Annotated in this window: 58 protein-coding genes (2 of these 58 only partly in view); 11 read left to right on the top strand and 47 right to left on the bottom strand. The window is 68.1% G+C overall.

Annotated features, from left to right (window positions below; all coding sequences use genetic code 11):
- The 39 genes from AC30PD_RS14380 to AC30PD_RS14190 form a co-directional block, all read right to left on the bottom strand.
- Positions 1–38, bottom strand: partial view of a 1,6-dihydroxycyclohexa-2,4-diene-1-carboxylate dehydrogenase gene (locus AC30PD_RS14380; protein WP_489536320.1) — the beginning only. Its footprint begins 787 nt before the window's first position; only the first 38 of its 825 coding nucleotides appear in the window; its start codon is at positions 36–38; its stop codon lies beyond the left edge, outside the window.
- 13 nt (positions 39–51) lie between these two features.
- Complete coding sequence (locus tag AC30PD_RS14375; RefSeq protein WP_448169668.1) at positions 52–546, bottom strand: aromatic-ring-hydroxylating dioxygenase subunit beta; 495 nt, start codon at positions 544–546, stop codon at positions 52–54.
- A complete protein-coding gene (locus tag AC30PD_RS14370) occupies positions 543–1,877 on the bottom strand; it encodes an aromatic ring-hydroxylating oxygenase subunit alpha (protein WP_489536319.1) in 1,335 nt (444 codons plus the stop codon). Before AC30PD_RS14370 ends, AC30PD_RS14375 begins: the two co-directional genes overlap by 4 nt.
- A 14-nt stretch (positions 1,878–1,891) precedes the next feature.
- Positions 1,892–2,242 carry a non-heme iron oxygenase ferredoxin subunit gene (locus tag AC30PD_RS14365; RefSeq protein ID WP_489536318.1) on the bottom strand — a complete coding sequence of 117 codons (351 nt, stop codon included), beginning with the start codon at positions 2,240–2,242 and terminating at the stop codon, positions 1,892–1,894.
- Between the two features lie 37 nt (positions 2,243–2,279).
- A complete protein-coding gene (locus tag AC30PD_RS14360) occupies positions 2,280–3,287 on the bottom strand; it encodes a PdxA family dehydrogenase (protein WP_489536317.1) in 1,008 nt (335 codons plus the stop codon).
- 50 nt (positions 3,288–3,337) lie between these two features.
- The gene (locus AC30PD_RS14355) at positions 3,338–4,372 is read right to left on the bottom strand and encodes an amidohydrolase family protein (RefSeq protein WP_489536316.1); all 1,035 of its coding nucleotides are present in this window, start codon (positions 4,370–4,372) and stop codon (positions 3,338–3,340) included.
- Positions 4,369–5,094 carry a TetR/AcrR family transcriptional regulator gene (locus AC30PD_RS14350; RefSeq protein WP_489536315.1) on the bottom strand — a complete coding sequence of 242 codons (726 nt, stop codon included), beginning with the start codon at positions 5,092–5,094 and terminating at the stop codon, positions 4,369–4,371. Before AC30PD_RS14350 ends, AC30PD_RS14355 begins: the two co-directional genes overlap by 4 nt.
- Complete coding sequence (locus AC30PD_RS14345) at positions 5,087–6,307, bottom strand: MFS transporter (protein WP_489536314.1); 1,221 nt, start codon at positions 6,305–6,307, stop codon at positions 5,087–5,089. The genes AC30PD_RS14350 and AC30PD_RS14345 overlap by 8 nt, the downstream gene beginning before the upstream one ends.
- A complete protein-coding gene (locus AC30PD_RS14340) occupies positions 6,307–7,101 on the bottom strand; it encodes an SDR family oxidoreductase (RefSeq protein ID WP_489536313.1) in 795 nt (264 codons plus the stop codon). Before AC30PD_RS14340 ends, AC30PD_RS14345 begins: the two co-directional genes overlap by 1 nt.
- Positions 7,098–8,009, bottom strand: a complete 912-nt coding sequence (locus AC30PD_RS14335; protein WP_489536312.1) for a VOC family protein — start codon at positions 8,007–8,009, stop codon at positions 7,098–7,100. Before AC30PD_RS14335 ends, AC30PD_RS14340 begins: the two co-directional genes overlap by 4 nt.
- An 11-nt stretch (positions 8,010–8,020) precedes the next feature.
- Positions 8,021–8,506: an aromatic-ring-hydroxylating dioxygenase subunit beta gene (locus AC30PD_RS14330; protein ID WP_489536311.1), complete on the bottom strand. Its 486-nt coding sequence runs from the start codon at positions 8,504–8,506 to the stop codon at positions 8,021–8,023.
- A 12-nt stretch (positions 8,507–8,518) separates the two neighbouring features.
- Positions 8,519–9,793 carry an aromatic ring-hydroxylating oxygenase subunit alpha gene (locus AC30PD_RS14325; RefSeq protein ID WP_489536310.1) on the bottom strand — a complete coding sequence of 425 codons (1,275 nt, stop codon included), beginning with the start codon at positions 9,791–9,793 and terminating at the stop codon, positions 8,519–8,521.
- 87 nt (positions 9,794–9,880) lie between these two features.
- Positions 9,881–10,582, bottom strand: coding sequence for an ABC transporter ATP-binding protein (locus AC30PD_RS14320; RefSeq protein WP_489536309.1), 702 nt, complete (start codon positions 10,580–10,582; stop codon positions 9,881–9,883).
- Complete coding sequence (locus AC30PD_RS14315) at positions 10,575–11,339, bottom strand: ABC transporter ATP-binding protein (protein WP_489536308.1); 765 nt, start codon at positions 11,337–11,339, stop codon at positions 10,575–10,577. Before AC30PD_RS14315 ends, AC30PD_RS14320 begins: the two co-directional genes overlap by 8 nt.
- Entirely contained in the window at positions 11,336–12,343 is a 1,008-nt protein-coding gene (locus AC30PD_RS14310) for a branched-chain amino acid ABC transporter permease (RefSeq protein ID WP_489536307.1), read from the bottom strand. The genes AC30PD_RS14315 and AC30PD_RS14310 overlap by 4 nt, the downstream gene beginning before the upstream one ends.
- Positions 12,340–13,200, bottom strand: a complete 861-nt coding sequence (locus AC30PD_RS14305; protein ID WP_489536306.1) for a branched-chain amino acid ABC transporter permease — start codon at positions 13,198–13,200, stop codon at positions 12,340–12,342. The genes AC30PD_RS14310 and AC30PD_RS14305 overlap by 4 nt, the downstream gene beginning before the upstream one ends.
- A gap of 42 nt (positions 13,201–13,242) precedes the next feature.
- On the bottom strand, positions 13,243–14,439 hold the full coding sequence (locus AC30PD_RS14300) for an ABC transporter substrate-binding protein (protein ID WP_489536305.1): 1,197 nt from the start codon (positions 14,437–14,439) through the stop codon (positions 13,243–13,245).
- A 212-nt stretch (positions 14,440–14,651) separates the two neighbouring features.
- The gene (locus tag AC30PD_RS14295) at positions 14,652–15,134 is read right to left on the bottom strand and encodes an aromatic-ring-hydroxylating dioxygenase subunit beta (protein WP_489536304.1); all 483 of its coding nucleotides are present in this window, start codon (positions 15,132–15,134) and stop codon (positions 14,652–14,654) included.
- Entirely contained in the window at positions 15,131–16,333 is a 1,203-nt protein-coding gene (locus AC30PD_RS14290) for an aromatic ring-hydroxylating oxygenase subunit alpha (RefSeq protein WP_489536303.1), read from the bottom strand. The genes AC30PD_RS14295 and AC30PD_RS14290 overlap by 4 nt, the downstream gene beginning before the upstream one ends.
- A gap of 34 nt (positions 16,334–16,367) precedes the next feature.
- Positions 16,368–17,249: an alpha/beta fold hydrolase gene (locus AC30PD_RS14285; protein ID WP_489536302.1), complete on the bottom strand. Its 882-nt coding sequence runs from the start codon at positions 17,247–17,249 to the stop codon at positions 16,368–16,370.
- A complete protein-coding gene (locus AC30PD_RS14280) occupies positions 17,246–17,974 on the bottom strand; it encodes an ABC transporter ATP-binding protein (RefSeq protein WP_448174280.1) in 729 nt (242 codons plus the stop codon). Before AC30PD_RS14280 ends, AC30PD_RS14285 begins: the two co-directional genes overlap by 4 nt.
- Before the next feature lie 52 nt (positions 17,975–18,026).
- Positions 18,027–18,833 (bottom strand): ABC transporter ATP-binding protein, encoded by an 807-nt coding sequence (locus tag AC30PD_RS14275; protein ID WP_489536301.1) that lies wholly within the window; start codon positions 18,831–18,833, stop codon positions 18,027–18,029.
- Entirely contained in the window at positions 18,830–19,840 is a 1,011-nt protein-coding gene (locus AC30PD_RS14270) for a branched-chain amino acid ABC transporter permease (protein WP_489536300.1), read from the bottom strand. Before AC30PD_RS14270 ends, AC30PD_RS14275 begins: the two co-directional genes overlap by 4 nt.
- Positions 19,841–20,716, bottom strand: a complete 876-nt coding sequence (locus AC30PD_RS14265; protein ID WP_489536299.1) for a branched-chain amino acid ABC transporter permease — start codon at positions 20,714–20,716, stop codon at positions 19,841–19,843. It abuts the gene before it with no gap.
- A gap of 8 nt (positions 20,717–20,724) precedes the next feature.
- Positions 20,725–21,888 carry an ABC transporter substrate-binding protein gene (locus AC30PD_RS14260; protein ID WP_489536298.1) on the bottom strand — a complete coding sequence of 388 codons (1,164 nt, stop codon included), beginning with the start codon at positions 21,886–21,888 and terminating at the stop codon, positions 20,725–20,727.
- A gap of 78 nt (positions 21,889–21,966) precedes the next feature.
- Complete coding sequence (locus AC30PD_RS14255; RefSeq protein WP_489536297.1) at positions 21,967–23,133, bottom strand: ABC transporter substrate-binding protein; 1,167 nt, start codon at positions 23,131–23,133, stop codon at positions 21,967–21,969.
- A gap of 34 nt (positions 23,134–23,167) precedes the next feature.
- Complete coding sequence (locus AC30PD_RS14250) at positions 23,168–24,748, bottom strand: class I adenylate-forming enzyme family protein (protein ID WP_489536296.1); 1,581 nt, start codon at positions 24,746–24,748, stop codon at positions 23,168–23,170.
- An 18-nt stretch (positions 24,749–24,766) separates the two neighbouring features.
- On the bottom strand, positions 24,767–25,165 hold the full coding sequence (locus tag AC30PD_RS14245) for a Zn-ribbon domain-containing OB-fold protein (RefSeq protein ID WP_489536295.1): 399 nt from the start codon (positions 25,163–25,165) through the stop codon (positions 24,767–24,769).
- 24 nt (positions 25,166–25,189) lie between these two features.
- Positions 25,190–26,389, bottom strand: coding sequence for a thiolase C-terminal domain-containing protein (locus AC30PD_RS14240; RefSeq protein WP_489536294.1), 1,200 nt, complete (start codon positions 26,387–26,389; stop codon positions 25,190–25,192).
- Positions 26,389–26,922 carry an aromatic-ring-hydroxylating dioxygenase subunit beta gene (locus AC30PD_RS14235; protein ID WP_448169695.1) on the bottom strand — a complete coding sequence of 178 codons (534 nt, stop codon included), beginning with the start codon at positions 26,920–26,922 and terminating at the stop codon, positions 26,389–26,391. The genes AC30PD_RS14240 and AC30PD_RS14235 overlap by 1 nt, the downstream gene beginning before the upstream one ends.
- Before the next feature lie 85 nt (positions 26,923–27,007).
- A complete protein-coding gene (locus tag AC30PD_RS14230; protein WP_489536293.1) occupies positions 27,008–28,288 on the bottom strand; it encodes an aromatic ring-hydroxylating oxygenase subunit alpha in 1,281 nt (426 codons plus the stop codon).
- Between the two features lie 70 nt (positions 28,289–28,358).
- Positions 28,359–28,550 carry a 2-hydroxymuconate tautomerase gene (thmT, locus tag AC30PD_RS14225; RefSeq protein WP_489536292.1) on the bottom strand — a complete coding sequence of 64 codons (192 nt, stop codon included), beginning with the start codon at positions 28,548–28,550 and terminating at the stop codon, positions 28,359–28,361.
- Between the two features lie 15 nt (positions 28,551–28,565).
- Positions 28,566–29,354 (bottom strand): 2-oxo-3-hexenedioate decarboxylase, encoded by a 789-nt coding sequence (gene dmpH / locus AC30PD_RS14220; RefSeq protein ID WP_489536291.1) that lies wholly within the window; start codon positions 29,352–29,354, stop codon positions 28,566–28,568.
- Between the two features lie 10 nt (positions 29,355–29,364).
- Entirely contained in the window at positions 29,365–30,408 is a 1,044-nt protein-coding gene (gene dmpG, locus AC30PD_RS14215) for a 4-hydroxy-2-oxovalerate aldolase (protein ID WP_489536290.1), read from the bottom strand.
- Between the two features lie 25 nt (positions 30,409–30,433).
- The gene (locus AC30PD_RS14210; RefSeq protein ID WP_489536289.1) at positions 30,434–31,345 is read right to left on the bottom strand and encodes an acetaldehyde dehydrogenase (acetylating); all 912 of its coding nucleotides are present in this window, start codon (positions 31,343–31,345) and stop codon (positions 30,434–30,436) included.
- A gap of 19 nt (positions 31,346–31,364) precedes the next feature.
- Positions 31,365–32,147, bottom strand: coding sequence for a 2-oxopent-4-enoate hydratase (gene dmpE / locus AC30PD_RS14205; RefSeq protein ID WP_489536288.1), 783 nt, complete (start codon positions 32,145–32,147; stop codon positions 31,365–31,367).
- Positions 32,148–32,157: 10 nt separating this feature from the next.
- Positions 32,158–33,102, bottom strand: a complete 945-nt coding sequence (locus AC30PD_RS14200; RefSeq protein ID WP_489536287.1) for a catechol 2,3-dioxygenase — start codon at positions 33,100–33,102, stop codon at positions 32,158–32,160.
- A gap of 1 nt (position 33,103) precedes the next feature.
- On the bottom strand, positions 33,104–33,502 hold the full coding sequence (locus AC30PD_RS14195) for a 2Fe-2S iron-sulfur cluster-binding protein (RefSeq protein ID WP_489536348.1): 399 nt from the start codon (positions 33,500–33,502) through the stop codon (positions 33,104–33,106).
- 31 nt (positions 33,503–33,533) lie between these two features.
- On the bottom strand, positions 33,534–34,373 hold the full coding sequence (locus AC30PD_RS14190) for an alpha/beta fold hydrolase (protein ID WP_489536286.1): 840 nt from the start codon (positions 34,371–34,373) through the stop codon (positions 33,534–33,536).
- A gap of 244 nt (positions 34,374–34,617) precedes the next feature.
- On the opposite strand from AC30PD_RS14190, the gene AC30PD_RS14185 reads away from it, so the two are divergent.
- The 10 genes from AC30PD_RS14185 (at position 34,618) to AC30PD_RS14140 (ending at position 44,309) form a co-directional block, all read left to right on the top strand.
- Entirely contained in the window at positions 34,618–35,325 is a 708-nt protein-coding gene (locus AC30PD_RS14185; RefSeq protein WP_489536285.1) for a GntR family transcriptional regulator, read from the top strand.
- Positions 35,326–35,348: 23 nt separating this feature from the next.
- On the top strand, positions 35,349–36,569 hold the full coding sequence (locus AC30PD_RS14180) for an NAD(P)/FAD-dependent oxidoreductase (protein ID WP_489536284.1): 1,221 nt from the start codon (positions 35,349–35,351) through the stop codon (positions 36,567–36,569).
- A 192-nt stretch (positions 36,570–36,761) separates the two neighbouring features.
- Positions 36,762–37,607, top strand: coding sequence for an IclR family transcriptional regulator (locus AC30PD_RS14175; protein ID WP_489536283.1), 846 nt, complete (start codon positions 36,762–36,764; stop codon positions 37,605–37,607).
- Positions 37,604–38,365, top strand: coding sequence for an enoyl-CoA hydratase-related protein (locus AC30PD_RS14170; RefSeq protein WP_448169708.1), 762 nt, complete (start codon positions 37,604–37,606; stop codon positions 38,363–38,365). The genes AC30PD_RS14175 and AC30PD_RS14170 overlap by 4 nt, the downstream gene beginning before the upstream one ends.
- Before the next feature lies 1 nt (position 38,366).
- Positions 38,367–39,797, top strand: a complete 1,431-nt coding sequence (locus AC30PD_RS14165; RefSeq protein ID WP_489536282.1) for an MmgE/PrpD family protein — start codon at positions 38,367–38,369, stop codon at positions 39,795–39,797.
- A gap of 41 nt (positions 39,798–39,838) precedes the next feature.
- Entirely contained in the window at positions 39,839–40,981 is a 1,143-nt protein-coding gene (locus AC30PD_RS14160; RefSeq protein ID WP_489536281.1) for an acyl-CoA dehydrogenase family protein, read from the top strand.
- Positions 40,981–41,799 (top strand): NUDIX hydrolase, encoded by an 819-nt coding sequence (locus AC30PD_RS14155; protein WP_489536280.1) that lies wholly within the window; start codon positions 40,981–40,983, stop codon positions 41,797–41,799. Before AC30PD_RS14160 ends, AC30PD_RS14155 begins: the two co-directional genes overlap by 1 nt.
- A gap of 19 nt (positions 41,800–41,818) precedes the next feature.
- Complete coding sequence (locus tag AC30PD_RS14150) at positions 41,819–42,289, top strand: MaoC family dehydratase (protein WP_489536279.1); 471 nt, start codon at positions 41,819–41,821, stop codon at positions 42,287–42,289.
- Positions 42,290–42,303: 14 nt separating this feature from the next.
- A complete protein-coding gene (locus tag AC30PD_RS14145; RefSeq protein WP_489536278.1) occupies positions 42,304–43,461 on the top strand; it encodes an acyl-CoA dehydrogenase family protein in 1,158 nt (385 codons plus the stop codon).
- 35 nt (positions 43,462–43,496) lie between these two features.
- Entirely contained in the window at positions 43,497–44,309 is an 813-nt protein-coding gene (locus AC30PD_RS14140; protein ID WP_489536277.1) for an enoyl-CoA hydratase/isomerase family protein, read from the top strand.
- Between the two features lie 32 nt (positions 44,310–44,341).
- On the opposite strand, the gene AC30PD_RS14135 is transcribed toward AC30PD_RS14140, so the two are convergent.
- Genes AC30PD_RS14135 through AC30PD_RS14125 form a run of 3 tightly spaced genes read right to left on the bottom strand, consistent with a single transcriptional unit; the run spans position 44,342 to position 49,179 of the window.
- Positions 44,342–45,568 carry a CaiB/BaiF CoA transferase family protein gene (locus tag AC30PD_RS14135; protein ID WP_489536276.1) on the bottom strand — a complete coding sequence of 409 codons (1,227 nt, stop codon included), beginning with the start codon at positions 45,566–45,568 and terminating at the stop codon, positions 44,342–44,344.
- Between the two features lie 7 nt (positions 45,569–45,575).
- Positions 45,576–47,576 (bottom strand): acetyl/propionyl/methylcrotonyl-CoA carboxylase subunit alpha, encoded by a 2,001-nt coding sequence (locus AC30PD_RS14130; RefSeq protein ID WP_448169716.1) that lies wholly within the window; start codon positions 47,574–47,576, stop codon positions 45,576–45,578.
- Positions 47,577–47,592: 16 nt separating this feature from the next.
- On the bottom strand, positions 47,593–49,179 hold the full coding sequence (locus AC30PD_RS14125; RefSeq protein ID WP_489536275.1) for a carboxyl transferase domain-containing protein: 1,587 nt from the start codon (positions 49,177–49,179) through the stop codon (positions 47,593–47,595).
- 149 nt (positions 49,180–49,328) lie between these two features.
- On the opposite strand from AC30PD_RS14125, the gene AC30PD_RS14120 reads away from it, so the two are divergent.
- Positions 49,329–50,828 (top strand): acyl-CoA carboxylase subunit beta, encoded by a 1,500-nt coding sequence (locus AC30PD_RS14120; RefSeq protein ID WP_489536274.1) that lies wholly within the window; start codon positions 49,329–49,331, stop codon positions 50,826–50,828.
- An 11-nt stretch (positions 50,829–50,839) separates the two neighbouring features.
- On the opposite strand, the gene AC30PD_RS14115 is transcribed toward AC30PD_RS14120, so the two are convergent.
- The 5 genes from AC30PD_RS14115 to AC30PD_RS14095 form a co-directional block, all read right to left on the bottom strand.
- Positions 50,840–51,712: an alpha/beta fold hydrolase gene (locus AC30PD_RS14115; RefSeq protein ID WP_489536273.1), complete on the bottom strand. Its 873-nt coding sequence runs from the start codon at positions 51,710–51,712 to the stop codon at positions 50,840–50,842.
- A complete protein-coding gene (locus AC30PD_RS14110; protein ID WP_489536272.1) occupies positions 51,709–52,866 on the bottom strand; it encodes an acetyl-CoA acetyltransferase in 1,158 nt (385 codons plus the stop codon). Before AC30PD_RS14110 ends, AC30PD_RS14115 begins: the two co-directional genes overlap by 4 nt.
- Entirely contained in the window at positions 52,863–53,282 is a 420-nt protein-coding gene (locus AC30PD_RS14105; protein WP_489536271.1) for a Zn-ribbon domain-containing OB-fold protein, read from the bottom strand. The genes AC30PD_RS14110 and AC30PD_RS14105 overlap by 4 nt, the downstream gene beginning before the upstream one ends.
- A gap of 70 nt (positions 53,283–53,352) precedes the next feature.
- Positions 53,353–55,683, bottom strand: coding sequence for an acyl-CoA dehydrogenase family protein (locus tag AC30PD_RS14100; RefSeq protein WP_489536270.1), 2,331 nt, complete (start codon positions 55,681–55,683; stop codon positions 53,353–53,355).
- Between the two features lie 13 nt (positions 55,684–55,696).
- Positions 55,697–56,174: the end of an alcohol dehydrogenase catalytic domain-containing protein gene (locus tag AC30PD_RS14095; RefSeq protein WP_489536269.1), read on the bottom strand. The gene runs 551 nt beyond the window's last position; 478 of the gene's 1,029 nt are visible here — the last part of the coding sequence; the start codon falls outside the window, past its right edge; its stop codon occupies positions 55,697–55,699.

The raw sequence follows: 56,174 nt of genomic DNA, 5'->3' as shown, positions 1-56,174 counted from the left end.
CGCGTGCGCCTCTTGCTGCCGGCTGCGGCTGTGACCATGACTGCCTCGGCCTCAGACGCTGTAGATGTCGAGCACGGTCTCGATCAGGTCGTTGAGTACCAGGATCTTCTTCTTGCGGATGCACCAGTCCTCGCCCTGACGGCCCAGCAGGTACTCGTAGTGCCCGTAGAAGCTTTGCGAGACGTTGCGCTTGAACAGGTGGGTGACGAAGTTGGCCTTGACCGCGCAGGTGCCGTCGGCACCCGGTGTCACGCGCACGTTCGACACCATGTGGCAGGTGCGCGGCAGCGGTGTCGATGCCGCCGAACGCCCGGTGCGCAGCCGGAACACACGGTCTTCGAGGCCGGTGCGGTCGCCGTAGTACATCAGCGAGACCTCGTTCTGCGGGTCGCTGGTGTACTCGTCTTCCGAGTCCCACGACGGAATCCAGTACTCGGCCTTGGGATCGAACAGCGCGAGCCAGTCGTCCCAGCGGCGCGCGTCGATGTACTCCGCCTCGCGGTACAGGAAGTCGGTGACGCTGTGCAGCGTTGCCGCGTCGCTCATCGTTCGCTCCCGTTCGAGCCGGCCTTCATCAGCTCCGCCCAGCGCCCGTGCTGGGCGATGAAGATGCCTTCGTCGGACGCCTTCGCGCCGCTGCTGCCGGGCGTGATGCCGAGCCCGACCGCGAGGTCGTCGGCGCCGGGAACCTCGTGCACCTGGCCGCGCGACATGTCGCTCCAGCGCACCACGCTGTAGTGGTTGCAGCCCTTCTGTGTCTCGTTGAACTCGGTCAGGTCGTCGGGCGTCGCCATGCCCGAGGCGTTGAAGAAGTCCTCGTACTGGCGGATGCGCTTGCTGCGTTCGACCGCCGGTTCGCCGACCGGCGCGAAGCAGTAGATCGTGACCTCGGTCTTGTCGACCGACAGCGGGCGGAACATGCGAATCTGCGTGCCCATCTGGTCCATCAGGAACATGTTCGGGTAGATGCCCAGGTTGCGCGAGCGGTTGACGGCCCAGTCGGCCTTCTCCTTGCCCATGCTGGCCGCGAGTTCCTCGCGGCGGCCATAGATCGGCCGGTCCTGCGGGTTGGAGACGCTCGACCACAACATCGTGTGACCGTTGCCCAGGTCGTAGTAGCCGCCGCGGAAGCGGTTGAAGTCGCCCACCGCCATGACCTTCAGCGCCTTGCCCTCGGCGTTGATCTTGGCGCGGTTCTTGATCATCTGCACGTAGTTGGCGTGGACCGAATCGACGTGGTAGCCGTCGACGCCGTTCTCCGCCTGCAGCTTCCAGTTGCCCTCGTAGGTGTAGACCGACCGGCCCTTGAGCACCTCGATGCCCTGGGGCGACTGCTCGACCACGATGTCGATGAAGGTCTTGGCCTCGGCCAGATAGTCCGTCAGCGGTTCGGCGTCCTTGTTCAGCGTCGCGAACAGGAAGCCACGGTAGTTCTCAAGCCGCACCCGGGTCAGGCCGCGCTTGCTCTTGTCGAAGCTTTCGGGGTAGCCGGCGCCCTCTTCGTTCATGGCCGCCAGCAGCTTGCCCTGGCCGTCGTAAGCCCAGCCGTGGAACGAGCACACGAAGGTGCTGGCGTTGCCCTTCGAGGTGCGGCACAGCGTCGCGCCGCGGTGCGAGCAGATGTTGACGAAGGCATTCAGCTTGCCGGTCTTGTCACGGTTGATGACGATCGGCGCACGCCCGATCCAGCCGGTGATGTAGTCCTTGGGCTTGGGCAGCTGGCTCTCGTGCGCGACGTAGACCCAGACCTTTTCCCAGATATGGCGTTGCTCGAGCTCGAACATCTCGGGGTCGACGAAGATGCGCCGATCGACGGCGCGCAGCCCGTCTTCGTGGTGAACGACGTCGTCGAGCAGGGTTCGGGGTGCAGCGTCCATGGGGGGCTCCTTGATTAAGTGGATTCGTCGGCACGCGTACCCGCGTCCAGTGCCGCGTAGACCTCGTCGCCTTCGATCTTGACCGGGTAGATCATCAGTGCCTTGACGCACGGAAACGCGGTGGCCGCGCCGGTGCGGATGTCGAAGCGGCCGCTGTGGAACGGGCACTCGATCTCGCAGCCGATGATGTCGCCTTCGGACATCGACGCCGCGCCATGGGTGCAGGTGTCGTCGAAGACGAAATAGCCTTCGTCCAGGCGCACCAGTGCCACCGGTTCGCGGCCTTCGACGGGCACCTGAAGGGCGTAGCCCGCCTCGACATCGTCGATGCGGGCGATGAATGTCATCGTCTTGGAGTCGCTCACGCAGCGGTCCTCTCGTTGGGCAAAGGCAGCTGACATGTCAGTGCAGGGTCGGGAAAGCGCGCCCGGCGGCCAGCGAGCCGGCGGTCACGATGGCGTTCAGGATCATCGAGTGGTCGGCAATGCCGCGGCCAACGATGTCGTAGGCGGTGCCGTGCGCAACCGTCACATGAGGGTACGGCGGGCCGAGGATGACCGCGACGTTGCCGGCGAAGGCAGCGGTCTTGATCGCGATGTGGCCCTGGTCGTGGTACATCGCCAGCACGATGTCGAAACGACCCTCGATGCAGTGGCGAAACACCGTGTCGGGACTCACCGGGCCGGTGACATCGATCCCGGCGGCGCGCGCACGCTGGATGCCCGGCGTCATGTGCTGCTCTTCTTCGGCGCCCTTGGCATGCGGATTGAAGCCCGCGACCGCAATGCGCGGGCTGGCCATTCCCCACTGCCGGAGCACGCCGTTGAGCGTGCGCAGCGCCGACTCGATCAGGTCGGCGGTGATGAGCCCGGAGACCTCGCGCAGCGCGACGTGGTCGGTCAGGTGCGCCACCCGCAGCGCACCCGACACCAGCAGCAGATAGCTGTGCCCGGGCCTGACCTGCACGACCCGGTCGAGCACGCCCGCCATCTGCATCGCGCCGGAGCTGATCGGTCCCATCACGGTGGCCTGCAACCGGCCCGCACGCGCCAGATTGTCGGCCTCGTCGAGCCAGACCCCGGTGGCGCGACCGCAGGCCAGGTTGTCTTCGCCAAGCGTGATGTCGGCCGGATCCAGCGCGCCCGAGTCGATGATGTCGATCGTGCCCGCCCGCCCCGACATGCGCTCGGGTGCATCGATGACACGCAGCTTCGCATTGACGCCTCCCTGGTCGATCGCCTGCCGCACTGCGGCGGCACTGCCGATCAGCACCGGACGGCAAAGCGCATGCAGCTGCCCGCTCGCCCAGGCCTTGACCACCACCTCGGGACCGATGCCGCAGGGATCGCCGATCACGATACCGACCTTCGCGCGGTCGCGCGGCCTGATCGCCAAGCTAGCCGAGGTCACGAGACAATCTCCATAGATTAACCATAATCTCGATATTTACAGAAAAGTCATCATTCTGCACCGGGGTTTTCCAGTACCGCAGAAGCGGCGCCCAGCCATCGTTCGGCATTGCCGCGCCGGAGCTGACGCTTGACCGAATCGTCCAGCTGCAGCGCCTGCACGCGCCCGACCGGCGCCTTGTCCATGATTGCGAACGGGTAGTCGCTGCCCAGCATCAGCTGGGTGGCGCCAAAGGTCTGCAGCAGGTAGTCGATGGTCGCCGCGTCGTAGACGAGGTCGTCGTAGTACATGGCACGCGCGCCGACGCGCGGTGCCGTCGGCATGGCTTCACGCAGCGCCGGAAAACTCTCCCAGGCGTGCTGCAGGCGCGGCAGCAACTGCGCCAGCGTGCCACCGCCATGGCTGAACGCGATGCGCAGCCGCGGGCAGCGCGCCAGCGTGCCGCCGGTCAGCAGCGAGGCCGCGGCCAGCCCCACCTCGCCCGGGAACGCCAGCGCCTGTTCGAGGATCGGCGGGCCGACCAAGCGGTCCATGCCGGCGGGCCGCAGCGCATGCACGAAGATCGCCGCGCCCCAGCGCTCGGCCGCTTCGAAGAAGGGCAGGAAGCGCGCATCGCCGATGCTGACGCCGTCGATGTTGCTGCCGATCTCGACGCCGGCCAGGCCGCATTGGTGAACGGCGTGGTCGAGTTCGCCAATCGCACGCTCGACGTCCTGCAGCGGCACCGCGCCAAGGCCGATGAAGCGTGCCGGTGCCTGCTGCACCATGCCGGCGATGGCCTCGTTCAGGAAGCGCGTCAGCACCGCGGCATCGTCGCCCGCGAGCCAGTACGACAACAGCTCGGGCATCGGCGACAACACCTGCCGGCCGATCTGCATCGTGTCCATGTCGGCCAAGCGCACCTGGCAGTCCCAGCACTGGTGCGACACCGTGCGGTAGACCTTGGCGTCGAGCATCACATGGCGGTGGCACGTCTGCGCCGGCGCCATCGACGGCCAGCGCACGCCGAGCCGCTGCCCGAGGTAGGGCGGGAATTCGGCCGGGACCACGTGGGTGTGAATGTCGATGCTGTCGTGGGCGGTCATGTCAGGCTCGGGTTCGCTTTCGGGGGGGGCGTGGCCGTGTGAGCCGCAGGGGCCTTCGCGGGCACCTTCGCCGCGACATAGGTGTCGATCATGTCCTGCCACAGCGTGAGCAGACCCGCCACGCGCTCCGGCTCCGCCGACCAGAGCTGGCGGATGCCGAAGCCCCGCACCAGGCTGACGGTGAGCAGCAGCAGGTCCTCGCTGATCCGGGCCGGCAGCCCGAGTTCCTGCATCACGGCGAGCCACTGCTGCTCGACCGGGCGGCGGTAGTTGCGCACGACGCGAATGCCGGCCTCCTTCAGCGCCGGGTCCTTGCCGCCCGCGAGCAGCATGTCCAGGCCGACGAAGAAGTAGTCGCTGAAGTAGAAGGCCTGGGCGTCACCGATCAGCGCCTCGACCGGCCGCCCCGAGCGCTTCGCGGCTTCGGCGAGCCTCAGGCCATCGGCCAGCGCGATGCCGAACACGTGCTCCATCGCGGCCGTCACCAGGTCGTGCTTGCTCGGGAAGTGGTGCACCTGCGCGCCGCGCGACACGCCCGCGCGCCGCGCGACCTCGGGCGTCGTGAAGCCGGCGAAGCCGCGCTCCTTCAGCACCTCGAAGGCCGCATCGAGGATGCGGCGCTTCATCTCGCCGCTGCGCACGGCCTGCGTGCGCCTGGACTTCGGCGCCGCCGACACCGGCGGGCTTCGACGCGCGCTGCGGGCCACAGGGGCATCAGCCATGGACTGGCTTCGTGGCACCGCGTGCGCGCAACTCCGGCGCTTTCGCCGCCCGCAGGATCAGCAGGGCCGAGGCCGCCGCGGTCGCGAGATAGGCCCAACCCACGCCGTGCCAACCGCCAACGCCGACCAGCGCTGCCGCCAGGGGTGGCCCAAGCAAGGCGCCGAGATTCGAGGCCTGCACCGCCAGGCCGTTGACCGAGCCGAAGTTCTGGCGCGGCGCCGCGACCGCCGGCAGGCAGGCGTAGATCGCGGCCGGCAGCACGCCACCGATGAACGAGAACGCGATGCACAGCGCCAGGCGCAGCAGCGGGTCGGCAGCGACGACGAATGCGCCGCAGCCGGCGAGTCCCATCACGAGGCCCGACACCAGCACCAGCAGCGCCGGCGCGACGCCGCGGTTCGAGAGCCAACCGCCCAGCCACGCGCCCGGCGCGTTGACGATGATGACGACCGCGACGAACGCGGAAGCGCGCGCGAGTCCGAACCCGAGTTCGTCCTGCAGGAAGGTCGGCAGCCACACCATCATCGTCATCCACTGCAAGGTGTAGACGGTGAAGCAGCCGGCGAGCAGCCAGGGCGTGCTCGACTCCAGGCCGCGCAGCAATGCGGCCGGGGTCTGCGCGGCAGCGGCAACCCGATCGTCCGCGGGAAAGGCCCACAGTGTCAGCGTCAACAGCACGCCAGCGCCGAGCGCGCCGACCCACCAGCCGCCGCGCCAGCCGAGCACGCCCATCAGCTGCGGCGCCAGCAGCAGCATCGTCGTCATCCCCAGCGCCATGTAACTGCTCCACAGACCGAGCGCCAGCTTAAGCCGGGACGGTGCCGCGGCGTCGCGCATCAGCGCCGGCGCCGAAACCACGATGCAGACGAATCCCAGGCCCTCGACGATGCGCGACGCGAACAGCCCGCCCATGCCCTGACTGAGCGCGCCGAGCAAGGCGCCGGCACCGAGTGCCAGCAGTCCGAGCTTGAGAATGTTGCGGCGCCCGATGCGGTCGGCCAGCAGCCCGGTGGCCAGACCGATCACGGCCGCGGTCAGGTTGACGACCGAGGTGATCCAGCCGAGCTGGACCAGGCTGGCACCGTACTGCTCGCGCAATGCAATCATCGCGGGTGGCAGCTTGCCGACCTGCGTGGCGGCGAACACGCCGCACATCAGCAACAGGCCGACCCGCGGCCAGTCGCTCGATCTGGCGATGTCGGCGGATGCCATCACGGCATCGTGCTGCCGCCGTTGACGCTGATCACCTGGCCGGTGACGAACGACGCCTCGGTCGAGGCCACGTAGCTCACCATCGAGGCGACCTCGGCCATTTCGGCGGCCCGGCCCATCGGGATGATGCTGACGAACCGGTCCACCAGTGCCGGGTCCTTGGTGTTCAGCTCGACCAGCTGCGGCGTGCTGACCGCGCACGGCGCCACCGTGTTCACCGTGATGCCGTCGCGTGCGAACTCGCGCGCCAGCCCGGTGGTCAGGCCGTGCGCGCCGCCCTTGGCGGCGTTGTAGGCAGCGTGGTCCCAGAGCCCGCTCATCACCGAATCGGCACCGAGGATGACGATGCGCCCGTAGCGCTGCTGCTTCATCGTCGGCAGCGCCGCGCGGCAGCACCAGATCACGGTCCAGAGGTTGCGGTCGATGGTCTGCTTCAGCGTTTGCGGCGTGTGTTCGAGGAACGGCAGGATCACGCCGCCGCCGGCGTTGTTGACGAGGATGTCGATGCGGCCGAACGCGGCCAGCGTGCTCGCGATCAGCGTGTTGGCGACGGACTCCTGCGCCAGGTCGCCGGCTTCGGTGATGACCTCGACACCGAGCTCGCGCACGGCCTGCGCGCTCGCCGCCAGACCGGCCGCATCGGCGTCGGCGAGCGCCAGCCGGGCGCCATCACGCGCCAGCCGAAGCGCGATTTCCAGGCCGATGCCGCGCGCCGCACCGGTCACCACCGCGACCCGGCCTTCGTGCGGTTTGGCACGCGTCGCCCAGGGCGCGGCTGGCGCGGCGCCGCTCATGCAGGCACCCGGCGTTCGATCGCGCCCACCTTGCCGAAGGCCGGCTTGGGCACGCTGCCCCAGGTGTCGAGCGCCGACGGATGCGCCTCGAGCATGCGCGGCTCGCGCGCGCCCTTCTCGGGGAACTCTTCCATGCCGAAGCTGTACTCGACGGTCATGCCGTCGGGATCGAGGAAGTACAGGAAGATGCTGCCCGAGGGCTTGTGCCGGCCCGGCCCGAACACGATCGGCACCTCGGCCTTGTTGAGCCGGTTCATCGCGACGCCGATGTCGTCGATGTCGCTGACCATGAAGTTGATGTGGTTCAGGTGGTTGCCCTCGACCGAGCGCCCGATCGCGAACGAGTGGTGCAGCGGGTTGGGTTGGCAGCGCATGAACGCGAAGCGGCCTTCGACGAAGTCCGAGATCGCGAAGCCGAGATTGGCCGTCAGGTACGCCGCCATCTCGTCGAAGCGTTCGACCGACAGCACCACGTGGCCGAGCCGCACGATCTTGGTCAGGCTCTGGCGGAACGGCAGCGCCATCTGCAGCACGCGGGTGTAGAACTCCATCGTCAGCCCGGAGTTCGGCTCGACGAAGCGCAGGCCGTCGCCCTGGCGCAGCGCCGCGCGTTCCTCGGCATCGATTTCTTCCACAGCGAGACCAAGGCCGGCGAGGTGCTTGCGCGCATGCTCCATCTCGGCGCGGCTCTCGAGCTCGAACGCGACCCGCTTGACGCCCGGCGCCTGGGCCGGGTACAGCACGAGGTGGTGGTGGTCGCTGCCGCAGCGCAGGAAGGCTGGCCCGCCCGCCACCGGTTCGGAGGCGTCGAGACCGACGGTGTCGGTGTAGAACGCGGCCGATCGGTCGAGGTCGGTCACGTTCAGCGCGACGTAGCCCAGCTTGCGGTATCGGAAGGGCATGCTCATGGTCGTCTCCGTCAGAGAAGGATGCTCACGCGCCCCTGCGGGCGCAGCGAATCGAGGTCGAGCACGCAGCGCTTCTTGCGGATGCGCAGGCCCGCGGCCTGGCGCACCAGCGAATATTCGCTGCTGCCGATGTAGATGTCGGTGTGGCCGCCCTTGGTGCGGTAGGTCACGAAGGCGGTGGCGACGCGGCACCCGTCGGCGCCCGACTCGAGGATACGCACGTTGCTGACGAGGTGCCGCGTCTTCGAGCGCGGGTACTCGGAGAAGGCGGTCTTCTTCTGCAGCCGTTTGACGCGCTCGCCGAGGCGGAACGCGTCGTCGGCAATGTAGAACAGGTTGCGATCCGGCGTTGCGTCCTTGGCCAGGTCGGTCGAGGGTACTTCGTAGCGCGCGTCGTCGGTGAACAGCGCCAGCCATTCGTCGAGCCGCCAGTCGTCGAGCAGCGCGGCCTCATGGAAAAGAAAGTCTTCGATCTCGGGGCGGGTGAAGGTCTGCATGTGTGTGGCTCCTCAGGCGGCGGCGTTGGCACGTGTCAGGCGCGAACTCCACTCGGTCCAGAAGGCGCGCATCTGGATCTCGTCGTCCATTGCCGGCTGCGCCTTGCCCATGCCCTTGGAGATGTCGTTCCAGCCCGCCTCGCGCACGTTCTCGTAGCCGGTCTGGCACTGCTGCAGCGCTTCGACGTCGTCGGGTGTCGCGAAGCCGCCCGGGCCGAGAAATTCGAGGAAGTTCTCGAGACGCGACTTGCGCGACCAGTCGCTTTCCTCGGTGGGTGCCAGCGCCCAGGCGTTCACGTGCAGGAAATTCGGCGCCAGCGGATAGAAGGTGCGCACCGTGACCGCCATGATGTCGTTGATGACGAGGTTCGGGAAGATCAGCAGGTTGCGGTTCTTCAAGGCGATGCGCTGCGCGCGTTCGGCGCCGAAGCGCTGCGTCAGCCCGGCGACGATCTTCTCGATGTCGGCCTTGCCCTGCTCGCCCCACGCCGGGATCCACTGCCCGACCGGGCGACCCCAGGGGGCGCTGTACTCGATCACGGCGTGCCCGTTGCCCAGGTCGCGCCCGTGGCCCACCAGCGGCACCGGCGAGAGTGAGCCGACCGTGCCTTTCAGGTAGTCGAGGTAACTGGCATGCGTGGTCGAGGCGTGGTAGCCGTCGATGCTGTTCTCGACCAGCAGTTTCCAGTTGGCGCGCAGGCTGTATTCCTGCGTGCCGCCGACGATCGCCATGCCGACTTCGGACTGGTCGGCCACCAGGTCGATGTACTCGCGCGCGTTGCCCAGGTAGGTGGGCAGATCGACGATGTCCTTGTCGAAGGCGATGAAATGGAAGCCGCGGTATTCCTCGTGGCGAGGTGCCGTCACGAGGTTCGCGCCGCCTTCATCGTTGAAGCCCTCGCAGTACGACTCCTTGCCCGGCTGGTCCTTGAGCTTGCCGTCGTTGCCGAACACCCAGCCGTGATAGAAGCACTGGAAGTTCTTGGCCGTGCCCGAGCGGTCGCGGCACACCGTGGCGCCGCGGTGCGGGCAGGTGTTCATGAAGGCGTTGATCGTGCCGCGGGCATCGCGGTTGAAGATGACGTTGCGCCCGGCCACCGTGCGCGTGACGAACTGGCCCGGTTTGGCGAGTTCGGACGCGTGGCCGAGGTAGAGCCAGCAGCGGTTGAAAATTGCATCGCGTTCGGCCTCGAAGACGTTGGTGTCAACGAACGAGGTGCGCGGCACCTTGAACAGCTGGCGCTCGTTGTCGACGTGCAGCTTGATGACCTTGGAGATGTCTTTCATCGGGTCTTCTCCTGTTGCCTGGCAGGCGTTGGCGCCTCGCACGGCGTGCGGTGCGAGGCACGGATTGATCGGCCGCGGGGAATGCCGTCACACCCCGAGGTAGTGGTTCAGCAGCGTGTGGTCGGCCTGCACGGTGGCGCTCGGCCCGCGCGCCACGACGGCGCCGCGCGACATCACCGCGACCTCGTCGGCGACGTTGAACACGGTGTCCAGGTTCTGGTCGACGACGATCAGCGCCATGCCGCTGCCGCGCAGCGAGCGCAGCACCGACTGAATCTCCTCGACGATCAGCGGCGCCAGGCCTTCGGTCGGTTCGTCGAGGATCAGCAGCCGCGGGTTGGTCAGCAAGGCCCGGCCGATCGCCAGCATCTGCTGCTCACCACCCGACAGCGCATCGCCGCGGTTGCGCCGGCGTTCGCCGAGGCGCGGGAAGATCTCGAGCACGCGATCCAGCGTCCAGCCGGCGGGGCCGTCGCGGCGCGGGCGCGCGCCCAGCGTCAGGCTCTCCATCACCGTCAGCGACGGAAACACGCCGCGGTTCTCGGGCACGTAGGCCACACCCAGGCGCGCGATGTCGTGCGTGGCGCGACCGACGAGCGACACACCGTCGAACAGGACGTCACCGGCGGTCAGCGGCATCAGCCCGACGATGCTGCGCAGCGTCGTCGTCTTGCCGACGCCGTTGCGGCCCACCAGCCCGAGGAAGCTCGATGCGTCGGCGCGCAGGCTGATGCCGTGCAGCACCGGCGTGGCACCGTAGGCGGCGCGGATGTCTTTCAGCTCAAGCAAGCGTGCGCCCCTTGAAGTAGATCTTCTGCACCCGCTCGCTGCCGCGGATCTCGGCCGGTGTGCCCTGCTCGAACAAGGCACCCTGCTCGAACACGAACACGTGGTCGGTCAGCCCCTCGATCACCTTCAGGTCGTGCTCGATGATCACCAGGGTCAGCGACGCCGGCAGGCTGGCACGCAGCATGTCGACGACGTCGTTCGTTTCTTCCTCGCTCATGCCGGCGGTCGGCTCGTCGAGCAGCAACAGGCGCGGCTCGGTCGCCAGCGCCAGCGCGATCTCGAGCTGGCGCAGCTCACCGTAGGACAGGTCGGTGGCCGGCACCTGCGCCTTGCCCGACAGCCCGACCTTGTCGACGCAGGCCGCGGCGCGCTCGTCGAAGTGGTGGTCGCGCGCACGCGGCGACCAGAAATCGAAGGCCCGCGCCGGCTCGCGCGACTGCACCGCCATGCGCACGTTGTCCGTCACCGTGAACTCGGGAAAGATGCTGGTCTTCTGGAAGCTGCGACCGATGCCGAGGTGGCTGCGCCGCTCGGCCGGCAGCGCTGTGATGTCGACACCGTCGAAGTGGATCGAACCCGAGGTCGCGCGCAGGGTTCCGGTCAGCAGGTTCAGCAGCGTCGTCTTGCCGGCGCCGTTCGGGCCGAGCACACCGTAGCGCTTGCCCGACATCAGTTTCAGGTCGACGCCGTTCAGGGCCCGAAAGCGCCCGTAGGCCAGCGTCAGCCCGCGGGTCTCGAGCAACGCAGCGGCCGTCACGCCGCCTCCTCGGGCAGCGCCGCGGCCGCAGCGCGGGTGCTCGGCTTCGTGCCGCGCCAACGCCCCAGCGCATTCATCACCAGCGGCACCAGACCGTTCGGGGCGTACAGCACGACCACCACGAAGACGATGCCGAGCACGAGCCGCCAGTGGTCGGTCAGCGTGCCGAGGTAGTGGAACAACGCGAGGAACAGGGCCGCGCCGACCAGTGGCCCGTACAGGGCGCCCACGCCGCCCAGGATCACCATCAGGATGACCTCACCCGAGGTGGTCCAGAACAGCAGCGACGGATCGACCAGGCTGAACAGGCTGGCCTGCAAGGCACCCGCCACCGCAGCCAGCGAGCCAGCCATCACGAAGCCGATCAGCTGGAAGCGCCGCACCGGGTAGCCGAGCGCGCGCATGCGCGCCGCGTTCTGGCGGATGCCGGAAAAGACCGAGCCCAGCGGCGAAGCGTCGAGCCGTTTCAGGCCGTACACCAGCAGCACCAGCCCGACCAGCGCGACGTAGTAAAACGTGAACTCGCTGTCCAGCGACAGCCAGGCCGGCAGGTCGGTGCCGCGCCACAGTTTCGGGCGCGGGATCGACGGGATGCCGTTGATCCCGCCCGACCAGGCCTGCGTCGACAGCACCAGCACGTAGAACAGCTGGCAGAACGCGATCGTGATCATCACGAAGCCCACGCCACCGAGCCGCAGCACCATCGCGCCGACCAGCGCCGAGACCACGATGCCGACGACCAGCGCTGCCGCCAGCAGCAGGAACAGGTTGTCGGACAGGTGGCGCAGCATGAACCCGGCCAGATAGGCGCCAACGCCGAGAAAGAGCCCATGGCCGAAGCTGATCAGCCCGAGCCGCCCGATCAGGATGTTCAGGCTGAGCGCGAACATGCCGGTGATCATGACTTCGGTCGCGAACTCGGTCTGCGTGCCGCGGGTGAAGTGCGGCAGGGCCAGTGCCGCTGCCAGCACGGCCAGCGTCGGCCAGTGACGGATGTTGTTCATCGCGCGATTCCCATCAGGCCTTGCGGCCGCACCAGCAGCACCGCGACGAGCACGAGATAGATCACCGCGGTCGAGAACTCGGCCGCGTAGATCTGGCCGACGACGGTGGCTGCGCCGATCAGCAGGCTCGCGATCAGCGCGCCTGCCAGCGAGCCCATGCCGCCGACCACGACCACCACCAGCGCGGAGATCAGGATCTCGCTGCCCATGCCGGGAAAGGCATTGAAGATCGGCACCGAGAGCACGCCCGCCAGGCCGGCCAGCGCCGAGCCCACCGCGAACACGCCGCTGAAGAGACGGGAGACGTCGATGCCCAGCGCCGCGGCCATCTCGCGGTCGTCGACACCGGCGCGCACCATCGCCCCCAGGCGCGTGCGGCCGAAGCCCAACAGCAAGGTGGTGATGACCACGGCGCCGATGACCACGACCTGCACCCGATAGACCGGCACCAAGGCGCCCGCCAGTGCGACGGTGCCTTCGAGTCCGGGCGGCAACGCCAGGGTCTGGATCGGCGCGCCCCAGATGATGCGCACCAGCTCGTCGAAAGCGAACACCAGCCCGAGCGTCAGCAGCACCTGCGGGTACATACCGCGCCCATAGGTGCGCGCCAGCAGCGTGCGCTCGAGCAGCACGCCCAGCATCGCGGTGAGCAGCGGTGCGAACAGCAACGCGAGGTAGAAGTTGCCCAGGCCGCGCGCGATCGTGATGCCGAAGTAGGCGCCAACCATGTACAGCGCGCCGTGCGCCAGGTTGACGACGTGCATCAGGCCGAAGACGAGCGACAGCCCCGAGGCGATCAGGAACAGCAGCACCCCCATCTGCAGGGCGTTCAGAACCTGTTCAACGACGATCTGCATGGTGTGCCAGGCGCTGGTTCAAAGTGCGGCGAAAGCCTGGGGTCAGAGCGCGCAGCCCTCGCCCTTGTCGGCGACCTGTTCGTAGGTCTTGAGGATCTTGTGGCCGAGCGTGCCGTCGGCGCGCTTGATGACTTCGCCGATGTAGATGTTCTGCACCACATTGCCGGTGCGCGGGTCGATCCGGAAGTAGCCGCGTGGGCTGTCGACCTGCAGGGTCGTCAGCGTCTTGCGGACCTTGGCCTTGTCGCCCAGGTCGCCCTTGAGGGCCTCGACGGTCGCGAGCATCAGTTTGGCGGTGTCGTAGCCCTGCACGTGCATCACGTGAGCGACCTTGCCGTACTTCTTCTGGAAGCGCGCCTGGAACGCGCGGTTGCGCGGGGTCTCGAGGCTGGCCATGTAGTGGCCGCTGACCATCACGCCGACGGCGGCATCGCCCATCGCCGGAAAGAACAGTTCGTCAGCGCCGTAGATCGGCACGACCACCTTCAACTTCGGGCCGCGCACGCCGGCCTGGGTGACCTGCGTGATGAAACGGGGGGCCGCGCTGCCGGCCAGAAACCCCCAGACCATGTCGATGTCGGCCTGCTTGGCGCGGATGTTGGTGATGATCGGCGTGAAGTCCGCCGTGCCCAAGGCCGGCCACTCTTCCAGCGGCGCCTTGCCGCCTTTCTGCATAAAGCCTTCCTTGAACGCGCCGGCCTGCTCGCGCCCCGAATCGTAGTTGGAAGCCACGGTGAGCGCCGATTTGCCCAGGTTCTCCGCCGCGTACTGGCCCATCGAATGGTTCACCTGCCAGTTCGAGAACGAGGTGCGCACGATGTAGGGACTGCAGTTCTTGCCGGTCACCTCGTTGTTGCCGGCGTTGGCCACGAGCAGGAAGGTCTTGGAGCGGTCGACCTCGTCGCGGATCGCGGCGACCACGTGGGACGCGATCGGTCCCACCATGAAATCGACGTTCTCGTCCTTCGTGTAGCGCCGCACCAGCTGCAGCGTGACCTTCGGGTCTTCCTTGTTGTCTTCCTTCAGGACGACGATCTTCCGTCCGGCCGCTTGGCCGCCGGCCTCTTCGATCGCCAGGTCGAAGCCTTCCTTGACGGCCTCGCCGTACGCCGCGAAGACTTGGGAGAACGGCAGCAGCAAGCCCACCTTGAGATCCTTGCCCTGAGCGGCAGCAGGAAGCGGAACGGCACAGGCGATGGCCAGCGCGGCAGCGATGGCGGAGCGGTTGAAAGCGGTCATCTTTGTCTCCTTGGTGGCCCGGGGCCGTATGTGGATGGTCGGTCGTCGCGATGAAACAAACAGATCAGCCTGTTTTCAGCGGTGTACGCCACAGCGGACGAACCTCGATGCGCACGTCAGTGTCCAGAATCTACGAGATAACGTCTATTATCGGTAACCACTACAAAAACCGAGATTTTCCGCGCAGGCGGCTCCCGCCCGTCAGCAGGGCATCAGAACGGGAAGACGACGTAGCGCGGCAAGGTATCGGCGTCGTAGACGGCGCGTCGCTGCCGAAGCAAGGCCCCGGCCGGCGACACCTCGATCAGGTCGCGGTAGACGCCGGTGGTCAGCAGGGTCGAGACGCCACCTTCCGGGGTCATCGCGATCGAGAAGTTCGACATCACCTCGAAGCGGCCGGGGGCCGCCTCGCGGCACTCCAGGCGCTGGAAGAAGTGGCGCGTGCGGTAGGCCTGGTAGGTGCCGGCCCAGACCTTGGTGACGATGGACACGCGGTCCTCCAGCCGCGCACGGCTGTCGTCGAGCATCAGCGCGATGGACAGGCCGCGCTGCTCGTTCTCGGCCGAGATGCAGATGTACGACGCCGCCGGGTCGGTCGAGAAGGTCGCGAGCCAGCCGGCCATGTCTTGCGCGTCGAGCGCGGCGATGTGCCGGGTCTGCACGGCGTCGATCGCGTTCAGGGTGTCGGCGTTCATGCTTCAGCCTCCCGCTTGAAACCCATCAGCTTGCGGTAGTACTCCCACTTCGGCAGCTGACCGGTCTCGTCGTTCTGCTTGACGTCGAACGACGGCTCCTTGCCGCCGGTGACGCCCTTCTGGAACTCCGCGTACCCGGGCGTGAAACTGCCGATGTGGATGCGCTGGAAGATCGCCGCGTCTTCCATGCTGACCATGCCGCAGGGCCCGAGCAGGTTGGACGACTGGCGCAATCGGTGGCGCACCATCGCCTCGTCGTCGTCGGCATGCGAAAAGTAGGCGTAGTGCACTTCGGTCACGTCGTGGCTGCGCGCGATCGCGAAGCGCAGGTTGATGACGTCGAGGTGCTTGACGAGCACGCTCACCGGGAACAGCTCGACCACGCACGATCCCTTTTCCGGGTTCTGGCCCTTGAACTCGATCAACGAGGGGTCCTTCAGAAAGCCGCTGCTCTGGATCGGCTTGAGCTGTGCCTCGATCGCGATGTGGCCGTTCGGCGTCATGAACTGGGCGCCCTGCCCGCCCTGCCAGTTCAGCAGCCGAAAGCCGGTGTGCAGCAGCGGCGCGTGGAAGCCGTCGTTGTCGTTGTAGGCCTTCCAGTTGACCGCGTAACGCACCTTCTGGTAGCCGAGCAGCTTCAGCCGCCCGTCGCCAGCCAGCACCACCCGCAGTGTCGAACGCATGCTCTCGCCCAGCCACTCGTCCAGCGGCGGCGTGGCCTCGCCCAGGGTGACGAACAGCAGGCCCAGGTACTCGGCGGTGCGCAGCTGCTTGAGGCCGAAATTCTTCTTGTCGAAATCGGGCGCGAATTCCTTCGAGCCCGGGCAGCCGACCAGGTCGCCCTCGAGTGCGAACAGCCAGCGGTGGTAGGGGCACTCGAACTCCGGACGGTTGCCGCAGGTCGCGGTTTCCACCTGCGTGCCGCGGTGGGTGCAGCTGTTCAGGAACACGCGCAGCTCGCGGTCCTTGCCGCGCGCAATCAGCAAGGGCATGCGGCCGAGGTCGAAGGTCTTGAAGTCCCCGACTTCGGGCAGCTCGCCCGCGTGGGCCACCGGGTGCCAGCAGTCACCGTAGTAGATGGTCTTGAGCTCCTGTTCGAACAGCGGCTCGCTGACGAACACCTCCTTCGGCACTTGGCTGATCCGGTCGGACCAGATCAGCGGCTGGGTGCGAACGTTGTCATGGTCAGGGGTGTGCATGTCGATACCTCCAGGGTGGGACAGCAGGTGACGATCAGACCTTGCCGGTCTGCAGAAACTGATGAACGACCGTGTTGAACTCGGCCGGCGCCTCGTACTGCGGCCAGTGCGCCGCATCGGCACGGACCACGTGGAGTTGCCCGCCGGGCACCTGCGCGCAGGCTGCGGTCGCGGCCTCGAGGTCGTGAATCGGGTTGAACCGCGTCCAGAGGAACAGCGTGTCGCAGGCCAGCCTGCCGAGTTCGATCATCACCGGCGCACCCGCGCCGGAATCGGCCGACTTCAGCAGCGCGAGCACCTTCGGCGCGGCCTGCTGGAAGTCGGGCCGCAGGTAGATCGCCAGCCGCGAGCCGACGAGTTCGTCGTCGAGCAAGGGCCAGTTGGACTCATGCATCAGCCACTGCATGCGCCTGCGCACCGTCTCGATCGTCGGCACCTGGCCGACATTCCTGCGGCTGAGTTCTTCCAGGTTCTGCAGGTCGCGCCGGCCCTTCTCGCTGACGATCGGGATGCCGCCGGTCGTGTTGAGAATCAGGCGCTTGACGCGAAACGGACACATCACCGCGAACGTGCCGGCGACCCAGCCACCCAGCGACTCGCCCGAGATGTGCGCGCGCGCGATGCCCAAGGCGTCCATGAGTTCGCCGAGCTGGCGCGCATAGGTGGCGGGCAGGTAGTCGATGTCGAGCGGCTTGGCCGACAAGCCGTGGCCGACGAAGTCGAAGGCGACGACGTGGTAGTGGGCCGACAGGGCCAGCACGTTCTTCGCATAGGCCTCGAGGTGGCCGCCGATGCCGTGCATCAGAAACAGCGCCTCGGGCTTGCCGGCGCCGGCCTCGACGATGCGGATGTTGCCGAAGCTCGGCGTCTCGACGTAGCGCACCGTGGCGCCGAGCAGGTCCAGCCACAGACTCATGGCGCTGTCTCCAGGGGTTCGACGCCGAGCCCCAGGTAGGCCTCGCGCACCATCGGATCGTTCATCAAGTCGGCCCCGGCGCCGCTGTGCACGACACGCCCGCTTTCCAGCACGTAGGCACGGTCGGCCAGCGGCAGCGCCTCGTGTGCGTTCTGTTCGACCAGCAGGATCGTCATGCCCTCGCGGCGCAGCCCGGCGATGATCGAAAACACCTCCTCGACGATCAGCGGCGCCAGCCCCATCGACGGTTCGTCGAGCAGCAGCAGGCGCGGCTGGCTCATCAGCGCGCGGCCGATCGCCAGCATCTGCTGCTGCCCACCGGACAACAGGCCCGACATCTGCGCGCGCTTGTCTGCGAGCACCGGGAACATCGTGTACATGCGCTGCAGACCACGTTCCACGTCCGCCGCCGATCGGGTCTGCCCGCCCAGGCGCAGGTTCTCGTCGACCGACAGGTCGCCGAACACGCAGCGCCCTTCCGGGCAGTGCGCAATTCCGAGGCCGACGCGGCGGTATGCCGGCAAGTCACCCAGCGCGCGGCCGTCGAACTCGACGCTGCCATGGCGCGCGGGTTGCAGCCCGGAGATCGTCTTCAGCAGCGTGGTCTTGCCGGCGCCGTTGCTGCCGACCAGCGCCACCAGCTGGCCGGGCAGCACCTCCAGGCTCACGCCGTGCAGGCACTGGATGTGGCCGTACCAGCTGTCGACCGCGCTCACGCGCAACAGCGGCTGTCCGGCGGACGGTGAAGGGGCAGCAGTGGCAGGCATCGATTCGCTTTCAGTGGCGGGTGCCGAGGTAGGCGGCGATCACGTCCGGGTCGCGCGCCACCTCGCGTGGTGTGCCTTCGGCGATGCGGCGGCCGTAGTTCAGCACCACGACGTGGTCGGACACGCCCATCACCAGCTTCATGTCGTGCTCGATCAGCACGACCGTGATGCGCTGCGAAGCGAGCCGCTCGATGAGCCGCCCCATCTCGAGCTTCTCGCGCGGGTTCAAGCCGGCCGCCGGTTCGTCGAGCAGCAGCAGCGTCGGCTCGTTCATCAGCGCGCGGGCCAGTTCGAGGCGCTTGAGCGCACCGTACGACAAGGCATCGGGCATCGTCTCGGGCAGGACATCCAGCCCGACCATCGCGATCAGCCGGCGCGCGCGCTCACCGAGCTCGTCGTCACGCCGCACCAGCGACGCGGGGCGGAAGATGCCCGCCCACAATCCGCCCTGCAAGCCGACGTGGGCGCCGAGCAGCACGTTTTCGAGCACGGTCATGTTGCGGCAGATCTTCAGGTTCTGGAACGTGCGCGCCACGCCCAGCGGCGCCAGTTCGTGCGGCGCCAGCGCCGCCAGGTCGCGCCCTTCGATGAGCACCCTTCCCGCGCTCGGCCGGTACAGGCAGCTGACGATGTTGAGCAGCGTGGTCTTGCCGGCACCATTGGGCCCGATCAAGGAATGCACCTGGCCGCGCGTCAGCGAGAAGGTCACGTCTTCAAGCACCTTCGGCCCGCCGAAGTCCTTGTGCAAGGCTTCGACGCTCACGATCTCGGCGGCCCCGGTGGGCGCCGCCGGCGACTGCGATCCGAGGCTGCTCATGCGTGCGCTCCGGCGCGGCGTGCGCGCCAGCGATCCCGCAGTGTCGGCACGATGCCGCGCGGCATGAACAGCACCGCGGCGAACAGCCCGCCACCCACCACGAGGGTCTCGTACTCGGCCGCGCCCGCCAGCAGGTTGGGCAGCAGCGTGACGATCGCCGCACCCAGCACCGCGCCGCCGATCGAGCCGATGCCGCCGATCACGGCCATCATCAGGAACTGCACCGAATGCACGAACGACGCCGAAGCCGGCGTGATGAAGCCCGCGTAGTGGGCGTAGAGCGCGCCCATCAGGCCGGCGATCGCGCCCGACAGGACGAAGATGCGCACCTTGTAGCTGCGCACGTCCACCCCCATCGTCGTGGCCGCGATCTCGGCGTCGTGCAGCGCACGCAGCGCGCGCCCGGCTGGCGAGCGCATCAGGTTCAGCGCCGCGCCGACCACGAGTGCCAGCACCAGGAGCAGCAACCAGTACCAGGCCGCGTCGCCACGCAGCACGTGGCGGCCGATCTGGAGCGGGCCGACCGACATGCCGTCCGGGCCGCCGCTGAACTGCTGCTCGTTGCGCAGCACGATGCCCAGCAGCAGGCCGATGCCCAGCGTGGCGACCGCCAGGTAGTAGCCCGAGAGTTTCAGGAACAAGCGGCCCACCGCCCAGGCCAGCAGCGTGCTGCCCAACACGGCACACGGCAGCGCCAGCAGCACCGGCCAGCCGCGTGCGACCGACAGATGGGCCGACAGGTAGGCCCCGCTGGCGAAGAACGCCGCGTGTCCCAGGCTCAGCTGGCCGGTGGTGCCAATCAGCAAGGTGAGCGACACCGCGACCGCGGCGTTGATCAGCACCAGATTGGCCACGGCCAGGTAGAACGGGTTCGGCACCAGCACCGGCATCAACGCGGCGAGCACGAGCACGGCCGCCAGCACCAAGGCGCGGCGCCATCGGCGGCGCGCCACCGGCGGCACCACGGGCAGGGCCGCCACAGCGGTCGACGAAGAGTTGCTGGTCATTCAGACACGCTCCACACGAGGCTTGCCGAACAGACCGTTGGGCCTGACCATGAACAGCAGCACGATCATCACGAACGGCACCGCGTCCTTGTAGGCCGACGAGATGTAGCCCGCGGTCATCGCTTCGGCCAGGCCGATCGCGAAACCGCCGAGCACCGCGCCCAGCGGGCTGCCCATGCCGCCGATGATGGCAGCGATGATCGCCTTCAGACCGACCATCACGCCGACGTCATAGTAGGTGTAGGTGATCGGCGTGGTGACGATGCCAGCGACCGCGCCGAGCACGCCGGACAGCGCAAAAGCGAGCAGCAGCACGCGCTTGACGTCGATGCCGACCAGCTGCGCGGTGACCGGGTCGAGCGATGCGGCGACGAAGCCGCGACCGATTCGGCTGCTGCGGAAGAACCAGGCCAGCGCCGCGAGCACGACCACCGTGACGCCGATCACCCAGACGGCCTGCGGCAGGATGCTGGCGCCGCCGATGCGGATCGGATCGCCGCCGCTGAAAGACGGGATCGAGCGCGTCTGCGTGCCCCACAGCACGTGCGCCACCCCGCGCAGCATGATGCCGAAAGCAACCGTCAGGATGATCACCTGCAGCACGCCGGAACGCCGCAGCGTGTGGGTGAACAGGAACTGCAGCAGCAGCGACACGCAAAGCACCACCGCCACCGCCAACAGCATCGCAATGCCCAGCGGCACCTGGGACTGCAGCAACACTGCGGTTGTCATGCCGCCGAGCATGACGGATTCGCCCTGCGAAAAGTTGAGCGCCCCGCTGGCGTTGAAGATCAGCGTGAACCCCAGTGCCACCAGCGCATAGCGGGCACCCTCGGTCAGGCCCGAGGACAGGAACTGGATGAAGGCCGCGTCCATCGAGTGGGTCACTCCAGCAATTTCCAGCGGCCGTTCTTGACCTGGATGATGCGCAGCGACTCGGCGTTCAGGCCGACGTGGTCGCTCTCGCTCATGCGGAAGCGCCCGGTCACGCCGACGAAGTCGTTGCCGGTCTCGATCGCGTCGCGGATCCTGGCCGGATCGATGCTGCCGCCGCGCCGCACCGCCTCACGCACCGCGACGAAGGCGTCGTACGCGGTGCCGGCGAAGAACGACGGGTCTTCGTTGAACTTGGCGCGATACGTCTTGACGTAAGCCTGCACCACAGGCTGCTGCGGATCGGTCGTCGGCAGCTGCTCCCACACCAGGATGGCCACGTTGGCCATCACCATGTCTTCGGCCGCGCCGCCGGCGAGCCGGACGAAGTCGTTCGACGCAAGCCCGTGGGTGCCGTAGTGGGGCAACGTGATGCCGAGCTGCTTGTAGTTCTTGGTGGCAATGATCGCCGGCTCGCCGAAACCGCAGTTCAGGATCGCCTGCAGGCCCGGCTCCTGGCGCAGCTTGGTCAGCTGCACCGTCATGTCGGTGTCTTTCGGGTTGTACGACTCGTCGCGCAGGATCTTGATGCCGTTGGCCGGCGCGAGTTTCTGCGCGGCGGCCAGGCACGAGCGGCCGAACGCGTCGGTGCCCGCGATGATGCCGATGCTCTTGAGGCCGCGCCCGGTCATGTGATTGAAGAGCCGGCTGACCACCATCGAATCGGTCTGGATGGTCTTGAACACGAACTTCTTCACGGGGTCGACGATCGCCGCACCCGCACCCATCGACACCATCGGGATGCCGGCCCGCTCGACCAGCGGGATCGCCGCCAGCGTCGGCCCCGTCAGCGAGCAGCCGATGATGACCTGGACCTTGTCGTTGTCGATGAGGCGCTTGACCAGGGTGTTGGCACGCGCCGCATCGGACTCGTCGTCGTAGCCGACGAACTCGATCCTGCGGCCGTCGACGCCGCCCGCGGCGTTGGTGCTCTCCACCAGCATCTCGACCGTCTTCATCGCGCCGGCACCGGCATAGGCGGCCGGGCCGGTGACCGAGAAGCACCCGCCGATGCGCAGGGGCGGCTTGGTCTGTGCCAATACCGGCGCGGCGAGGAACACGCCGATCGCGGCAAGGGTCAGCAGCCAGCTGGCGTGGAATTGACGTTTACGCATGGAAGATGTCCTTGGGAACTGAAGCGCCGGCTCTGGCGCCGGCATCGCCGCGATCCGTCGCGGGCTAAATGGGCGTCGTCACTCCACCAGCTTCCAGCGCCCGCCCTTGACCTGCACGATGCGCAGCGATGCGGCGGTGAGACCGACGTGGTCGGTCGGGCTCATCTGGAACGGCCCGGTCACGCCCTTGAACGAACTCGCCTCGAGCGCGTCGCGCAGCTTGCCGGGCTCGATGCTGCCGGCGCGCTGCACGGCCTCGCGGATCGCCAGCATCGCGTCGTGCGCATTGCCGGCGAAGTACGACGGCGCTTCGCCGTGCTTGGTCTGGTAGGCCTTCACGTAGGCTTGCACCACACCCTGCAGCGGGTCGCTGGCGGGCAGCTGGTCCCAGACCAGGATCGGCCCGTTGGTCATCACCATGTCGTCGGCCGCGGCACCGGCCAGCTTGACGAAGGTGTCGGACGCGAGTGCGTGCGTGCCGTAGTGCGGCAACGTGATGCCCAGTTGCTTGTAGTTCTTGGTCAGGATCACCGCCGGCTCGCCGAAGCCGCAGTTCAGGATCGCCTGCACACCCGGGGCCTGGCGCAGGTTGGTGAGCTGCGCGGTCATGTCGGTGTCCTTCACGTTGAAGGATTCCTCCCGCGCGATCTTCACGCCCTTCTCCGGCGCGAGCTTCTGCGCCGCGCCCAGGCAGGCCCTGCCGAAGGCATCGGTGCCGGCGATCACGCCGATGGTCGTGATCTTGTTCTTGAGCATGTGCTCGTAAAGCCGCGTGATCGCCATCGCGTCGGTCTGGTTCATCTTGAAGACGAACTTCTTGACCGGGTCGATGATCACCGTGCCGCCGGCCAGCGACAGCATCGGCACGCCGGCGCGTTCGACCAGCGGCGCGGCCGACATCGTCGTGCCGGTGGTCGAGCCGCCGATCAGCACGTGCACGCCGTCGTTGTCGAGCATGCGCTTGACCAGCGTGTTGGCACGCGCCGGGTCGGTTTCGTCGTCGTAGCGCACCAGCTCGAGCTTGCGGCCGTCGATCCCGCCGGCCGCGTTGATCGAGTCGACGTACATCTCCACCGTCTTCATCGCACCCGAGCCGAGGTAGGCGGCCGGTCCGGTGACCGACAGGAAGGCGCCGATCTTCAGCGGTGGCTTGCCTTGGGCCAGGGCCGGCGGGGTGGTCAGGCTGACGGCAACCGCCAGCGCGGCGGCGGCCAGGTGGCTGAACTTCTTCAGGAACTTCGTCATGGATGTCTCGTGGTTCGGGAGGAGATTTCGGGCGTCATTCGACGGTCGTGGTCCAGGGCACCAGCCCCGGCTCGCTGCTGAGCCAATTCTTCAGCTCGTTCTTCTTCACTTTCGCGTTCGTGGTCTTCGGTAGTTCCGCCACGAACACGACGTGCTTGGGGGTCTCTGGACGGCTCAGACGGCCGTCGCAGAAGCCGGTGATGTCCGCCGCCGTCGCGGTGGCGTGGGCGGCCCGGCGCACGACGACGGCGACAACCGCCTCGCCCCATTCCGGGTGCGGCACACCGACGACCGCGACCTCCTCGACCGCCGGGTGCTCGACCAGCACCGCTTCAACCGAGGTCGGGAAGACGTTGACGGCGCCGGTGATGATCATGAACTTCTGGCGGTCCATCAGGTACAGGTAGCCACGCTCGTCCAGGCGCCCGATGTCGTTGGTCCGCAGCCAGCCGTCGGTGAGGGCCTCGGCGGTGGCCTTCGGCAGGTTGCGGTAGCCCTTCATCAGGGTGTTGCCGCGCAGCCAGATCTCGCCGGCCTCGCCGACCGGCAGCGGCTGGCCCTGGTCGTCGCGGATCGAGCAGTCGTAGTGCACGCCGATCTTGCCGACCGATTTGAGCAGCCCGGGTTCGTCGCGCAGCGCCTTGTCGTGGTCGGCGTTGGTGAGGTAGCTGATCCAGCCGCCGGTGGCCTCGGTCATTGCGTAGGTCTGGATCAGCGCGACCTTGAAGGTCGCCTTCGCGTCGCGGATCAGCTTCGGCGTGGCCGGCGACGAACCGTACATCATCAGGCGCAGCGACGACAGGTTGTAGACCGGGTTGGCCTGAACCTCGGCGATCGCACGCTGCAACATCGTCGGCACGAGCAGGCCGACCGTGACCTTGAAGCGCCCAACTTCCTGCAGGAAGCTCTGGATCTGGAATGCGCCGTCGGGGATCGCCACCGTCATCGCATTGCCGATGCCGAACACGCCCATCATCACGACGACCCATGCCGACGACGCCGGCACGTACCAGACATCGTCGCGTGCGAAGCCGAACGAGATCAACGAGTGCAGGATGCAGTTGGCACCGCCCTCCTGCGTCAGCATCACGCCCTTGGGCACGCCGGTGGTGCCTGAGGTGTAGCTGATCAGCAGCAGGTCGTCGCCGTTCAGTGCGGGCCAGGCGGGCTCGCCGTGCGCATCGGCCAACAGTTGCTCGTAGTCGAGCGGCATGCCGTGCCCGGCGCCGTAGCCGATCAGCGTGATGCCGAGCGCGGCGATCTCGGCCAGGTGCTCGGCCACCAGTTGCTTGCAGCGCGCATGCACCAGGAGGTAGCGTGCCTCGCTGTCCTTCAGGACGTGGACCATCTCCGGCCACGGATACTGCGTGTTCAGGCCGACACGTGGCGCGCCGATCTTCATGCACGCGAAGAAGTGCTCGTAGACCTCGATCGTCTCGAAGGTCAGGATCGCGACGGTCTCGCCGCTGCGGTGCCCGAGCTTCTGCAGGGCCACGCCGAAGCGGTCCGAGCGCCGGTCCATCTGTTGCCAGGTGGCACTGCGCTCACCGCACAGGTAGGCGGTGTTGTCAGGGTAGTTGCGCCCGCAGCGCCTGACCATGTCTCTGGGCAGCATCGTGTTCGTCTCCTTCGTTCAAGCGTGTTTGGCGCGGGCCACGTTGCGCGCGCGCCGGAACACCAGGCCCTTGTCGTCGTAGTCGGCCTTCAGCGCCATGCCGGCGGTCACCGCCTCGGGCGCCGTTCCGACGATGCGGCAGATCAGCCGCGGCCCCTCTTCGAGCTCGACCAGCCCATGCACCAGTGGCACCGGGAAGTCGGGGGAATACGGCCGGCGCGTGACCGTGTACGACAAGAGCACGGCACGGCCGCTGGCGCGCTTCCAGGCCACGCCGGCGCCATCGCGCGCACACCAGGCGCGCTCGTGATACCCGAGCGCGGCGCCGCTGCGGCGGTCGACCGCGATGCGCAACTCCTTGACCGCGATCCCGGCAAGGAACTCGTCGTCGTAGCGATGCATGAAAACCTGATCCATCGGGAATTCCTTCAACCTTGACGATCAGTTCAGGCGCTTCTTCGGGCTGACCAGCAGGCAGGCGTGGTAGTCCAGGCAGCCGCCGTTGCCGCTGACCAGGATCAGCCCGTTGTTCACCTGGCGTTCACCGCCGGCACCGCGCGCCTGGATCACCGCCTCGGACAGCGGCGTCACGCCCTGCAGATAGAAGCCCGACAGATGCCCGCCGCCGGTGTTGACCGGCAGCTTGCCGCCGGGCGCGGTGTGGCCGCGCGCGACGAAGGCGCCGCCGGCGCCGCGCCGGCACAGGCCGTAGCCTTCGAGACTGAGCAGGCCGACGTAGGAAAACGCGTCGTAGAACTGCGCCTGTGTCACGTCGCGTGCCGTGACACCGGCGCTGCGGTAGGCGGTCTTGCCGGCCTGCGTGGCGCCGGTGTCGACCTCGGCCTCGTCGCCGCGCAGGCCCGATCGGCCGCGGTGGCCCTGGCCCATGCCGTGGATGTAGGTCGCGGGCTGGGGCGCATCGGCCGCGCGCTCGACCGATGTCACCACCAGTGCGATCGCACCATTGACCGGGAAGCAGCAGTCGAGCACCCGGAACGGCTCGACGACGAACGGCGAAGCGAGGTAGTCGGCCATCGTCAGCGGCTTGCGCAGGAAGGCCTGCGGGTTCAGCGCCGCCCACTGGCGACAGGCCAGCGCGTAGGCGCCGAGCTGCTCGTGCGTGGTGCCGAACAGCGCCATGTGGCGGCGCGCCGCCAGCGCATAACCGGCGCTGGCGCCGAAGAAGCCCTGGCGCGCCTCCCAGCTCTCGATGCCCGACAGCGGCATCGCCATCGCGAAGGTGTCACCGCCGCCCTTGCCTTTCAGCGGCGTGTCGGCGAAGACGCAGACCACCGACTTGGCCAGCCCGGCCTCGACCGCGAGCGCGGCGTATTGCACCATCTGCACGGCGGTGGAGCCTTCGGAGTCCATCGCCGCCAGCAGCGCCAGGTCGCGCATCCCGAGGTCGTTGTGCAGGCGCAGCGGCAACTCGTCGGTGGCCGCGGTCGGGCTCTTGTTGAGCAGCAGGCCGTCGATGTCTTTCAAGCGCAAGCCGGCATCGGCGGCAGCTGCCGTGATCGCGGTCGCCGCCAGTTCGCGGATCGTGCCGATCGGCTGGCGCGACATGGCGCTGAAGCCCAGGCCGGTGATCGCGGCACGGGCACGGGGCTTCTTCGTCGCTGCGCTGACCATGGCACGCATCAGATGATGAATGCCAGGCTCGGCACGGCCTCGTCGCCGTGGATCAGCATCACCTTCTTGAAGAACATGAGGAGCGAGCCGTCCGGCTTGCGACGCAGATGGTGCTCGACCCGGCCGGGCCAGACCTCGATCTTGCCGGTCGAGGAGCGCCGCAGTTCGTAGAGCACGAAGTTCGACAGCACGCGCCAGCCGCCTGCCTCGTGGCGCGAGATTTCGATGTTGCTCACCACGCGGCGCAGTCGCGAGACCGGCAGCTGCGAGTGGCGCTTGCCGGTGGCGAGTTGAGCAATGCGCGTGCGCAGCCGCGAGCGGTTGTCGGCGGTGATCGAGACATGCTTGTTCATGTCGTAGTCGCCCTCGCCGCGCGGCACCCAGTACATCATGTCCTCATCGACGAGGGCTTCCCATTCGAGGTAGCGCGACTCGTCGGCGAGGCGCGCCTCCATGTACAGGAAGTCGCAGATCTCGCGGTGTTCGTCCGCACCAATGGCGGCCGGCTTGACGGTGCCAGCAGCATCCGTGGTGGATGTCATCAAATCTCCTTGTGCCCGAACCATGCGGGCGAATTGTCTGAACGGTGACCTTGTTCGAGCGAGGTCGGGCAAGGCCGACCCGCGATCAGGTGGCCGATGGTGGCGCCGTCATGATCTTCTTGTAGTGCTGCCACAAGCCGCGGTTGGTGCACTCGTCGGTCACGTGCCCCACGGTCACACCCATCGCGTCGACATGCTCGCGGTTCAGGCCGCGTGACAGGTCCATCCAGCCGGCACGGTCGCGCAACGCCATCTGCTGCCGCTCGGAGATCACGCTGTCGTCGGCAAGAAGGAAGGCCGATGGGCCCATCGCCGCTTCGGAGTTGCGGATGATCCGCTGGTTGATCTCGTCGGGTGCGCCATCGAGCAGCATCGGGGTGTGCCAGTGCACGCACTCGTGGGCGCTGATCGGCTCGAAGAACACGATGTTCATCTCGCCGAGAAACAGGTTCGGGAAGATCGCCGCGTGCGGCGGGCCATCGCGCAGAATGCGCCCGCCCTTCTCGTCGCCGTGGGCCTGCTTCATCATGGCCTGGTATTCGGGGAAGCGGTCGGCCGAGGTATTGAGCCAGGTCAGATTCTGGGTGTAGGTCGGCGAGAAGTAGAGCTCGGTGTGGCCATTGCCCCAGGCCTTGGTTTCCGACAGGAGCGTGTCTTCGCCGGCGATGACCGCGGAGTCGTACTGCGAGTTGATCACCTGCGCGAACGAACTGTGAACGTCATTGACGTGGTAACCGTCGGTGTCGTTCTCCGGCAGCATCTTCCAGTTCGATTCGAAGCGCTGCTTGGTCCAGCCCGCGGTGAGCTTGATGCGGCCGGTCGGCGACATGTCGCAGGCGCGGTCGATCAGGATCTTGGCGCGCCCGAGGTGATCGAGCAGTGGCGGAATTGCGGCGTTGAAGGTCGCGAACACGAAGCCACGGTACTGTTCGGTGCGCAGCGTCTTCATGCCGAGCTCCGACTTCTCTTTGGCGAAACCGCCCGGGTAGGGCACGTCTTTCAGGTTGCCCGCCAGGTCGTAGACCCAGCCGTGGTAGGCGCAGGTGAAGTACTTCTCCTTGCCGTGCTTGGCCACGCAGAGCATGTTGCCGCGATGCGCGCAGCGATTCACCAGCACCGCCACCGAGGCGTCGCGCTGGCGCACCATCAGCACCTCTTCGCGGCCGATGGTGCGCCGAACGTATTCGCCGACTTGCGGCACTTCAGAGTCGTGCCCGACGAAGACCCAGCCGCCGTAGAAGATCTTCGTCATCTCGAGTTCGAAGATGGATTCGTCGGTGTACAGGCTGCCGTGGACCCGCTCGTCCTCGATCAATGCAGCGATGTCGAGCGGTTTGCGGACGAAGTTGATGGTTTGAGATGTCATGATTCTTGAAGCTCTCAATTAGCTAACGTTAGTTAGGTCAGATGTCGGGCGACCCGTGGCAGACCCGGCCTCAGCGCCCGAGATCCTTGGCGGTTTGCCCGGCGATGCCCCAGTTGGTCTTTGGCACGTCGTGGATCCAGACGCGCACGTTTTCCTTCGGCGCGCCGATGGCTTCGTGCAGCGCCTGGGTGACCTTCTCGATCACAGCGCGCTTTTGCTCCTCGGTGCGGCCTTCGAGCATGTAGATCTGAGCGAACGGCATGTGGGGTTCCTGACGTCAGACGAACCGGATGCCGACGCTGCCCAGGTGCTGCATCTTCAGCGTGACGCTGTCGCCCGCCTGCACCGCCACCGCCTCGGTGATGCCACCCGACAGCACCAGGCTGCCGGCCGGCAGTTCCTGGTCACGCGTGGCCAGGTGGTTGACCAGCATCGCCACCGCCGCCGCCGGGTGGCCCACCACCGCCGCGCCCGCACCGAAGGCCACCGGCACGCCGTTCTTCTCCAGCACGATGCCCAGCGTGCGCAGGTCCAGGTCTTGCGCGCTGGCGATGCGCCCGCCGACCACGAAGCGCACAGCCGAAGTGTTGTCGGCGATCACGCTCTTGGCGTCGAACTTGAAATCGCGGTAGCGGCTGTCGATGACCTCGATGCCGGGCAGCACGAAGTCGCAGGCCGCCAGCACCATGCCGATGTGGCAGCCCGGGCCCTTCAGCGCCGTCTTCGTGACAAAGCAGATCTCGGGCTCGACCTTGGGGTGGATCAGCTCGCTGACCTTGACCGCGCCGCCCTCGGGCACGGTGAATTCGTCGACGAGGAAGCCGAACACCGGCTCGCTGACGCCCATCTGCTTCATCTTGGCGTAGGACGTGAGCCCGGCCTTGTAGCCGACGACGCGCGCGCCGCGCCCGAGCTTGCGCTGCAGGATCGCGTCCTGGATCGCGTAGGCGTCTTCCCAGTCCATGCCGGGGTGTTCGTCGGTGATCTTGGGCGTGTCGCGCGCCTCGAGCTGGCAGCGCTCGAGGTGCTCGGCGAGGCCGGCGATGGTGTCGCGGTCGAGTGCCATCAGCGCTCCCTCAGGCCGCCTGCCGCGAGGCGCCGGCGCGCTCGCGCGCCATGGTCATCGCGGTGTCCTCGATCATGTCTTCCTGGCCCCCGACCATGCCGCGCCGCCCGAGCTCGACCAGCAGGTCGCGGGCCGGGATGCCGTACTTCTGGCCGGCGCGCTTGGCGAACAGCAGGAAGCTGGAGTAGACGCCGGCATAACCGAGCGTCAACGAGTCGCGGTCGATGCGGATGACGTGGTCCATGATCGGCACCACCAGATCTTCGGCCACGTCCTGGATCTTGAACACGTCGACGCCGGTGGCGATGCCCATGCGGTCGCACACAGCGACGAACACTTCCATCGGCGTGTTGCCGGCGCCGGCGCCCAGCCCGGCGGCAGCCGCATCGATGCGGTTGGCACCGACCTCGATCGCCGCCAGCGAATTGGCGATGCCCATCGCCAGGTTGTGGTGGCCGTGGAAGCCGAGTTCGGTCTCGGGCCTGAGCGCCTGGCGCACCGCACCCAGACGCGCCTTGACGTCGTCGGGTAGCATGTAGCCGGCCGAGTCGGTGACGTAGATGCAGTTGGCGCCGTAGCCTTCCATCAGCCTGGCCTGCTTGACCAGGCCTTCGGGGCCGTGCATGTGCGCCATCATGAGGAACCCGACGGTGTCCATCTCGAGCTTGCGCGCCATCGTGATGTGCTGCTCGGAGACATCGGCCTCGGTGCAGTGGGTGGCCACACGGATCGTGTGCACGCCGATCTCCTTGGCCATCTGCAGGTGATCGACGGTGCCGATGCCGGGGATCAGCAGCGCCGAGACCTTGGCCTGCTTCATCAGCGGGATCACGGTGCCGAGGTATTCCTCGTCGGTGTGCGCGGGAAAGCCGTAGTTGACCGAGCTGCCGCCCAGGCCGTCGCCGTGCGTGACTTCGATCAGCGGCACGCCGGCGGCGTCCAGCCCGCTGGCGATGCTCTGCATCTGCGCCAGCGTCATCTGGTGGCGCTTGGGGTGCATGCCGTCGCGCAGCGTCATGTCGTGCACCGTGATCTTTTTGCCCTTGAGCGTCATGTCGTGTTCTCCTTGGAGGGGCGGTTCAGGCGGCAACGGCTTCGAGCGTGAGCTTGCCGGCAAGCATCGCCTCGGCAAACATCTCGGCAGTGCGCGCGGCCGCGGCCGTCATGATGTCGAGGTTGCCGGCGTACTTCGGCAGGTAGTCGCCCAGGCCCTCGACCTCGAGGAAGATCGAGACGCGCTTGCCGTCGAACACCGGGCCGTTGACGAGCTTGTAGCCGGGCACGTACTTCTGCACTTCCTTGATCATCGCGTGGATCGACGCGGTGATCTTCGGCTGATCGGGCTCGGTCTCGGTCAGGCAGTGCACCGTGTCGCGCATGATCAGCGGCGGCTCGGCCGGGTTGATGATGATGATGGCCTTGCCCTTCGTCGCGCCGCCGACCTTCTCGATCGCGCCCGCCGTGGTGCGGGTGAATTCGTCGATGTTCTTGCGCGTGCCCGGGCCGGCCGAGCGGCTCGACACGGTGGCGACGATCTCGCCGTAGGCGACCGCCTGCACGCGGCTCACCGCGGCGACCATCGGGATCGTCGCCTGCCCGCCGCAGGTGACCATGTTGACGTTCATCTCGCGTTTGCCGACGTGCTCCTTCAGGTTCACCGGGGGCACGCAGAACGGGCCGATCGCGGCCGGCGTCAGGTCGATCATCATCACGCCGAGCGCGTTGAGCTTGCGCGAGTTCTCGGCATGCACGTAGGCGCTGGTGGCGTCGAACGCGATCTGCACGCCGTCGGCCTTGACATGCGGCAGCAGGCCGTCCACGCCATCGGCGGTGGTCTTGATGCCCATCTCGCGGGCCCGCTTCAGGCCATCCGACTCGGGGTCGATGCCCACCATCCACACCGGCTCGAGCACCGCGCTGCGCTGCAACTTGGCCAGCAGGTCGGTGCCGATGTTGCCGGGCCCGATCAGGGCGCACTTGATCTTCTTCATGGCAAGGGTTCTCGCGGTTTCAGTGGAAGCGCACCGAGCAGCCGCCGAGGCCGCCGATCGTGACGCGGAAGTTGTCGCCGGCCTGGGCCGGGAACATCGCGGCCAGCGCACCCGACAGGATGACTTCGCCGGCCTTCAGCGGAATGCCCAGGCGGCCCAGCGTGTTGGCCAGCCACGCCACCGCGTTGACCGGCGAGCCGAGGGCTGCGGCGCCGGCGCCGGTGGCGATGATCTCGCCGTTCTTCTCGAGCACCATGCCGCAGGTCGACAGGTCGACGCGCCTCGGGTCGACGGCGTTGTCGCCGAGCACGAACACACCGCAGGACGCGTTGTCGGCCACCGTGTCCTGGATCTTGATCTTCCAGTCGCGGATGCGCGAGTCGACGATCTCGAAGCACGGCATCACGCATTCGGTGGCCGCCAGCACGTCGGCGTTGCTCAGCCCCGGGCCCATCAGGTCGCGCTTGAGGATGAACGCGATCTCGCCTTCGGCCTTGGGCTGGATCAGCGTGGACATGGCGATCGATTCGCCCTGCGCCACGATCATGCCGTCGAGCATGTAGCCGAAGTCGGGCTGGAACACGCCCAGCATGTTCATCACCGCGGCGCTGGTCACGCCGATCTTCTTGCCGACCACGCGCTCGCCGGCCTCCAGGCGCCGCGCCAGCATGCGCTGCTGGACGAGGTAGGCGTCGGCGATGCTGATGTCGGCGTGCCGGTTCGTCAGCGGCTCGACGACGCTGCAGCCGCGCAAGGCCGCGTAGAGCTCGTCGCCGAGGGCTTCGATGAGGGGCTGGTCCATGGTCTGCTGCTCAGGTGTAGACCTCGGTGAATGAGCTTGGCAGCACACCCGTGTGGTAGAAGATTCCGCGCCCCACTTCTTCCTCGGTCCATGTGGTCACGGGCCGGTCAGGCTGAGCCTGGTAGCCCAGCCCGGCAAAGGTCTCGTTGCGGTTGCCGCTGGGGTCGAAGAAGTAGATCGTCTCGCCGCGCGTGATGCCGTGGCGCGTGGGCGCGATGTCGATGCGCACCTTGTTCTTGGCCATGACGTCGCCGGCCTTGAGGATGTCGTGCCACGAGTCGAGGAAGAACGAGATGTGGTGCAGGCCGGGTGTCGGACCGCCGACGAAGGCGATGTCGTGCGGCTTGCTCGAGCACGAAACGAACGAGGCCAGCTGGAACGCGCCGCCCGGGCCCACGGTGATCTGCTCGGTCTGGAAGAAGCCGAGCACGTCCATGAAGAACTTGGTGTTCTCGGCCACCTTGTTGATGCCTTGGCCCGGATCGAACGGGCACATCAGCAGAATGTGATCGAGCCAGTGCGCGCCGGCCCCCTTGAGGCCATCGGGCCAGGGGTCCGGGTTGATGGAGCCGACCTCGGTGCCGACGCATTCCTTCATGGCATACAGCCGCATGTCGTGCCCGCTGGGCAACGTGAACTGCAGCATCCGGCCGGTCGAGGGCAACGTGCCTTCGCGCAGCATCTTGGTCTTGATGCCGCCGGCTTCGATCTTGAGCTTCAGCACATCGAGATCGGCGTCGCTCTTGACCTTGTAGGCCACATGATTGAAGCCCGCCTGGTCGGACGGGGTCAGTATCACGGAGTACTTGTCCCACTCGTCCCAGCACTTCAGGTACACGTTGCCGTGCTTGTCTTCCATCGTCGTCTTCATGCCCAGCACGTTCTCGTAGTGCTTCACGGCGGCAGCCACGTCCATCACCTTGATGCTGACATGCCCGATTCTCATCACAGTCATTTCATGTCTCCTTCGATTGATTCGTTTCGCCTGCCGGCTCGCTTCGGGACGAAGCGCCAGCACCCCACTGAAAGCCCAGCGCCTTCTGCATCTTGCCCACCACCTCGACCTCGACGCCTTGGAGCGGTGACACGCGGCAGGCCAGGCAGACTCCGCGCGCCTCTTCCTCGGCCGACACGTGGGCCCGGCTCATCGCGCCCACCTTTCGCACGCTGCCGACGCACACGCTGATCTTGCAGACTCCGCAGCCGCCATTCACACAGCCCACGGGGATGCCCTTGCGGCCAAGCCTCACCATGCCCTGCAGCAGCGTCTCCGACTCGGTGCAGTCATACGACTCCCCGGTCTGCCTGAGACGAACGAGGTGCCGGCATGCAGCAGCGGCCGGCAATGCAGCCATCGACACTGACTTTGTCGAGTCCATCGCGCGCTCAGGCAGCGTCGGCCTCGGCCAGGAAATTGCCAACGAGTTGGGCGAAGCGCTGCGCGTGCTCGATCTGGGTCCAGTGCCCGCAGCGGCCGTACACATGGAGCTGCGAGCGCAGGATCAGCTGCGACAGCCGGATCGAATTCGACAGCGGCAGGACCTGGTCCTCGCGGCCGTGGATGATCAGGGTCTCGTGCGGCAGCTTGCGAATGTCTTCGTCGCTGCTGGCCAGCGACTCGACCCAGCGCTGCCGCGGCGCCGGAAACATCGCGGCATACGACTCCTGGAAGCCCGGGCGATTGCTCGCCTCGTAGCGCAGCTGCGCCAGCTCGTCGCTGACCAGATTGCGGTCGTAGGCAAACCAGTCCATGACCTTGCGCATGTTCTCGAACGACGGCGTGTAGCCCCAGATCGCGTCGAGCGCGGGGGTCAGCTCGAAGTTCACACCGGCGGCACCCATCAGCACGAGGCGGCGGACCCGCTCGGGGTGGCGGATCGCAAGCGCAAGCGACAACGCTCCGCCGAACGAGTTGCCCACCAGATCGACTTGCGCCAGGTCGAGGGTGTCGATCAGCCCGACTGCCTGCGCGATCCAGCCGTCCATCGTATAGGTCGCGCCGGCTGGGCGGTCGGTGAATCCGAACCCCGCCATGTCGGGCGCGATGACACGCCGGTCTTTGGCCAGCTCGGGCATGACCAGGCGCCAGTTCGCGTAAGCACTGACACCGGGACCGGACCCGTGGATCATCAGCACCGGAAAGCCACGGCCAACATCGTGGTAGTTGGTGCGCAAGCCGGCCGCGACAATGCTCTTGCCGATCTCCGGAGACTGAGGTGTGGTCATCGCGATCCGATCAAAAAAAGGGAAGCAACTCGGGCGGCCCGCTGCCGCCACCGGAACTTGCAAAACTCTGCCGAACGACTCCGCTGCCGCGAGGTCCCGAGGGCACTGCGATTGAATATCGAGATTCTTGCAAACGGGGAATATGTTTGCATATAGCGTAAACCCGTTAATTCATCGAGATTTTCGTTGATAGGATCATGGATACTTCGGTCCCATACAACCCACCCGAGCAGGCTCGCCCGCCATGTCCCTCGCCGACGCTGATGTTTTGGAAGCCCGTGAAGCCGCCGAGGAACCGCGCACGCTGATCGAAACGGCGTATCGCCAGCTGCGGCGGGACATCATCGACGGGAGCCATCAGGCCGGGCAAAAGCTGCGCGTCGAGCACCTGAAGGCGAGCTACCAGGTCAGTGCCGGAACGCTTCGCGAGGCGCTGGCGCTTCTGGTGTCCGATTCCCTCGTCGTGGCGCAAGGCCAGCGCGGTTTTCGCGTGGCGCCGATGTCGCTTGCCGACCTCGAAGACCTGACGCGCATGCGCGTTCTGCTCGAATGCGAGGCGGTACGCGAAAGCATCGCACTCGGCAAGGATGACTGGGAAGCGAGTGTCGTCAGCGCGTTTCACAAGCTGTCGTTGGCCGAGCAGCGATTGCGTGTGGACCCCAAGGGCGCGTTCGACGACTGGGAGGGCTGCAACCGCCAGTTCCACGAAGCGCTGGTGGGAGCCTGCAGGTCGCGCTGGATGCTCAAGTTTCGCAGCTTGCTGTACCAGCAGTCCGAACGTTATCGGCGCGTCTCGGCCATCAAGGGGCCGCCGCCTGTCGAGGTGCACGACGAGCATCGGGCGATCTTCGATGCGGTGATGACGCGCAATGCCGACCTCGCCGGTGCTGTGCTGACGGCGCACGTGCACCGGGCGCTCACAGTGATCCGCAAGGCCGGCCTGCTCAAATGATCAACGCTGAGCTGCACGGCCCCGTGGTCGTGTTGGGCGGCGGCTTGGCTGCCGTGTCGTTCGCCTGCGCCTTGCGCACAGGCGGGTTCAAGGATGGCATTGTCGTCGTCAGCGACGAAGTCGAGCCGCCGTACGACCGTCCACCCCTGTCCAAGGAATTCCAGCGCGAAGGTGTCGCCGACAAGATCCGTCTCGATCTGAGCCGCGCGCCCGATGTCGAATGGCTGCGTGGCACGCCGGCGTGCAAGGTGGATACGCAGCGGCGCGAAGTGCTGTTGGCCGACGATCGCAGGCTCGGCTACAGCGCCCTGGTGTTCGCCACCGGCGCAACGCCCCGCCGTCTGCCGACGCTGCAAGATGCGCCGATGCCCGTCATCACGCTGCGCACCCTGGACGACGCGCAGCGCATTCGCGCCAAGCTCGCGCCTGGCGCCCGTTTGGTGGTGGTCGGCGGCGGCGTGATCGGCCTCGAACTGGCGGCCACCGCGCGCGGCCTCGGCGCCTCGGTCACCGTGATCGAAGCCCTCGATCGGCTGATGAACCGCTGCGCTTCGGAAACCCTCGCCAAGGTGGTCGCACGGTCGCACCTCGACCATGGCGTGGACATCCGCCTGGGTCGTCAGGTGATGGGCTTCGACGGTTCCGCGGTCGTGCTCGACGACGGCGCCCGGGTGGAAGCCGATCTGGTGGTTGTGGGCATCGGCGTTGTCGCCAACGATGAACTGGCGCGCGCCGCCGACATTGCCTGCGACGACGGCATCTTCGTCGACCGCCTCGGCCGCACGACCTGCCCCGGCGTCTACGCCATCGGTGACGTCACGCGCCAGCGCAACCCGATCAGCGGGCGCTTCGAGCGCATCGAGACCTGGTCGAACGCCCAGAACCAGGGGCAGGCCGCGGCGCGCACCTTGCTGGACCCCACGGCGGCGCCCTACGCCGACATCCCCTGGTATTGGTCGGACCAATACGATCTGCGGCTCCAAGTGGCGGGTGTGTCGAACGGCGACGAGGAGATCGTGCGCGGCGAAGCCGTGCCGGGCGCCAAGTTTTCGCTGATCCAGTTGCACCGGGGCCGCGCGGTCGGCGTGACCTGCATGAACAACGTGCGCGAATTCTCGTCGCTCAAGCGCCTGCTCGGCACTGTGGCGCTGCCGGACCGCGCCGCGCTCGCCGACCCCGGTACGGACCTGCGCAAACTGCTTGCGCCGCCGAAGACCGAAGCCCATGGAGTTCAACCCGCGTGATGTGAATCGGCGTCTGGTGGCTCGCGTGCTTCGACGCGCCGGGAGCGCCGAACTGCCCAAGTCTGCGGGCACCTCACCGGATTGATCGTCCACCCGGGTTCCTTCGCTTGACGCACCCGGGAACGCCGGCTAGGCTGATACAAAGTACGGAACGACTGTTCCGATATCAGAACGCCTAGGAGACAAGTCACCGTGCAGCCCTCGCTGGCATCCTTCCAGCCGGAAGCCGCTTTGTCGCACAGCGACGCTGCACCCATGGCGCTGGGCCGCGTGCTGCGCGCGTTGCGCTTGCTCGCCGATGAGCCGGATGGCCTGACGCTGGCGGAGTTCATGGTCCAGCTCGGCGCGCCCAAGACCAGCGTGCACTCCCTGCTGCGTGGTCTCGCTGCAGAAGGCTACCTGCAGCGCCACGACACGGTGTACCGGCTCGGGCCGGAATCATTCGTCCTCGGTGCGGCACTCGTGGCGGCACGGTCGCTGGCCATCGTGGCCACGCCCTACCTGCTCGATGCGCGCGCCCAGTCCGGTGAGACGATCCTGCTCGCCGTCATCGACCGGGCCGCCGGCCGCCTGACCTACACGCAGATCATCGAGAGCCACAAGCCGGTCCGCTACACCGTGCCTGTCGGAACCACGCGCCCCCTCTACGCCGCAGCGGCCGGCCGGGTGCTGCTGGCGTTCCAGGACGACGCCTGGCGCCGCGACTACCTCAAGAGCGCCGACCTGCGCGCGCTGACGGACAAGACGGTCACCGATCGCCGGCAGCTGGAGCGGGCCCTCGACCGTACCCGCGTCGCGGGTTACGCATCGACCTTCGGCGAAGTGACGCCCGACGTCGCGGGCTTTGCGGCACCGATCTTTGATCCGAACGGTCAGGTCAATGCCGCGGTGATCGTGGCCGCGCCCATCGAGCGCGGCCGCGCCGCGGCCGAACGAATGACGGGCATCGCGATCGATGCTGCTTCTCAACTGTCACGGGCGCTCGGCCACCGCATCGGGCCGGCACCCTCCTCTCAACGAACCGCTGGAAAGAAATGAGCAACGAACTGCTTTATGAAGTGAGCGACGGCGTAGCCGTCATCACCATCAACCGGCCGGAGCGCAAGAATGCTCTGAACCGTGCCGTGCGCCAGGCCTTCTTCGAGGTCTGGCCGCGCTTCGAGGCCGATGAGTCCGCCCAGGTGGCGATCCTCACCGGTGCCGGCGACACCTTCTGCGCCGGCATGGACCTGGTCGAGGCCGCCGACACGGTGCTGCGCATTCCGCCGAAGAACTTCATGCCGGTGCTCGGCGACAACGTCGAGGTCACCAAACCCGTGATCGCCGCCGTGCAGGGCTATGCCTACGCCGGAGGCTGGCTGCTGGCCCAGATGTGCGACCTTTGCGTCGCCGACGAGACGGCCAAGTTCGCGATCACCGAAGGCCGGGTCGGCCGTGGCATGCCCTGGGCCTCGCCGGTGATCCACATGCTGCCGCAGCGCATCCTGATGGAAGTGGCGATGACCTGCGACCCGCTGACGGCACAGCGCGCCTACGAGCTCGGCTACGTGAACCGCGTCATGCCCAAGGGGCAGGCGCTGCAGGGCGCGCGCGAACTCGCCGCCCGCATCACGGTGAACGCCCCGCTGACCGTGCGCGGCGCCAAGGAAATGGTTCGCATGGCCACCGAAATGGGTCGCACGGCTGCGCTGCGCGCGTCGCACCGTGCGTTCGACGCCGTTTACCTCAGTGAAGACGCGCTCGAAGGACCGCGCTCGTTTCGCGAGAAGCGCAAGCCGCAATGGAAAGGACGATGACATGATGATTCGCACCACACCGATCCGCAGCGCGAGGATGGCCGCTTGCAAGCCCGAGCCACGCACCGTGCAACTGACGAGCGCGCTGGCGGCCCAGAATGCCGCCTGGACCTTCGACGATCTGCCCGCCGACGCCCGCACGCTGGTGCGCCAGTGCCTGCTCGACTGGATCGCGGTCACGTTGGCCGGGGCCCAGGAGCCACTGACCCACATGCTGGCCGAGGAAGCCCGCGAACAGGGCGGCTTCGCGCACGCCACCGTGGTCGGCCACGGTTTCGCCACCAGCTGTCGCCAGGCCGCGCTGGTCAACGGCGCGGCTTCGCACGCGCTCGACTACGACGACGTCAACATGTCGTTCACCGGGCACCCCACGGTCGTGCTGGTACCGGCCTTGCTCGCGCTCGCCGAGGCCCGCGGGGCGAGTGGCGCGGACTTCATGACCGCGTTCGTCGCCGGCTACGAGACGCTGTGCCGCATCGGCGCGGCGGTCTCGCCCGGCCACTACGCGCGCGGGTTCCATGCCACCGGCACGATCGGCACCTTTGGCGCGGCAGCGGCCTGCGCACGTCTGCTGCAGCTCGATGCCGACGATACGGCCACGGCGCTGGGCATCGCGGCCACCGAGGCGGCGGGCCTGAAGGCCATGTTCGGCACGATGTGCAAACCGCTGCACGCCGGCCGCGCCAGCGCCGACGGCATCATGGCGGCTCAGCTCGCCGCGCGGGGCTTCACCAGCCGCAACGACGCGATCGAGGCCCTGCAAGGTTTTGCGGCCACCCACGGGCCTGACTTCGACCCCGGGGCCGCGCTGCAGCGGCCGGCGAACGGCCTGCACCTGCGCAACAACCTGTTCAAGTACCACGCCGCGTGCTACGGCACGCACGCCGCGATCGAGGCGACGCGCCAGCTCTGCGAGCAGCATCGGCTGACCTCGTCCGACGTGCGGCGCATCATCGTGCGTGCGCCGGCCAGCAGCGACGGCGTGTGCAACATCGCCGCGCCGCGCACCGGCCTGGAGGCCAAGTTCAGCCTTCGGCACACGGTAGCGATGGTGCTCGCCGGCGTCGACACCGCCGACATGGCCAGCTACAGCGACAGTGCAACCAACGATGCGGCGCTGGGCGGACTGCGCGAGCGCGTGCACGTCGAACTGGCGCGCGAGTGCAGCGCCCTGACCCAGGCCGAAGTCGAGATCGAGACAGTCGCCGGGCCTCGCGTGCGGCAGCGCCACGACAGCGGCATTCCCGTCACCGACCTGGCAGCACAGCAGCAACGGCTCGAGGCGAAATTCCGCAGCCTCACCCGCCCCTTGCTCGACGAGCAATCCTGCGACGAGGTGCTGGAACTGATCGAGCGGCTCGACGAGTTGCCCGACCTCTCGCCGCTCGCCGGCCTGCTGGCGTGCCAGCCGCCGCGCACGCAGCGGCATTGAGCCGCCGCAGCCGTTTTCAATTGCCCTGAAGAACACACCGAATGAACTTTCTTACCGACGAACAACTGGCCTGGAAAGACTCCGTGCGCCGCTGGGTCGACCGCGATATCGGCCGCGAGTACATCCGCAAGTGCGACATGGACCGCGCGTTCCCGTTCGAGGCCTACGAGAAGGCCGCCAAGCTCGGCTTTCATAGCCTGCTCGTGCCCGAGGCCGACGGCGGCGACGGCGGCGACGTGTTCTCCTACGCGCTGCTGTGCGAGTCGCTCTCGACCTATGGCGTGGACTTCTCGGTGGCGATCGCCGGTGGCATCTTCACCGCGATGAACCTGGCGCTGCACGGCAGCGAAGACCAGAAGCAGCGTTTTCTCAAGCCCTTCATGCGCGGCGAGGTCCGGTTCCCGATCTCGATGTCGGAGCCGAACGCCGGCTCCGACGTGGCCAACGTGCAGACCTTCGCCACGCGGGACGGCGACGACTTCGTGCTCAACGGGCAGAAGCTCTGGTGCAGCGGCGCCGGCAACCGTGGCGCGGTGATCCTGATGCTGGTGCGCACCGAACGCACGGAGGACAAGCGCAAGGGCCTGTCCGTCCTGATCGTTCCGAACGACCTGGCAGGCATGACGATCCGCCCGCTGCAGACGCTGGCGCGGCGCTCGGTCACGACGACCGAAATCTTCCTCGACAATGTGCGCGTGCCGGCCGCCAACATGCTGGGCGCACCGGGCGAAGGCTGGAAGATCATCGCCGGCGAACACCTGTCGCTCGAGCGCGTGGCAGTGGCGGCGAGCTATGTCGGCAACGCCCAGGGCGCGGTCGACGATGCGCTGGCCTATGCGCAGCAGCGCGTGCAGTTCGGCAAGCCGATCTTCGAGTTCCAGGTGATCCGTCATATGCTCGCCGACATGCAGACCCAGACCGACGCGGCCAGGCTGATCACCTACCGCGCCGCCGACTTGGCCGCGCGCGGCCTGCCTTGCCGCAAGGAAGTGGCGATGGCCAAGCTGTTCGCTTCCGAGACCCTGCAGAACGTATCTCGCCAGGGCATGCAGATCCTCGGCGGCCACGGCATGGTTCCCGAAGGCGACATGGAGCGTTACTTCCGCGAAGGCATGCAGGCCACGGTCGGCGGCGGCACCTCGCAGATCCAGCGCACGATCATCGCGCAAGAGATGCGCATCTGATGGGCACCGCCGTTCCGGTCGCGGCCACCGTGCCCGCCATCGCTGCGGTGGCCGCGACCGTGGTGCTCGTGCGCGACGGCGCGCGCGGGCTCGAGACCTTGATGGTGGTGCGCCACCACGAGATCGACTTCGCCAGTGGCGCGGCGGTGTTCCCGGGGGGCAAGATCTCGGCATCGGACCGCGACCCGCGGCTCGCGGCACGCTGTGGCGCGCCGCAGGGTCTCGACGATCAGCAGCGGGCGCTGCGGGTCGCGGCCGTGCGCGAGACCTTCGAGGAAAGCGGCTTGATCCTGGCCCGCAGCAACGGCGCGTTGCTCGACGGTACGCAGCGCGCAGCGCTGCATCGGCACTGGGCCGAAAGAGTCGCGGCCGGTGGCGAGGCATTCGTCGACATGGTCTGCGACGAAGCGCTCGAACTGGCGCTGGAGGCGCTGCTGCCCTTCGCCCACTGGGTCACTCCCGAGATCGCGCCGAAGCGCTTCGACACCCACTTCTTCATCGCCGCGGCGCCGCCTGGCCAGATCGCGCAGCACGACGGATCGGAAGCCGTGGACTCCTTCTGGGTGCGCCCCGCCAACGCGCTCGACGACTGCGAGCAGGGTCGGCGCACGATCATCTTCCCGACGCTGGCGAACCTGGCCTTGCTGGCGCAATCGCCCGACGTGGCCGGTGCGCTGGCCGCGGCGCGGGCACGGCCGGTGACCCGCATCCAGCCGACGCTGGGCAAGCGCGCCGACGGCAAGACCGTGCCAATCATGCCCGTGGATTGCGGCTACCCCACCCTGACCGCGGGCCTGATGAACCTGGTCGCGCGCTGAACCGAACGAAAGCATCGCCATGGAAATTCTCGGCATCGGACTGCACTTCGAGGACCTGCCGCTGGGCCGGCAATTCCGCACCATCGGCCGCACGGTGACGGAGGCCGACATCGTCAACTTCTGCACCTGCACCGGCATGACCGAGGTGCTGTTCACCGACCTCGAATTCCTGCGCACCGAATCCGACATCAAGGGCCGCGTCGCTCCCGGCGCGCTCGCCTACACCTTCGCCGAAGGTCTGCTCGTGCACGCGACGATGCAGCACACCGGCTTCGCCTTCCTCGAGATGGACCTGAAGGTGCACAACCCGGTGTTCGCCGGCGACACCCTGCATGTCGAATGCGAGGTGATCGAGGCCCGGCTGAGCAAGAGCCGGCCCGGCCGCGGCCTGGTGCGCACCCGCAACCGGATCGTCAAGCAGGACGGCACGCTCGCGATCACCTACACGCCGATGCGCATGATCAAGTGCCGCGACAAGGCGGCAGGCTAAAAGGCGCGCAGCCCATGCAAGCCTATGCGCTGAACGACGAGCAGCGCGAGATCCAGGCCCTGGTGCGCCGGCTGGCGCGCGACAAGGTGGCGGCGCGCGCCGCCGCCATCGACCGCAGCGCCGAATACCCGCAGGACATGTTCGATCTGCTGCGCGAGGTCGGCCTGTTCACGATCCCGTTCCCGAAGGAGTACGGCGGCACCGGCAGCATGCTGTCGGCCGCGCTGGCGATCGAGGAACTCGGGCGCGTCTGCTACAACACGGCCTACCTGCTGATCGTGCAATGGGTGCCTTTCGGCGCCATCCTCGCCGCAGGCAACACCGAACAGAAGCAGCGCCTGCTCGGCCCGCTGGCCGCCGGCGAGTTGCGGGGCGCGTTCTCCACCACCGAACCGCAGAGTGGCTCTGACGTGGCCGGCATCCGCACCCGCGCCCGGCGCTGCGAGGGTGGCTACCGCATCACCGGCTCGAAGATCTGGTGCACCAACTCGCACATCGCCGACTTCGTCCTGGTCGCCGCCAAGACCGGCGACGCCGAAGGCGCCCGCGCCATCAACCTGTTCATCGTCGAGCGCGGCAGCCCGGGCTTCACGGTCGGCCGCCAGGAAGACAAGATGGGCGCGCGCGGCGTGCCTTCGTGCCCGCTGTTCCTCGACGACGTGTTCGTTCCCGAGTCCAACCGCATCGGCGAGGACGGGCGCGGCTTCAAAGACGTAATGGAGGCCTTCAACCAGAGCCGCCCGCTGATCGGCGCGCGCGGTGTCGGCCTGGCGCAGGGCGCCATCGACCACAGCATCGAGTTCGTCACCAACCGCGTGACCTGGGGCCGCAAGGTCAGCGAGAACCAGGGCATCCGCTGGATGCTGGCCGACATGGCGATGCAGACCGAGGCCGCGCGCCAGCTCGTCTACCGTGCCGCCGCGGTGGTCGATGGCGGCGCATCGGGGATCGAGCTCGCACCGATCGCCGCGATGGCCAAGTGCTTTGCCAGCGACACCGCGATGCGCGTGGCGACCGACGCGGTGCAGCTGTTCGGCGCGGCCGGTATTTCGGCCGATACGCCGATCAACCGTTACTTCCGCGACGCGAAGGTGCTGCAGATCATCGAAGGCACCAACCAGATCCAGCGCAACATCATCGGCGACAGCCTGCTCGGGCGCGCGGCGCGCTGAGCGCCGCCGCCATCACCGACTCCTGCGAGGCCCGCATGACCACCCACACCCCACCCGCCGCCAGCACCGCGCCGGCCGACATCCTCGTCGAGCGGCGCGAAGGCGTCGCCATCGTCACCCTGAACCGCCCGCAGGAACGCAACCCGCTGGGACTGGCGTTCCCCGACCAGATGCTGGGCGTGCTGCAGGCGCTCGACGACGACCTCGGCCTGCACGCCGTGGTGCTGACCGGCGCCGGCAACGCGTTCTGCGCCGGCGCCGAGCTGGGCCAGGTCGTGCACCCCGACGGCGTCGACCCCGAGGTGCAGTTCCGCCTCATCCGCGGCCTGCACAAGGTGGTGCAGCGCATCCGCGACCTCGAACTGCCCGTGATCGCCGCGGTCAACGGCGCCGCGGTGGGCGGTGGCGCGGCGCTGGCCATGGCCTGCGACATCGCCGTGGCCTCGGACCGGGCGCGCTACTTCTTCGCCTTCGGCCGCCTGGGTGCCGCGGCCTGCGACATGGGCTGCTCGTACCTGCTGCCGCGCATCGTCGGCAGCGTGCGCGCCCGGCACTGGCTGCTCACCGGCGCCAGCATCGAGGCCGAGGCCGGGCGCGCTGCGGGCCTGTTCGTCGACGTCGTTCCCGGCGAGCGCCTGCTGGACGCGGCGCTGGCCATCGCCGCGTCAATCAAGATGGCGACACCGCGACGCGCTGGCGCGGCCAGCAAGCTGTCGATCGCACGCGGCGAGGACACCGATCTGCAGGCCTGCCTGAGCTACGAGGCCTATGTGCAGAACTACCTCTTCTCCACCGACGACCACAAGACCCGGCTGCGCGCGCTGATGGCGCAGCAAAAACGCAAGTAGGGCCTGCGCTGGCTGGCTGGGCCGGCCGCAGTTCAGCAGGCGTCCGGCGGGGCTGCGCCGTCGACGGTGATGCCGCGCGCCAGCAGGTCGTCGATCTGCGTCGGGGTCAAGCCGGCCTCGCAAAGCAGCGCCACACTGTGCTCGCCCAGCCGCGGGGCTTGGCGCTGCGGCAGCGGCGGCGAGGCCGACCAGCGCGTGGGCACGGCCATGGTCCGGATCGCGCCCTCGCTCGGATGTTCGACGTCCTGGAAGAAGCCCACGGCGTCGAGGTGCGGGTCGTGCAGCAGCGAATCGGGCGTGTGCATCGCCATCGCCGGGATGCCGGCGGCCTCAAACAGGCGCAGCCATTCGGCGCTGCTGCGCCCGGCCAGTTCAGCGGCAAAGAGATCGTTAAGCTCGCCCACGTGCCGCGCAACACCGGCCTGGTCGGCGAAACGCGCTTCGGCCTTCAGCTCGGGCCGCCCGATGATGTCGAAGAAAGCGTGCCAGTGCGCCGGCGCATAGGCCGTGGCGCCGAGGTGGCCGTCCAGCGTCTTGAACGGCCGCCGCGCGAAAATGCGCGGGTAGCCGGTGCCGCCGATCGGCGGCCTGAAGCTCTGGCCGTACAGGTGCGGCGTCATCGTGAACTGCACCATGCTCTCGAACATCGGCACCTCGACCATCTGGCCCTGGCCGCTGCGCTCGCGGTGCAGCAGCGCGGCCAGCAGGGCATAGGTGGTCACCAGGCCGACACCCTGGTCGGCGATCCAGCCCGGCGCGTACTGCGGCCCGCCCTGCGGTGCGGCCAGCTCCGCCAGCGCGGCCATGCCGCAGCCGGCCTGGATCAGGTCGTCGAGCGCGGCGCGTTCTGCATAGGGGCCGTCCTGGCCGAAGCCGACCAGGGCGCAATAGACGAGTTTGGGGTTGACGCCGGCCAGCACCTCGTAGCCCAAGCCCAGGCGCTCCATCGCCTTCGGGCGCACGTTGCACACCAGCGCGTCGGCGCTGCGCACCATCTGCAGCAGCGCGTCGCGCCCGGCGGCGTCCTTCAGATCGAGCACGACACTGCGCTTGCTGCGGTTGAGCTGCAGAAACAGCGACGACATGCCGGCGTGGCGGCCCGGCGCGTTGTGGCGCGTCAGGTCGCCCTGCGGCGGCTCGATCTTGATCACGTCGGCACCCAGATCGCCCAGGGTCTGGGTCGCGTACGGGCCCATCGCGACGCTGGTCAGGTCGAGGATGCGCAGGCCCGCGAGCGGGCCTCTCGATTCGACCTGCACCGGCATCTCAATCCGGCGTGATCAACGCCACCACCGCGTTGCGCTCGACCGTCTGCCCGGCCTGGCAACTGACCGACGCCACCGTGCCGGCGCACTCGGCGACGATGCGCATTTCCATCTTCATCGATTCGAGGATCGCGACCACCGCGCCGCTCTCGACGCGATCGCCCGGCGCCACGTTGACCTTCAGGATCAGGCCCATCATCGGCGCCTTCAGTTCGCCGCTGGCCTGCGCCGCGGTGCTGATGTACGACAGGTAGGGCACGACCTTCAGGCTGTGAACGCCACGCCGGTCGTGCACGTAGAGCATGTCGCCGTCCTGGTGCAGCCGCACGGTCTCGCGGCACGCATCGGTGATGGCGAGGAACATGCCGCTCTCGCCCGCCGGCGACAGCTGCACGTTGACGCGCTCGTCGTTCACGCCGACCCGCATGCTGCCGTCGGTGCGCAGCGGCGCAAAGCGGATCTCGGCGCTCACGCCGTCGGTCGTCTCGACATGCAGGGTCGGGATCGGCCCCATGCCGTCGCCGCCGGCGTTCATCTGCCAGCCGCTGCCCGGCCAGCTGGCCCAGGGGCTGCGCGCGGTGCCGGCGCCCTGCCGCTGCCGCTGCAGCCAGTGGCAGGCCGCCACCGCGAGGGTCTGCGTGTCGTGGCGCGCGGCGCCCAGCGCCCAGCCGGCGATCTGCTCGTCGATCAGGCGCGTGTGGAAGGTGGCGGCGCGCGTTTCGGGCAGGTCGATCAGGTGCTTGAGGAAACCCTGGTTCGTGGTCACGCCGAACACGGCGGTCTCGTCGAGCGCCAGCTTCAGGCGGTCGAGCGCCTCGTTGCGCGTGGGCGCGTACGTGATGAGCTTGGCCAGCATCGGGTCGTAGTACGGCGTGACCTCCATGCCGCTCTCGATGCCGGTCTCGACCCGCACGCCGTCGCTGGGGAAGCGCACCTGCGACAGCTTGCCGGTGGACGGCAGGAAGCCCGCCGCCGGGTCTTCGGCGCAGATGCGCGCCTCGACCGCGTGGCCGCGGATGCGCACGTCGCCCTGCTGCACCGGCAGGCCTTCGCCGCTGGCGATGCGCAGCATGATCTCGACGATGTCCAGCCCCGTCACCATCTCGGTCACCGGGTGCTCGACCTGCAGACGCGGGTTGACCTCGAGGAAGTGGTACTCGTCGGCGCCGACGATGAACTCGACCGTGCCCACGCCCCGGTACTTGAGCCGCTCGCCCAAGCGCACCGCGTCGGCCGCCATGCCGTCGCGCATCTTCGCGCTGAGGTTGGCCGCGGGTGCCTCCTCGATCACCTTCTGGTGGCGCCGCTGCAGCGTGCACTCGCGCTCGAACAGGTGGATCACTCGGCCCTGGCCGTCGCCGGCGATCTGGATCTCGATGTGGCGGCCGTGGCGGATCAGCTTCTCGACGATCAGCCCGGCGTCGCCGAAAGAATTCTTGGCCTCGCGCATCGCCGACTCGATCTCCAGCTCCAGACCCTCGAAGCTGGTGATGCCGCGCATGCCCTTGCCGCCGCCGCCGGCCGCGGCCTTGAGCATCACCGGCAGGCCGACAGCGCGCACCGACGCAGCGATCGCGGCCGGATCGACGCTCGGCGCCTCGCTGCCCGGCACGATCGGCACCTTGGCGGCCTTGGCCTCGCGCTTGGCCGCGGCCTTGTCGCCCAAGCGCTCGATCACATCGGCCGTCGGGCCGATGAACACCAGACCCGCCGCTTCGACGGCACGCGCGAAGCTGGCGTTTTCGGCGAGGAAGCCGAATCCCGGATGGATGGCTTCGGCCCCGACCGACTTCGCGGCGGCGATCACCGCGTCGATGCGCAGGTAGCTTTCGGAGGCTGGCGCGCCGCCGATCTCCACCGATTCGCCGATCTGCCGCACATGCAGCGCGTCGCGGTCGGCGCTGGAATGCACGCCGGCCACCGCCACGCCCAGCCGTCGGCAGGTGCGGGCAATGCGGCAGGCGATCTCGCCACGATTCGCTATCAGAATTTTCTTGAACACGGCGTCGATTCCCAGGTCACATCCGGAACACGCCGAAGCGCGAAGGCACGGCCGGCACGCGGCCGGCCAGGTCGAGCAGCAGCGCCATCACATCGCGCGTCTCGGCCGGCTCGATGACCATGTCGCACCAGGTGTTGCGGGCGAAGTTGTAGGCGTTGGCGAAGTCCTCGAAGGTCTTGCGCACCGGCGCCTTGTAGGCTTCGCGCTGCTCGTCGCTCCAGCTCGTGCCGTCGCGCTTGTGCTGATCGTCCTTGACCATCGCCAGCGTCGTCGCGGCCTGGTCCGGGCCCATGATCGCGGCGCGGCCGTTGGGCCACATGATCAGCGCATTCGGCTTGAACGGGCGACCGCACATCGCCAGGTAGCCCGCGCCGTACGAGCCGCCGATGATCAGCGTGTACTTGGGCACGTTGGCGCAGGTCATCGCCGTGATCATCTTTGCGCCGTGCTTGGCGATGCCGGCCTCCTCGGCCTCGCGGCCGACCATGAAGCCGTTGATGTCGGCCATGAACAGCAGCGGGATGTCGCGCTTGCAGCACAGGTCGATGAACTGCGTCGCTTTCATCGCGCTTTCGGAGAACAGCACGCCGTTGTTGCACAGGATGCCAACGTCGAAGCCCTTGATGCGGGCGAAGCCGGTGATCAGCGTGTCGCCGTAGTCAGGCTTGAATTCGTGCAGATCGCTGCCGTCGATCAGGCGCAGCACGATCTCGCGGTTGTTCGTGGGGATGCGCGGGTCGGCGCTGATGATGGCGTTGATCTCGCTCGGCGGGTGCAGCGGTTCGATGGTTTCGGCCACGTCGCGGCGCTGGGCGGGGACATCCCCGAGGTGGGCGACGATGTCGCGCAGGATCGCCATCGCATGCGCGTCGCTCTCGGCCAGCCGGTCGGTGTTGCCGTCCTGGCGGTTCGCGCGCTCGGCATCGGCACCGGAGGGCATCGCCGCATCGCCGATCGCCAGTGCACCCTGATCCCGCACGATCACCACCTCGTCGCACACGGCCGCCACGAATGCGCCCGCGTCGGCGGCCGGGCCGTGCACACTGGCGATCTGCGCGATGCCCTCGCGCGACATGCGCATCTGGTTGTACAGGATCGAACCGAACTGGCCGTCGTCGGCGAACACGCCAGGCTTGGCGCCGCGCTCCGCCACACCCGGGCGCCCGCCCGACTGCACAAGGGTCAGGCAGGGCAGCCGGTGCATCCACGCGAAGCGCTGGGCGCGCACGTGCTTCTTGCAGGTCGTGGCGGTGTAGGTGCCGTCGTGCACGGCGGCGTCGTTGGCGATCACCATGCAGGGCCGGCCCGCGACCATGCCCACACCGGCAACGATGCCGGCGCCCGCCGCATCGTCGCCGTACAGGCCCTCGCCAGCAAGTTGGCAGAGTTCAAGGAAGGGCGAGCCGGGGTCAAGCAGCGCGCTCACGCGTTCGCGCACCAGAAGTTGCCCGGCGTCGCGCAGGGTCGCTCGCACCGCGTCGGAGCCGGCCGCGACGGCCGACGCGCGGCGTGCGCGCAGATCGTTGACGCGGCCTTCGTAGAACTCGCGGTTGGCGCGCAACTCGTCGGGGCTGGCCGCGAGGGCCGATTTGATGACGCTCATCGCATGCTCCCGCCGGCACGGGCCGGGTTTGCTACGGGCCGGGCCGCGGGGGTCGTTGATTTCATCGGGGTGCTGTGAATAAGTTGCAGGAGTCGGCGCGGGACGACTAAGATAACAAACATTCGTTAGGTTGCCAATCCTCTTACGCCATGAATTCGATCCGATCCGACCTCGCCGTCGACACCACGGCCTTCGAGCGTCAGCGCGACGCCTACCTGCCGATCGCGGCCGCGCTGCAAGAGCGCCGCGACGAGGCCACACTGGGCGGCAGCGAGAAATCGCGCAAGCTGCACAAGAGCCGCGGCCAGATGCTGCCGCGCGAGCGCATCACCGCGTTGCTTGACCCGGGCTCGCCCTTCCTCGAGATCGGCCATCTCGCCGGTGCCGACCTGTACGAGGGCGTGCCGCCGGGGGCGACCATCATCACCGGCGTCGGCCAAGTCTGCGGCCGCCCGTGCATGCTGATCGTCAACGACGCCACCGTGAAGGGCGGCACGATGTTCGGCATGACGACCAAGCGCCACACGCGAGCGCAGTTGTTCGCCTGGCAGCACCGCCTGCCCTGCATCACGATGGTCCAGTCCGGTGGCGGATTTCTGCCCGACCTCGAGAACATCTTTCCCGACGACGGGCAGGCCGGTTCGATCATGTACAACCAGGTCAAGATGTCGTCCGAGGGCATCGCGCAGATCGCGCTGGTGCACGGGCCGTCGACCGCCGGCGGCGCCTACATCCCGTCGCTGTGCGACGAGGTGGTGATCATTCGCAACCAGGGCGCGATGTTCCTCGGCAGCCCGCAACTCGTCTTCGCCGCGACCGGCGAAGTGGTCGACATCGAGCCGTTGGGCGGGGCCGAGATGCACAGCCGGCTCAGTGGCGTCACCGACCACATGGCGGAAGACGACGCACACGCCTTGAAGATCACGCGCGAGATCGTCGCTCACCTGGGCGAACCACCGCGCCTACGCTGGACGCCGGCGCCGGCCGAGCCGCCGACGTACGACCCGGGGCAACTCACCGGTCTGGCGCGCATCGGCGACAAGGACAGCGTCGACTGCCGCGAGATCATCGCGCGCCTGGTCGACGCCAGCCGCTTCCAGGAGTTCAAGCAGCTGCATGGCGAGACGCTGGTGTGCGGCTTCGCGCGCATCGAGGGTTTCGAGATCGGCATCCTGGCCAACAACGGCGCGCTGACCTCGCAGGCCAGCGCCAAGGGCGCGCACTACATCGAGCTGTGCTGCCAGCGCGACATCCCTCTGCTGTTCCTGGTCGATTCGCCGGGCTTCGCCGACAGCAACCAGGCCGACCAGCGCGGCATCGGCAAGCACGGCGCCAAGCTGCTCAATGCGGTGGCGAACGCCGACGTGCCCAAGTTCACGCTGATCATCGGCCAGGCCCATGGCGCGGCCTACTACGCGATGTGCGGTCGCGCCTTCAAGCCGAACGCGCTGATGATGTGGCCCAACGCGCGCGCCGCCGCCTCGCATGACGCAAGCGACGATGTGGCCGGGGCGCTGAACTGGGCCCGCCATCTGTGGTGCGACATGATCATCGACCCGACCGAGACGCGCTCCGTCCTCGCCCAGCTGCTCGACGTGGTCGGCCGAACGCCCGCAAAACCCACCGAGTTCGCCGTGTTCCGGATGTAAGCAGTTGCTCGCTAGACGAATGCACCGGTAGCGTCACGCCGCCCACGCGCGCCGAGGAACTCGATCATCAGGCGGTTCACTTCATCCGGCGCCTCGAAGGCCACCCAGTGGCTGGCGCCGGGCACGATGCGACAAGCGATGTGCGGCGCCGTGGCCTCGAGGTAGGCGGCGCGCGACGCGGCATCGGGCTGCGGCAGCGGGTCCTTCTCGGGCAGGATCGCCAGCACCGGGCAGTGCGTCTGGCGCAGGCTCGGCCCCAGCGTGTCGCGGTAGCCGAGAAAGCGGGACCTGAACCGCGTCAGCGCGTGGTTGCGGCGCTGCATCGCGACGATGAGGTCGTCGATCCGGGTCGGATCGCCGACCATCATCATTTCGAGGTTGCGGCGGTGCACGGCGTTGGCTTCGGCGTCGCTCGCGCCGGCCGGCACGGGCCGCAAGGGTGGCCGCGACCAGCTGCCTGGCGGGAAGCCGCCCGGCGCCAGCAGGCAGATGCCGGCCACGCGCTCGGGCAGGCGCGCGGCGAGCCACGCCGTCATCACGCCGCCGTACGAGAAACCGGCCACGCGGAACGGTTCACCGACCGGCACCAGGCCGCCGACGACGCTCGCGAGCAGATACTCGCCGTAGGCATCGAGATCGGCGTCGTCCGGCACATCGAGCGACTCGCCCATGCCCGGCAGGTCGGGCAGCACCAGGCGGAAGTGCTGCGACAAGGTTTCGATGTTGCGCACCCAGTGGGTCCACGAGCCGGTGCCGCCATGCAACAGCAGCAGCGTCGGGCCTCTGCCGACGCAGCGCGCGACCACACCGGCGACGCTGACGGTCTCGAACTGCAGCGCGGGGAACAGTCCCTGCGGCGTGATGTCGGGCAGGGCGCCGCTCACAGCGTGGCCTCGGTGCCGAGGATGTTGCTGACCTGGCTGGACAGCACGCCGCCATTGCCGTGGCACAGCGCCAGCTCGGCCCCCGCCACCTGGCGCGCGCCGGCCTCGCCGCGCAGTTGGCGCACGGCTTCCACCAGCGTGAACATGCCGTACATGCCGGGGTGCACGCACGACAGGCCGCCGCCGTTGGTGTTGACCGGCAGCGCCCCGCCCGGCGCGATGGCGCCACTGGCGACGAAGGCGCCGCCCTCGCCCTTCTTGCAGAAGCCCAGGTCCTCGAGGAACAGAATGGTGTTTATCGTGAAGGCGTCGTAGAGCTCGACCACGTCGATGTCGCGCGGGCTCAGGCGCGCCATCTCGAAGGCGCGCCGGCCGGAGTCGATCGCCGCGGTCTGCGTCAGATCGGGCATCGCGACGATGTTCATGTGCGTCGTGGCTGCAGCCGCACCCAGCAGGTAGACCGGCTTCATCGGCAGGTGGCGTGCGCGCGCCGCGGTCGTCATCACCAGCGCCGCACCGCCGTCGGTGACGAGGCAGCAGTCGCGCACCGTCAGCGGGCTCGACACCATGCGCGACGCCAGCACGTCGGCCACGCTCAGCGGCCCGCGCATGAAGGCCTCGGGGTTCAGGTTGGCCCAGGCGCGCGCCGCCACCGCGACCGCCGCGAGCTGCTCGCGCGTGGTGCCGTATTCGTGCATGTGGCGCGAGGCCGCGAGCGCATACGAGGTGGCCGGGAAGATCGGCGCATACGGTGCTTCGTACGCGAACGGCTTGACCGACGAGATCAGCTTGCCCGATGCGGTGCGCTGGTTGCTGCCGTAGAAGATCAGCGCGGTCTCACACAGCCCTTCCTTCAGCGCCATCGCCGCCATCAGCGTGTACGACAGGAAGGTCGAACCGCCGGTGCGGTTGTTGTCGGTGAACTTCGGCTGGATGCCCAGCATCTCGGCGATCAGCAGCGCCGACAGCGGGTTGGCGTTGCCCGGCAGCGAGCCGAACACCGCGTCGACGTGGCGCGTGGTCAACCCGGCTTCGGCCAGCGCCTTGACGCTGGCTTCGACCGCGATCTCCTCTGAACTGCGGCCCGGCGCTTCGCCGAGGCCGGCCAGTGCCGCGCCGACGATCGCGGCGCTCCCGCGGATGCCGCCGCTCATGCCGCCACCTCGCCCGCAACGGCATCGAACACCACGCAGGGCTCGCTGCCCGCTCCGGTGGCGACGCGCGCCTGAACCGCCAGGCCGACGCGCACGGCGTCGTTCGGCACGCCGTCGACGCGGCTCATCACGCGCGGGCCTTCGGCCAAGTTGACCAGCACCACGTTGTACGGCCCGCCCTTCTCGGCGCTGCGGTTGACGATGCTCACCGCGTAGACCACGCCGCGACCACCGGCCGGCACCCACTCGAGCGCGACGCTGCCGCAGTGATTGCAGGCCAGGCGCGGATAGAACACATGCTGACCGCAACCGCGGCAGTGCTGGATCCGGAACTCGCCCGCGGCGAGGTACTGCGCATAGACCGCGTCCGGACCCGGACCCTGGGTCCAGCTCGTTGCCGCCGTTGTGTCGCTCATCGGGTAGTCCTTCGATATCGCTCTGGATGGATGGCCACGCGGGGTGCGTTGCGGGCTGGGTGCGCCGGGTTCAGCCCGGCAGCTCCAGCACGCCCTTGGCCAGGATGTTGCGCTGGATCTCGTTGCTGCCGCCGTAGATGCTGGCCGGCCGCGCCGAGAAGAACACGTTGGCCGGGTGCAGCGCACCGCCGGCCAAGGCCAGCGACTCGTCGCTGACGCCCGTCTCGCCCGCGGTCTCCAGCATCAGGTCGGCGACGCGCTGCTGTGTCTCGGTGACCCAGATCTTCAGCATCGACACCTCAGGCCCCAGCTCGCGCCCGCGCCGCAGCACGTCGACGCAGCGCACGAAGAGGGCATCCAGGTCGTCAACGTCGAGCCGCAACTCGTCGTGGCGGGCACGCCAGGCGTCATCGTTGTCCAGCCCCTTGGCCTGCGCCAGTTCGCGCAGCCGCAGCAGCGGCGCGCGCGCGCCGCGCGGGTTGCCGATCATGATGCGCTCGGAGCCGAGCAGCGACTTGGCCATGGTCCAGCCCTGGTTCAGCTCGCCCACCAGATTGGCGCGCGGAACGCGGACGTTGTCGAAGAACACCTCGCAGAACTCGGCACCACCGCTCAGGTTGCGGATGCGCTTGACAGTGATGCCCGGTGCGCGCATGTCGGCGAGCAGGAAGCTGATGCCTTGCTGTTTCTTGGCCTGCGGGTCGGTGCGCACCAGCAGGAAGATCATGTCGGCCTCGTGTGCGAACGACGTCCAGATCTTCTGCCCGTTGACGACGAACTCGTCGCCGTCGAGCACCGCGGTGGTCCGCAGGTTCGCCAGGTCGGAGCCGGCCGACGGCTCCGAGTAACCTTGGCACCAGCGCACCTCGCCGGCCAGGATGCGCGGCAGGATCTCGCGCTTCTGCGCCTCGGTGCCGTAGCGGATGATCAGCGGGCCCAGCATCACCACCGCCATGTTGGGCGCGATCTGGATGCCGTGGCGGTCGAACTCTGACTGCAACGCCACCTGCTCGTAGGCGCCCAGCCCCATGCCGCCGTGCTCGGGGGGCCAGTTCGGCGCGGCCCAGCCCTGCGCATGCAGCTTGGCATGCCAGGCCTGCGTGTCGCGCAGGCTCATGCGGCTGGACGGAAAGCGCCATTCGGGCGGAAAGTTCTGCGCGATCCAACGACGCAGCGCGTCGCGCCGAATCGGCCGTTCGCCCTCGACGATGAACTCGGGCGCCGCATCGTCGTCGCGGTCGGCCGGGGCCAGGTCGCCGTAGCGCCCGCGGTGCCAGGCGGCCATGCCCAGCCAAGCCGCGCCGACCATCGCCTTCTTGAGGTACAGGCCGATGTCGCATTCGTCGGTGTAACCGATGCCACCGTGCAGTTGGATGCAGCCCTTGGTGACCTCGAGAGCCGCGGCCGAAGCACGTGCCTTGGCCTGGCTGGCGGCCGCGGCCAGACGCCGTGCATCGCTGGCACCGAAGTCGCCGCCGGTCACGCTGTCGGCCAGCGCGGCCGATTGCATCACCACCGCGCGCGTCAACTCCACCTGGATCAGCAGGTTCGCGCTGCGGTGCTGCAGCGCCTGGAAGCTGCCCACCGGGCGGCCGAACTGTTCACGCAGCCCGATGTAGTCGACGCTGAGCGCCAGCGCGCGCCCCATCACGCCCAGCAGTTCGGCGGCAGAGGCGATGCGCGCCTGGTCGAGCGCGCGCTGCAGGGCCAGGTCAGCGCGGCCCGTCCCCGCCACCTGCTGCGCCGCCGGCACCCGCACGCCGCGAAACTGCAGTTCGCCCCAGAAACCGCCATCGACACGTGGCTGAAATTGCATGCTCAGCCCGGGCTGGCCGGACTCGACCAGCAGCAGCAGCGGCCCTTGCGGGCCGGCGGCGCTGACGATGAAAGCATCGGCACCGTGCGCCGCGGCGACAAAACGCTTGCTGCCGTCGAGCACGAAGCCGTCGCCGCTCGGCGTGGCCTGCAGGGCCTGCGGCAAGGTGGTCTGGTCGTGCTCGCGCTCCTGCCAGGCCAGCGCGAGCTGGCACTCGCCGCGGGCCAGCAACGGCAGCCAGCGCGTGCGCAGCGCGTCGTTGTCGCCATGCAGCAAGGCCCATGCGGGCAGCAGCGCGCCGGCGATCAGCGGCTCGGGTGCGAGCGCGCGCCCGCATTGCTCGAGCAACAGCGACGCTTGCGCCAAGCCGCAGGCGCTGCCGCCGTGCTGTTCGGGCAGGCACAGGCCGGTCCAGCCGAGCGCCGCCATCTCGCGCCAGCGCGCGCGGTCGAAACCGGGTGCACGGCCGCGCCAGTCGCGCAGGCGCCGCCCTGGCTCGTCGGCAGAGAAGAAGGCCGCCGCCGCGTCGCGCAGCATGCGCTGCTCGTCGCCCAGGTCGTCGAGTTTGGCAGCGAGGTCGATCATGGGTGCAGCGCCTTCACATCGTCAGCACGAGGCGCCCGCAGGCCTCGCGCGATTCCATCATCCGGTGGGCCCTGGCGGCGTCGGCCAATGGCAGGCTGCCGCCCACCACCGGCCGCAGCCGGCCCAGCCGCACCAGCTCGAGCAGGGTCTCGACCTCGGCCAGCGTGACGCCGTCGGTGCCCAGGAACGACATCTCCTTCAGGATCGCGTGCGCCGGACGCAAGCTCACGGGCGCGGCATTCAGGTTGCCGACGAAGACATGGCGCGCGCCCAGCGCCATGCCCTTCAGCGCCGCGGCCCAGGCCATCTGCCCGACGATGTTGAAGACCACGTCGACGCCGGCGCCGCCGGTCAACTGGCGCGCCTCGGCGGCGAAGTCGAGATCAGGGCTGACGATGACGTCGTCGGCACCGTGCTCGATGAGGAACGCGCGCTTCGATTCCGAGGTGGTGACGGCGATGGTGCGCGCGCCCAGCATGCGCGCCACCTGC

It is taken from the genome of Rhizobacter sp., from assembly GCF_032229685.1.
GTDB lineage: Bacteria > Pseudomonadota > Gammaproteobacteria > Burkholderiales > Burkholderiaceae_C > LMDS01.
Note: the sequence above shows the minus strand (reverse complement) of the source record. Positions and strands in the feature narration are given on the sequence as shown.

Coding starts and splice junctions, on each gene's coding strand:
- AC30PD_RS14375 (WP_448169668.1), bottom strand. CDS start 546: ATGAGCGACGCGGCAACGCTGCACAGCGTCACCGACTTCCTGTACCGC.
- AC30PD_RS14370 (WP_489536319.1), bottom strand. CDS start 1,877: ATGGACGCTGCACCCCGAACCCTGCTCGACGACGTCGTTCACCACGAA.
- AC30PD_RS14355 (WP_489536316.1), bottom strand. CDS start 4,372: ATGACCGCCCACGACAGCATCGACATTCACACCCACGTGGTCCCGGCC.
- AC30PD_RS14350 (WP_489536315.1), bottom strand. CDS start 5,094: ATGGCTGATGCCCCTGTGGCCCGCAGCGCGCGTCGAAGCCCGCCGGTG.
- AC30PD_RS14345 (WP_489536314.1), bottom strand. CDS start 6,307: ATGGCATCCGCCGACATCGCCAGATCGAGCGACTGGCCGCGGGTCGGC.
- AC30PD_RS14340 (WP_489536313.1), bottom strand. CDS start 7,101: ATGAGCGGCGCCGCGCCAGCCGCGCCCTGGGCGACGCGTGCCAAACCG.
- AC30PD_RS14335 (WP_489536312.1), bottom strand. CDS start 8,009: ATGAGCATGCCCTTCCGATACCGCAAGCTGGGCTACGTCGCGCTGAAC.
- AC30PD_RS14330 (WP_489536311.1), bottom strand. CDS start 8,506: ATGCAGACCTTCACCCGCCCCGAGATCGAAGACTTTCTTTTCCATGAG.
- AC30PD_RS14325 (WP_489536310.1), bottom strand. CDS start 9,793: ATGAAAGACATCTCCAAGGTCATCAAGCTGCACGTCGACAACGAGCGC.
- AC30PD_RS14310 (WP_489536307.1), bottom strand. CDS start 12,343: ATGAACAACATCCGTCACTGGCCGACGCTGGCCGTGCTGGCAGCGGCA.
- AC30PD_RS14305 (WP_489536306.1), bottom strand. CDS start 13,200: ATGCAGATCGTCGTTGAACAGGTTCTGAACGCCCTGCAGATGGGGGTG.
- AC30PD_RS14300 (WP_489536305.1), bottom strand. CDS start 14,439: ATGACCGCTTTCAACCGCTCCGCCATCGCTGCCGCGCTGGCCATCGCC.
- AC30PD_RS14295 (WP_489536304.1), bottom strand. CDS start 15,134: ATGAACGCCGACACCCTGAACGCGATCGACGCCGTGCAGACCCGGCAC.
- AC30PD_RS14290 (WP_489536303.1), bottom strand. CDS start 16,333: ATGCACACCCCTGACCATGACAACGTTCGCACCCAGCCGCTGATCTGG.
- AC30PD_RS14285 (WP_489536302.1), bottom strand. CDS start 17,249: ATGAGTCTGTGGCTGGACCTGCTCGGCGCCACGGTGCGCTACGTCGAG.
- AC30PD_RS14275 (WP_489536301.1), bottom strand. CDS start 18,833: ATGAGCAGCCTCGGATCGCAGTCGCCGGCGGCGCCCACCGGGGCCGCC.
- AC30PD_RS14270 (WP_489536300.1), bottom strand. CDS start 19,840: ATGACCAGCAACTCTTCGTCGACCGCTGTGGCGGCCCTGCCCGTGGTG.
- AC30PD_RS14265 (WP_489536299.1), bottom strand. CDS start 20,716: ATGGACGCGGCCTTCATCCAGTTCCTGTCCTCGGGCCTGACCGAGGGT.
- AC30PD_RS14260 (WP_489536298.1), bottom strand. CDS start 21,888: ATGCGTAAACGTCAATTCCACGCCAGCTGGCTGCTGACCCTTGCCGCG.
- AC30PD_RS14255 (WP_489536297.1), bottom strand. CDS start 23,133: ATGACGAAGTTCCTGAAGAAGTTCAGCCACCTGGCCGCCGCCGCGCTG.
- AC30PD_RS14250 (WP_489536296.1), bottom strand. CDS start 24,748: ATGCTGCCCAGAGACATGGTCAGGCGCTGCGGGCGCAACTACCCTGAC.
- AC30PD_RS14245 (WP_489536295.1), bottom strand. CDS start 25,165: ATGGATCAGGTTTTCATGCATCGCTACGACGACGAGTTCCTTGCCGGG.
- AC30PD_RS14240 (WP_489536294.1), bottom strand. CDS start 26,389: ATGCGTGCCATGGTCAGCGCAGCGACGAAGAAGCCCCGTGCCCGTGCC.
- AC30PD_RS14235 (WP_448169695.1), bottom strand. CDS start 26,922: ATGACATCCACCACGGATGCTGCTGGCACCGTCAAGCCGGCCGCCATT.
- AC30PD_RS14230 (WP_489536293.1), bottom strand. CDS start 28,288: ATGACATCTCAAACCATCAACTTCGTCCGCAAACCGCTCGACATCGCT.
- thmT (WP_489536292.1), bottom strand. CDS start 28,550: ATGCCGTTCGCTCAGATCTACATGCTCGAAGGCCGCACCGAGGAGCAA.
- dmpH (WP_489536291.1), bottom strand. CDS start 29,354: ATGGCACTCGACCGCGACACCATCGCCGGCCTCGCCGAGCACCTCGAG.
- dmpG (WP_489536290.1), bottom strand. CDS start 30,408: ATGACGCTCAAGGGCAAAAAGATCACGGTGCACGACATGACGCTGCGC.
- AC30PD_RS14210 (WP_489536289.1), bottom strand. CDS start 31,345: ATGAAGAAGATCAAGTGCGCCCTGATCGGGCCCGGCAACATCGGCACC.
- dmpE (WP_489536288.1), bottom strand. CDS start 32,147: ATGGACCAGCCCCTCATCGAAGCCCTCGGCGACGAGCTCTACGCGGCC.
- AC30PD_RS14200 (WP_489536287.1), bottom strand. CDS start 33,102: ATGACTGTGATGAGAATCGGGCATGTCAGCATCAAGGTGATGGACGTG.
- AC30PD_RS14195 (WP_489536348.1), bottom strand. CDS start 33,502: ATGGCTGCATTGCCGGCCGCTGCTGCATGCCGGCACCTCGTTCGTCTC.
- AC30PD_RS14190 (WP_489536286.1), bottom strand. CDS start 34,373: ATGACCACACCTCAGTCTCCGGAGATCGGCAAGAGCATTGTCGCGGCC.
- AC30PD_RS14185 (WP_489536285.1), top strand. CDS start 34,618: ATGTCCCTCGCCGACGCTGATGTTTTGGAAGCCCGTGAAGCCGCCGAG.
- AC30PD_RS14170 (WP_448169708.1), top strand. CDS start 37,604: ATGAGCAACGAACTGCTTTATGAAGTGAGCGACGGCGTAGCCGTCATC.
- AC30PD_RS14165 (WP_489536282.1), top strand. CDS start 38,367: ATGATGATTCGCACCACACCGATCCGCAGCGCGAGGATGGCCGCTTGC.
- AC30PD_RS14160 (WP_489536281.1), top strand. CDS start 39,839: ATGAACTTTCTTACCGACGAACAACTGGCCTGGAAAGACTCCGTGCGC.
- AC30PD_RS14155 (WP_489536280.1), top strand. CDS start 40,981: ATGGGCACCGCCGTTCCGGTCGCGGCCACCGTGCCCGCCATCGCTGCG.
- AC30PD_RS14150 (WP_489536279.1), top strand. CDS start 41,819: ATGGAAATTCTCGGCATCGGACTGCACTTCGAGGACCTGCCGCTGGGC.
- AC30PD_RS14145 (WP_489536278.1), top strand. CDS start 42,304: ATGCAAGCCTATGCGCTGAACGACGAGCAGCGCGAGATCCAGGCCCTG.
- AC30PD_RS14140 (WP_489536277.1), top strand. CDS start 43,497: ATGACCACCCACACCCCACCCGCCGCCAGCACCGCGCCGGCCGACATC.
- AC30PD_RS14125 (WP_489536275.1), bottom strand. CDS start 49,179: ATGAGCGTCATCAAATCGGCCCTCGCGGCCAGCCCCGACGAGTTGCGC.
- AC30PD_RS14120 (WP_489536274.1), top strand. CDS start 49,329: ATGAATTCGATCCGATCCGACCTCGCCGTCGACACCACGGCCTTCGAG.
- AC30PD_RS14110 (WP_489536272.1), bottom strand. CDS start 52,866: ATGAGCGGCGGCATCCGCGGGAGCGCCGCGATCGTCGGCGCGGCACTG.
- AC30PD_RS14105 (WP_489536271.1), bottom strand. CDS start 53,282: ATGAGCGACACAACGGCGGCAACGAGCTGGACCCAGGGTCCGGGTCCG.
- AC30PD_RS14100 (WP_489536270.1), bottom strand. CDS start 55,683: ATGATCGACCTCGCTGCCAAACTCGACGACCTGGGCGACGAGCAGCGC.